Annotated in this window: 38 protein-coding genes (1 of these 38 only partly in view); 19 read left to right on the top strand and 19 right to left on the bottom strand. The window is 63.7% G+C overall.

All coding sequences use genetic code 11. The features are described from left to right. A protein-coding gene (locus ACFSOZ_RS06385) for a TetR/AcrR family transcriptional regulator (RefSeq protein ID WP_379094842.1) crosses the window boundary here: on the bottom strand, nucleotides 1-30 show its 5' end (the start). Its footprint begins 585 nt before the window's first position; 30 of the gene's 615 nt are visible here — the first part of the coding sequence; the start codon lies at nucleotides 28-30; its stop codon lies beyond the left edge, outside the window. A gap of 74 nt (nucleotides 31-104) precedes the next feature. Here ACFSOZ_RS06385 and ACFSOZ_RS06390 point away from each other — a divergent pair, with 74 nt between their 5' ends. Continuing rightward, a complete protein-coding gene (locus ACFSOZ_RS06390; RefSeq protein ID WP_379094845.1) occupies nucleotides 105-1,388 on the top strand; it encodes an MFS transporter in 1,284 nt (427 codons plus the stop codon). A 150-nt stretch (nucleotides 1,389-1,538) separates the two neighbouring features. Then, nucleotides 1,539-3,113 carry an alkaline phosphatase D family protein gene (locus ACFSOZ_RS06395; RefSeq protein ID WP_379094847.1) on the top strand — a complete coding sequence of 525 codons (1,575 nt, stop codon included), beginning with the start codon at nucleotides 1,539-1,541 and terminating at the stop codon, nucleotides 3,111-3,113. Nucleotides 3,114-3,158: 45 nt separating this feature from the next. Here the strand turns inward: ACFSOZ_RS06395 and ACFSOZ_RS06400 are convergent, their stop codons facing one another. After that, nucleotides 3,159-3,440 carry a hypothetical protein gene (locus tag ACFSOZ_RS06400; protein ID WP_379094850.1) on the bottom strand — a complete coding sequence of 94 codons (282 nt, stop codon included), beginning with the start codon at nucleotides 3,438-3,440 and terminating at the stop codon, nucleotides 3,159-3,161. A gap of 197 nt (nucleotides 3,441-3,637) precedes the next feature. On the opposite strand from ACFSOZ_RS06400, the gene typA reads away from it, so the two are divergent. Beyond that, nucleotides 3,638-5,467, top strand: a complete 1,830-nt coding sequence (gene typA / locus ACFSOZ_RS06405) for a translational GTPase TypA (RefSeq protein WP_379094853.1) — start codon at nucleotides 3,638-3,640, stop codon at nucleotides 5,465-5,467. A gap of 51 nt (nucleotides 5,468-5,518) precedes the next feature. Here the strand turns inward: typA and ACFSOZ_RS06410 are convergent, their stop codons facing one another. Beyond that, the gene (locus ACFSOZ_RS06410; RefSeq protein ID WP_379094856.1) at nucleotides 5,519-6,145 is read right to left on the bottom strand and encodes a DUF1062 domain-containing protein; all 627 of its coding nucleotides are present in this window, start codon (nucleotides 6,143-6,145) and stop codon (nucleotides 5,519-5,521) included. Between the two features lie 409 nt (nucleotides 6,146-6,554). Here ACFSOZ_RS06410 and ACFSOZ_RS06415 point away from each other — a divergent pair, with 409 nt between their 5' ends. After that, the gene (locus ACFSOZ_RS06415; protein ID WP_379094859.1) at nucleotides 6,555-7,166 is read left to right on the top strand and encodes a LysE family translocator; all 612 of its coding nucleotides are present in this window, start codon (nucleotides 6,555-6,557) and stop codon (nucleotides 7,164-7,166) included. Between the two features lie 104 nt (nucleotides 7,167-7,270). Here the strand turns inward: ACFSOZ_RS06415 and ACFSOZ_RS06420 are convergent, their stop codons facing one another. After that, entirely contained in the window at nucleotides 7,271-7,594 is a 324-nt protein-coding gene (locus ACFSOZ_RS06420) for a YciI family protein (protein ID WP_379094862.1), read from the bottom strand. 137 nt (nucleotides 7,595-7,731) lie between these two features. Continuing rightward, a complete protein-coding gene (locus ACFSOZ_RS06425; RefSeq protein ID WP_379094865.1) occupies nucleotides 7,732-8,295 on the bottom strand; it encodes a peroxidase-related enzyme in 564 nt (187 codons plus the stop codon). Nucleotides 8,296-8,431: 136 nt separating this feature from the next. On the opposite strand from ACFSOZ_RS06425, the gene ACFSOZ_RS06430 reads away from it, so the two are divergent. Together ACFSOZ_RS06430 and ACFSOZ_RS06435 are read left to right on the top strand one after the other, a co-directional pair. After that, nucleotides 8,432-13,222 (top strand): NAD-glutamate dehydrogenase, encoded by a 4,791-nt coding sequence (locus ACFSOZ_RS06430; protein WP_379094868.1) that lies wholly within the window; start codon nucleotides 8,432-8,434, stop codon nucleotides 13,220-13,222. 264 nt (nucleotides 13,223-13,486) lie between these two features. Continuing rightward, on the top strand, nucleotides 13,487-14,863 hold the full coding sequence (locus ACFSOZ_RS06435; RefSeq protein ID WP_379094871.1) for an MFS transporter: 1,377 nt from the start codon (nucleotides 13,487-13,489) through the stop codon (nucleotides 14,861-14,863). A gap of 170 nt (nucleotides 14,864-15,033) precedes the next feature. On the opposite strand, the gene purH is transcribed toward ACFSOZ_RS06435, so the two are convergent. The 4 genes from purH to htpX form a co-directional block, all read right to left on the bottom strand. Next, nucleotides 15,034-16,650, bottom strand: coding sequence for a bifunctional phosphoribosylaminoimidazolecarboxamide formyltransferase/IMP cyclohydrolase (gene purH / locus ACFSOZ_RS06440; protein ID WP_379094874.1), 1,617 nt, complete (start codon nucleotides 16,648-16,650; stop codon nucleotides 15,034-15,036). 157 nt (nucleotides 16,651-16,807) lie between these two features. After that, on the bottom strand, nucleotides 16,808-18,532 hold the full coding sequence (locus tag ACFSOZ_RS06445; protein ID WP_379094877.1) for a heparinase II/III family protein: 1,725 nt from the start codon (nucleotides 18,530-18,532) through the stop codon (nucleotides 16,808-16,810). A gap of 147 nt (nucleotides 18,533-18,679) precedes the next feature. Continuing rightward, nucleotides 18,680-20,068, bottom strand: a complete 1,389-nt coding sequence (locus tag ACFSOZ_RS06450; RefSeq protein ID WP_379094880.1) for an RsmB/NOP family class I SAM-dependent RNA methyltransferase — start codon at nucleotides 20,066-20,068, stop codon at nucleotides 18,680-18,682. Then, entirely contained in the window at nucleotides 20,065-21,084 is a 1,020-nt protein-coding gene (gene htpX / locus ACFSOZ_RS06455) for a zinc metalloprotease HtpX (RefSeq protein ID WP_379094883.1), read from the bottom strand. Before htpX ends, ACFSOZ_RS06450 begins: the two co-directional genes overlap by 4 nt. 102 nt (nucleotides 21,085-21,186) lie before the next feature. Here htpX and ACFSOZ_RS06460 point away from each other — a divergent pair, with 102 nt between their 5' ends. After that, nucleotides 21,187-21,408 (top strand): DUF1674 domain-containing protein, encoded by a 222-nt coding sequence (locus ACFSOZ_RS06460; RefSeq protein WP_379094886.1) that lies wholly within the window; start codon nucleotides 21,187-21,189, stop codon nucleotides 21,406-21,408. A gap of 149 nt (nucleotides 21,409-21,557) precedes the next feature. Here the strand turns inward: ACFSOZ_RS06460 and ACFSOZ_RS06465 are convergent, their stop codons facing one another. Continuing rightward, entirely contained in the window at nucleotides 21,558-22,229 is a 672-nt protein-coding gene (locus tag ACFSOZ_RS06465; RefSeq protein ID WP_379094889.1) for an HAD-IA family hydrolase, read from the bottom strand. A gap of 167 nt (nucleotides 22,230-22,396) precedes the next feature. Here ACFSOZ_RS06465 and ACFSOZ_RS06470 point away from each other — a divergent pair, with 167 nt between their 5' ends. From ACFSOZ_RS06470 to ACFSOZ_RS06480, 3 genes are all read left to right on the top strand, one after another. After that, complete coding sequence (locus ACFSOZ_RS06470; protein ID WP_379094892.1) at nucleotides 22,397-23,266, top strand: transglutaminase-like domain-containing protein; 870 nt, start codon at nucleotides 22,397-22,399, stop codon at nucleotides 23,264-23,266. A 302-nt stretch (nucleotides 23,267-23,568) separates the two neighbouring features. Continuing rightward, on the top strand, nucleotides 23,569-24,924 hold the full coding sequence (locus ACFSOZ_RS06475; RefSeq protein WP_379094895.1) for a pilus assembly protein TadG-related protein: 1,356 nt from the start codon (nucleotides 23,569-23,571) through the stop codon (nucleotides 24,922-24,924). A gap of 418 nt (nucleotides 24,925-25,342) precedes the next feature. After that, nucleotides 25,343-26,611: a class I SAM-dependent methyltransferase gene (locus ACFSOZ_RS06480; RefSeq protein ID WP_379094898.1), complete on the top strand. Its 1,269-nt coding sequence runs from the start codon at nucleotides 25,343-25,345 to the stop codon at nucleotides 26,609-26,611. Here ACFSOZ_RS06480 and ACFSOZ_RS06485 read toward each other — a convergent pair whose 3' ends face one another. After that, nucleotides 26,612-27,361 (bottom strand): MOSC domain-containing protein, encoded by a 750-nt coding sequence (locus ACFSOZ_RS06485; RefSeq protein WP_379094900.1) that lies wholly within the window; start codon nucleotides 27,359-27,361, stop codon nucleotides 26,612-26,614. Next, entirely contained in the window at nucleotides 27,361-29,316 is a 1,956-nt protein-coding gene (gene acs, locus ACFSOZ_RS06490; protein WP_379094903.1) for an acetate--CoA ligase, read from the bottom strand. The genes ACFSOZ_RS06485 and acs overlap by 1 nt, the downstream gene beginning before the upstream one ends. Before the next feature lie 305 nt (nucleotides 29,317-29,621). On the opposite strand from acs, the gene ACFSOZ_RS06495 reads away from it, so the two are divergent. After that, nucleotides 29,622-29,894, top strand: a complete 273-nt coding sequence (locus ACFSOZ_RS06495) for an usg protein (RefSeq protein WP_111548407.1) — start codon at nucleotides 29,622-29,624, stop codon at nucleotides 29,892-29,894. 75 nt (nucleotides 29,895-29,969) lie between these two features. Here the strand turns inward: ACFSOZ_RS06495 and ACFSOZ_RS06500 are convergent, their stop codons facing one another. The 3 genes from ACFSOZ_RS06500 to ACFSOZ_RS06510 all read right to left on the bottom strand — a co-directional run bounded on the left by ACFSOZ_RS06500 (nucleotide 29,970) and on the right by ACFSOZ_RS06510 (nucleotide 32,865). After that, the gene (locus ACFSOZ_RS06500) at nucleotides 29,970-30,482 is read right to left on the bottom strand and encodes an SUKH-3 domain-containing protein (protein WP_379094906.1); all 513 of its coding nucleotides are present in this window, start codon (nucleotides 30,480-30,482) and stop codon (nucleotides 29,970-29,972) included. Between the two features lie 101 nt (nucleotides 30,483-30,583). Beyond that, nucleotides 30,584-31,618, bottom strand: coding sequence for an aldo/keto reductase (locus tag ACFSOZ_RS06505; protein WP_379094909.1), 1,035 nt, complete (start codon nucleotides 31,616-31,618; stop codon nucleotides 30,584-30,586). Nucleotides 31,619-31,683: 65 nt separating this feature from the next. After that, entirely contained in the window at nucleotides 31,684-32,865 is a 1,182-nt protein-coding gene (locus tag ACFSOZ_RS06510) for an MFS transporter (RefSeq protein ID WP_379094912.1), read from the bottom strand. 119 nt (nucleotides 32,866-32,984) lie between these two features. On the opposite strand from ACFSOZ_RS06510, the gene ACFSOZ_RS06515 reads away from it, so the two are divergent. Next, nucleotides 32,985-33,893 (top strand): LysR family transcriptional regulator, encoded by a 909-nt coding sequence (locus ACFSOZ_RS06515; protein WP_379094914.1) that lies wholly within the window; start codon nucleotides 32,985-32,987, stop codon nucleotides 33,891-33,893. Nucleotides 33,894-33,943: 50 nt separating this feature from the next. On the opposite strand, the gene ACFSOZ_RS06520 is transcribed toward ACFSOZ_RS06515, so the two are convergent. Further along, entirely contained in the window at nucleotides 33,944-34,993 is a 1,050-nt protein-coding gene (locus ACFSOZ_RS06520; RefSeq protein WP_379094917.1) for an aldo/keto reductase, read from the bottom strand. A 110-nt stretch (nucleotides 34,994-35,103) separates the two neighbouring features. Further along, on the bottom strand, nucleotides 35,104-35,766 hold the full coding sequence (locus tag ACFSOZ_RS06525; protein WP_379094920.1) for a YggS family pyridoxal phosphate-dependent enzyme: 663 nt from the start codon (nucleotides 35,764-35,766) through the stop codon (nucleotides 35,104-35,106). A 153-nt stretch (nucleotides 35,767-35,919) separates the two neighbouring features. Here ACFSOZ_RS06525 and leuS point away from each other — a divergent pair, with 153 nt between their 5' ends. The 3 genes from leuS to ACFSOZ_RS06540 all read left to right on the top strand — a co-directional run bounded on the left by leuS (nucleotide 35,920) and on the right by ACFSOZ_RS06540 (nucleotide 42,133). After that, nucleotides 35,920-38,544, top strand: a complete 2,625-nt coding sequence (gene leuS / locus ACFSOZ_RS06530; protein WP_379094923.1) for a leucine--tRNA ligase — start codon at nucleotides 35,920-35,922, stop codon at nucleotides 38,542-38,544. Then, nucleotides 38,531-39,112 carry an LPS assembly lipoprotein LptE gene (gene lptE, locus ACFSOZ_RS06535; protein WP_379094926.1) on the top strand — a complete coding sequence of 194 codons (582 nt, stop codon included), beginning with the start codon at nucleotides 38,531-38,533 and terminating at the stop codon, nucleotides 39,110-39,112. Before leuS ends, lptE begins: the two co-directional genes overlap by 14 nt. 312 nt (nucleotides 39,113-39,424) lie before the next feature. Then, nucleotides 39,425-42,133, top strand: a complete 2,709-nt coding sequence (locus ACFSOZ_RS06540) for a DNA translocase FtsK (protein ID WP_379094928.1) — start codon at nucleotides 39,425-39,427, stop codon at nucleotides 42,131-42,133. Nucleotides 42,134-42,239: 106 nt separating this feature from the next. Here ACFSOZ_RS06540 and fsa read toward each other — a convergent pair whose 3' ends face one another. Beyond that, the gene (gene fsa, locus ACFSOZ_RS06545) at nucleotides 42,240-42,896 is read right to left on the bottom strand and encodes a fructose-6-phosphate aldolase (protein WP_379094931.1); all 657 of its coding nucleotides are present in this window, start codon (nucleotides 42,894-42,896) and stop codon (nucleotides 42,240-42,242) included. A gap of 90 nt (nucleotides 42,897-42,986) precedes the next feature. Between fsa and ACFSOZ_RS06550 the strand changes: the two genes are divergently transcribed. Both ACFSOZ_RS06550 and ACFSOZ_RS06555 read left to right on the top strand, forming a co-directional pair. Further along, a complete protein-coding gene (locus ACFSOZ_RS06550; RefSeq protein WP_379094933.1) occupies nucleotides 42,987-45,170 on the top strand; it encodes a primosomal protein N' in 2,184 nt (727 codons plus the stop codon). 53 nt (nucleotides 45,171-45,223) lie between these two features. Beyond that, nucleotides 45,224-45,919 carry an aspartate/glutamate racemase family protein gene (locus ACFSOZ_RS06555; protein ID WP_379094936.1) on the top strand — a complete coding sequence of 232 codons (696 nt, stop codon included), beginning with the start codon at nucleotides 45,224-45,226 and terminating at the stop codon, nucleotides 45,917-45,919. An 81-nt stretch (nucleotides 45,920-46,000) separates the two neighbouring features. Here the strand turns inward: ACFSOZ_RS06555 and ACFSOZ_RS06560 are convergent, their stop codons facing one another. Beyond that, complete coding sequence (locus tag ACFSOZ_RS06560; protein ID WP_379094938.1) at nucleotides 46,001-48,970, bottom strand: hypothetical protein; 2,970 nt, start codon at nucleotides 48,968-48,970, stop codon at nucleotides 46,001-46,003. Between the two features lie 382 nt (nucleotides 48,971-49,352). Between ACFSOZ_RS06560 and ACFSOZ_RS06565 the strand changes: the two genes are divergently transcribed. Continuing rightward, nucleotides 49,353-49,748, top strand: coding sequence for an AGROH133_08824 family phage infection protein (locus tag ACFSOZ_RS06565; RefSeq protein WP_379094941.1), 396 nt, complete (start codon nucleotides 49,353-49,355; stop codon nucleotides 49,746-49,748). Between the two features lie 246 nt (nucleotides 49,749-49,994). Beyond that, on the top strand, nucleotides 49,995-50,495 hold a 501-nt coding region (locus ACFSOZ_RS06570), incomplete at its 3' end, for a F0F1 ATP synthase subunit delta (protein ID WP_379094943.1).

Consider the following 50,495-nt stretch of genomic DNA (forward strand, 5'->3'; position numbering starts at 1 on the left):
GGTCAGTTCAATATTTTTGTCCGTTGGCATCATGGAACTCGATTGACGTGTTACCGATCGGTACGTATAGATGTTCTCACCCCTGCAACGTACCGGTCAGTAACATGATAGCTCAATCCCGTCCCTTTGGCCAGCGCTACGCCTTTGTCGTGGTCGGCGTCATCTTTCTCTGTTTGCTGGTCGCGGCCGGCTTGCGGTCGGCGCCCGCCGTCATGATGCTGCCGCTGGAGAACAGTTTCGGCTGGCGGCGCGACATCATCTCGCTGGCCGCCGGCGTTGGCATCCTACTCTACGGCCTCACCGGTCCATTTGCCGCAGCCCTGATGGAGCGGATAGGGTTGCGCCGCACGCTGCTTGCCTCGCTGGTGGTGATGTCGGGCTCGACCGCGCTCAGCCTCTTGATGACCAAGCCCTGGCATCTGTTCATCACCTGGGGCGTGTTCTCGGGAATTGGTTCCGGCGCCGTCGCCAGCGTACTTGGCGCCACCATCGTCAATCGCTGGTTCAAGACCAATCGCGGTCTTGTCATGGGGTTGATGTCGGCCTCCAGTGCCTCAGGCATGCTGGTGTTCCTGCCGCTGATCGCCGCGCTGGCGCAGTCGGGTGGCTGGCAGCCGGTCGTCATCGCTGTTGCGATCGCCACCGCGGCTCTGATACCGCTGGTCTGGCTGCTGGTGCCGGAGAGGCCGGCTTCGATCGGCATGGTGCGCTATGGCGCCGATGCCGACGACGTGCCGCCGACGCCACCCGCATCGCAAGGCAATTTCCTCGCGCATACGTTCTCGACGCTGCGCCGCGCCGCCGGCACGCGGGTGTTCTGGTACCTGTTCGCCACCTTCTTCGTCTGCGGCTTCACCACCAACGGACTGGTCGGCACGCATCTGATCGCGTTTTGCGGCGACATGGGCATCGGCGAGGTGCAGGCTGCTGGTCTGTTGTCTATGATGGGCATTTTCGATCTGATCGGCACGACGCTGTCGGGCTGGCTCACCGACCGTTTCGATCCGCGCAAGCTGCTCGGCGTCTATTATGGCATCCGTGGCCTGTCGCTGATCTACCTGCCCTATTCCGGCTTCTCGGCGACCAGCCTGATCATCTTCGCGGTGCTCTACGGCCTCGACTGGATCGCCACCGTGCCGCCGACGCTGCGGCTTGCCAACGAGGCGTTCGGCGACCGGAGCGGGCCGATCGTGTTCGGCTGGATCGTCGCCGGTCACCAAATCGGTGCGGCCACTGCGGCTGCCTTTGGCGGCACCATGCGTGAGCTGCAGGGCAATTATGAGCTGGCCTTCCTGATCGCCGGCATGACGGCAATCGCCGCCGCCTGTATCTCGCTGCTGATCAACACCAGCCGCCCGGCGTTCGAGCCGGAGCCGCAGGCAGCGTAGTCGCCGTCGTCCAACCTGCCAATCTCCCCCACGTGGGGGAGATCAGCAGCCCGCCTGTTGATCGTCAGAAAACCTTCATGGTTTCGAGATGTGCCTGAAACATTGACGCTGGAGTTTGGCGGCACCGTTCAAGCCATCCAGGAGACAGCCATGAACAAGCTCTCGATGACCCGCCGCGCTTTCGTCACCTCCGCCAGCGCCGTTGGCCTGGTCGGCGCCTCCAGCCTGGCGCTGCCATACTATTCGCGCGCCAACCAGCGCCCGGGCTTTACCCATGGCGTCCAGTCAGGCGATGTCGATGCCACCAGCGGCATGGTGTGGACGCGTACCGATCGCCCATCGCGCGTCATGTTCGAAGTGTCGTCGACCGAAAGTTTCACCGATGCCGTCCGCCTGGCGTCGCTCGATACCTCGCCGGCCAGCGACTATACGGTCAAGCGGCTGCTCACCGACCTCGCTTCCGACCAGGACATCTTCTACCGCATGACGGCCGCCGACCTTGCCGATATCAACGCCGTCTCCGAGCCGATCACCGGCCGCTTCCGCACCGCGCCCGCCTCCAGGCGCGACATCAAGTTCGCCTGGTCGGGCGACACCGCCGGCCAAGGCTGGGGCATCGACGAGACCGGCATGAAGACCTACGCTACGATCGGCAAGCACACTCCCGATTTCTTCCTGCATTCGGGCGACACCATCTATGCCGACGGCGCCATGAAGGACGAGGTCGACCTGCCCGGCGGCGGCAAGTGGAAGAACGTCGTGCTGATCGATGGCAAGCGCAAGGTCGCCGAGACGCTGGACGAATACCGGGACCAGTGGAAATACAACATGATGGACAGGAACGTGCTCGGCTTGAGCGCCATCTGCCCGACCTTCTACCAGTGGGACGACCACGAGGTGCTCAACAACTGGTCGGATTCGAAGGATCTCAGCGCCGACAACCGCTACACCGAGAAATCGATCCACGTGCTGGCGGCACGCGCGGCGCGCGCCTTCCATGAAATGACGACGATCCGCTACGAACCGTCCGAGCCCGGCCGCGTCTATCGCAAGATTGCCTACGGGCCGCTGCTCGACGTGTTCTTCCTCGACATGAGGTCCTATCGCGGCCCCAACGGTCCGGACATGCAGACGGAGATGACGCCGCAATCGCGCATGCTCGGCGAACAGCAGACGAAATGGCTGAAGCGCGAACTGGCGAATTCGAAGGCGACCTGGAAAATCATCGCCGCCGACATGCCGCTCGGCCTCGTGGTCTGGGACGATGGCGCCAAAAAGGTCGGCGCCGAAGCGGTCAGCAACGGCGACAACGGCCCGGCCAAGGGACGCGAACTCGAGATCGCCGATCTGCTGCGCTTCATCAAGAACGCCGGCATCAGCAACACTGTCTGGCTGACCGCCGACGTGCATTACACCGCCGCGCACTACTACAATCCCGACAAGGCGCAGTTCCAGGATTTCAATCCGTTCTGGGAGTTCGTCTCAGGGCCGATCCATGCCGGCACGTTCGGCCCGAACGATTTCGACATGACGTTCGGTCCGGAGCTGAAGTTCATCAAGGCGCCGACCGCCGAGCAAGGCCAGAACCTGCCGCCGTCAGCCGGCCTGCAGTTCTTCGGGCTGGTCGATATCAACGGCGCCAGCGAACAGATGACGGTGCGGCTGATGGATCGCGACGACAACGAGCTCTACAAGGTCACGCTCGACCCGGTGCGGTCGGCGTAAGCCGACCTTCGTCATCTCTGGGATGACGACCGCTGGCAGCGGTCGTCAGTCGGGGTAGCAGACCATCGGGATGTTGGGCCAGACGGCGCTGTCGCAGTTGGCGGCGTCCTGCCTCTGCTTGAAGGCGGCGCTGACCGGCCCGGTCACCATCGGGTCGACCCCGTCGGGGGCGTTGGCGAAAACCTGCTCGGCGGATGGCGCATCGGTCGGCAAGGCTGGCCGTGCCTCCTTCTGCGTCGCGGCCGACTGCGCGGCGTTGACCGCCAGCAGGACGGCAAAGGCAGCGGACGCGATGAGCGGCCAAAATCGGTTGAGTTTATCGGTCATGACGTTCGAACTGTCCGGGACCCGAAAGGTTCCCGCCTTGGTTAACAAAATCATCTCACACGCAGATGCTTAAGATTTGATGAGTATTTGGTGTCGCGCCGCCTCTTTCGCAACTGCGAAAAACCCTGTATGAGCCGCGCAACCGAAAGAGGCAGCGCCTTTTGGCCTGCTGCCCGCAACGCTTCCGAGACCAGAACATGAAAATTCGTAATATCGCGATCATCGCGCACGTCGACCATGGAAAAACCACCCTCGTCGACCAATTGCTCCGGCAATCCGGCTCCTTCCGCGACAATCAGCGCGTTGCCGAGCGCGCCATGGATTCCAACGACCTCGAAAAGGAACGCGGCATCACCATCCTGGCCAAGGCGACCTCGGTCGACTGGAAGGACACCCGCATCAACATCGTCGACACGCCCGGCCACGCCGATTTCGGCGGCGAGGTCGAGCGCATCCTGTCGATGGTGGATTCGGCCATCGTGCTGGTCGACGCCGCCGAGGGGCCGATGCCGCAGACCAAGTTCGTCGTCGGCAAGGCGCTCAAGGTCGGCCTGAAGCCGATCGTCGTCATCAACAAGATCGACCGTCCGGACGCCCGCCATGTCGAGGTGGTTAACGAGGTGTTCGACCTGTTCGCAGCGCTCGACGCCACCGACGAGCAGCTCGACTTCCCGATCCTCTACGGTTCAGGCCGCGACGGCTGGGTTTCCGAAAATCCGGAAGGTCCCAAGGACCAGGGCCTGGCGCCGCTGTTCGATCTCGTCATCAAGCATGTGCCGGCGCCGACCGTTCATCCCGGGCCGTTCCGCATGATCGGCACCATCCTGGAAGCCAATCCGTTCCTTGGCCGCATCATCACCGGCCGAATCGAATCTGGTACGCTGAAGTCCAACCAGCCGGTCAAGGTGCTGCACCATGACGGTACGTTGGTCGAGACCGGCCGTATCTCCAAGATCCTCGCTTTCCGCGGCCTCGAACGCCAGCCGATCGAGGAAGCGCAGGCGGGCGACATCGTCGCCATTGCCGGCCTGTCGAAGGGCACCGTTGCCGATACGTTCTGTGATCCGGCAGTGACCGAGCCGCTGCATGCGCAGCCGATCGATCCGCCGACCGTGACCATGTCCTTCCTGGTCAACGACAGCCCGCTTGCCGGCACCGAAGGCGACAAGGTGACCAGCCGCGTCATCCGCGACCGCCTGCTGCGCGAGGCCGAAGGCAATGTCGCGCTGAAGATCGAGGAATCGCCCGACAAGGATTCGTTCTTCGTCTCAGGCCGCGGCGAATTGCAGCTGGCCGTGCTGATCGAGACGATGCGCCGCGAAGGTTTCGAGATCGCCGTGTCGCGTCCGCGCGTCGTCATGCAGAAGGGCGAGAACGGCGAATTGCTGGAGCCGGTCGAGGAAGTCGTCATCGACGTCGACGAGGAGCACGCCGGCATCGTCGTGCAGAAGATGTCGGAGCGCAAGGCCGAGATGGTCGAGCTGCGCCCGTCGGGCGGCAACCGCCAGCGCATCGTCTTCCACGCGCCGACGCGCGGCCTGATCGGCTATCAGTCGGAACTGTTGACCGACACGCGCGGCACCGCCGTGATGAACCGGCTGTTCCATGCCTATGAGCCCTACAGGGGCGAATTGCCGGGCCGCACCAATGGCGTGCTGATCTCCAACGAGCAGGGCGAGGCGGTGGCCTACGCCATGTGGAACCTGGAAGACCGTGGCCCGATGGTCATCGATCCCGGCGTCAAAGTCTATCAGGGCATGATCATCGGCATCCACTCCAGAGACAACGACCTGGAAGTGAACGTGCTGAAGGGCAAGAAGCTCACCAACATCCGCGCCGCCGGCAAGGACGAGGCGGTCAAGCTGACGCCGCCGATCCGCATGACGCTGGAGCGCGCGCTGGCCTGGATCCAGGACGACGAACTGGTCGAGGTGACGCCGAAGACCATCCGGCTGCGCAAGCTCTATCTCGACCCCAACGAGCGCAAGCGCTTCGAGAAGTCGGCCAAGGCGGTCGGCGCGGCTTAATCCTCTTTTCCCAAAGTCGAGAGGGGCGAAGCATGCTTCGCCCCTCTTCGTTTATCCACCGGCAGCCAAGATGATGTGCTCCCGATCAGGCTCGCCAGCCAGGTCGATCCGGATCGTCGTTCCCTGCCGGGCCGGTTTGCGCAAGGCTTTGGCGCCTTCCGGGTCAACGATCAACAATCGCCGCTCTTCCAGCGCCTGAAGCCGCGATCGCGAGACGCCGAGTTCGTTGGCGAGCAAGCGGTCTAGCCGCAACGATGTCGGCATTTCGAGCCGGAGCTGGAGTTCCAATCCGGTTGAGCTTTCCCTCGTGTCGCCAAGTCTCTGCTTGTGCACGGCGACATCGGGGAACTCCTCGACATGTCCCACCCGGTTGCGCAGTGCAATGACATCGAAAGCATGGCGCCGGGCGAGCGCCGGATCGTTGCTTTCGAGCGCGGCCAGCAGCGCCGGCTCGATGTCGCGGCGGTTGCAGCGCTCCAGAATGCCGAAATTCCAGGAATTGTCGCAATCGACGCAGCGGTAGATCAGCCAGACGTCAATACGCTTGCCGTTGGCGTTGACGCGGAATTTCCCGCTGCAGCAATAGGCCTTCACAGTGCCGCAGCGGTTGCAGTTGATGAGCGGGCGAGGTGCGGTCTTGGGCGTGATCGCCCAGTGGACACGCAAGGTGCCAGACATGCCGATAAGCCTTCCCGTCGGGAAGTTCATCAGGCCGGCGATGTCGAGATGCCCATGCGGGCACGGCGTGGCGATAGCTAGCTATGATCGGAATCAGATGTCACGGCGGACAGCGCGCGACAGCGGTTCAGCAGTGCCAAACCGGTCTCGAACCGCCGCCCAGAGGAACACATGAAAATGAAAACAGGCACCGCGAATGCGGCGCCATGCAGTGTGTCGGGGGAGTTGACGAGACCGGCGGTTACTGAGGCAAAATGAAGCTCGAAATTGTTTCGCGGCGGCTCTTCTAGCCGCACCCGATGGGTACGGCAAGGGCTGCAATCAGAGGGTGAATTTCGCAGCAGGCCGCAGGGTGCCAAATCGCCGCCGATCAGGTATCGTCCGCTCCCCAACGCTTGAAGGCACTGCCATGCACCTCACATCGCTCCTGATCTTTGCCGCCGCTTTATTCGTTGCCGCCGGCTCGCCCGGCCCGTCGATCGCTGCACTCGTCGCCCGCGTCATCTCTAAAGGGTTTCGCGACGTGTTCCCGTTCCTGCTCGCCATGTGGATCGGCGAGGGCATCTGGCTGTCGCTGGCGGTGTTCGGCTTGGCTGTCGTGGCGCAGAGTTTTCACTTCGCTTTCGTCGTGGTGAAATGGATCGGCGTCGCCTATCTCGCTTATCTTGCCTTGAAGATGTGGACCGCGCCGGTCGAGGCAAACGCAGGCGAAATGCCGCGTGAGGATTCGCCGGCAAAACTGTTCTTCGCCGGCATGGCGGTGACGCTCGGCAACCCCAAGATCATGATGTTCTATCTGGCGCTGCTGCCAACGATCATCGACCTTGCTTCGGTCAGCATCGTCGGCTGGGTCGAATTGACGGCGACCATGGCCGTGGTGTTGGTCGCCATCGATCTCGCCTGGGTGCTTGCCGCCTCGCAGGCGCGCAAGCTGTTGAAGAGCAAGCGCGCCATGAAGATCTCCAACCGCGTCAGCGCGACGACGATGGCCGGCGCTGCCGCGGCGATCGCGGCGCGCTGACAGAGCATAAATCCGAACCGAAGGACCGCATCAGCGAAAAACGGGAACCGTTTTTTGCTTCTCTGGCCTTCGGCAGGAGAGATCGTGCTTAAACAAACGCCGCGTCACATCATTTCAATGATTGGCGCGATCTCGACGCTGAAACCCGGGTCCATCAGGATAGGGCAGTCCCTGGCCTTGCCGACGGCATCGTCGATGTCTCTTGCTTCGACGATTGTGTAGCCGGCCGTTGGATTGCTGCCGCCATTGTTCTCGACCTTGCCACCGGGCAGCAACATCCTCGACATGCCGACCGGATTGCCGCCGTCGACCACGGCCGAGCCGAGCTTGCCGTACCAGTCCGTCCAGGCGTCCATTGCCGCTTTCCGTTCGGCCTCCTCGGTCGGCATCTTGCCCGAGCCGTGATAGACGTAGAGAAACTTCGCCATGTTCTCCTCCCTTGATCAGCGGCATGGAACCGGCTTGCGGTCACGCCGCCTGGCGATCATCGGACCAAAGCGGCGAACATGCAACGAGAATGCGAGGTGGCTAATATACGGTGCGGTTGAGTTCCGGCCGCCGAGCCTCACCGCGCCATGGCGTGGTATTCGTCGTTCGGCCGCATGTCGATTGCCGCCGCCACGCGGTTCGACATGTTGAAGAAGGCGGCGGTCGAGGCGATGTCCCAGATGTCGCGATCGGTGAAGCCGGCCTGGCGAAGTGCGGCCCGATCGGCCTCGACGATCTTGGCCGGCTCTTCGGTCAGCTTGACGGCGAATTCGAGCATTGCGGTCTGCTTCGGCGAAAGGTCGGCGGCGCGGAAATTCATCACCATCATCTCGCCAAGCGCCGGGTCGCCGGACAGCTGGCGCACCGCCGCGCCATGCGCGGTCAGGCAGTAATAGCAATGGTTGATCGAGGAGACGGCGACCGCGATCATCTCGCGTTCCAGTTTCGACAGGCCGGACTCTCCCAGCATCAGGTCGTTGTACATATCGGTGAAAGCGCGCAGTTTCTTGTCGTCGAAGGTGTAGGCGCGCAGCACGTTGGGGACGAGGCCGAGCTTCTCCTCGCATTTGGCGAAATAGGTTTTTGTCGCCTCGCTCAGCTCTCCCGGGCCAAGGTCAAGCGCGGTGATCTTGCCGGTCATGGGTCATTTCTCCTCGGTGGGCGGCGGATTGCCGCAGAATTGCGATAATTCTTGGCAAGCCGTCAAACCTTTGTCGCCAAACAGCGGTCATCTGCTACCATAGTCGCAAAAGCATGCGACGGGAGGGAATGGCATCATGGCCAGCGTGAAATCCGCAAGCAAGTCGAAGAAAAAAGCCACGGCAGCGACAAAAACGGAGGAAAGACCAGCCAGGCTTGCCGACTATCTGCTCGCCCGCGCGCCGGCTGAAGACATCGCAACCTACGCAGCGGCCGATCTCGAACGCGCCGCCGATCTCGCCGGCCAGGCAGTCGCCAGTCACAAAAAGGGCGAGTGCGTCGTCGCCGTCGATGCCGATTCGGGCGTTGTCCGCGAGGGTCGCCCGGTGACGATCATCACCGTCGTCAATGACAACATGCCGTTCCTGTTCGATTCCATCCTCGGCGAGATCACCGAGAGCGCCGGCGAGCCGACCCTGGTCACCCACCCGGTCATCACCGTGCGCCACGGCAAGACAGGCGTCGATGAAATCCTCGGCGACGGCAATTTCGCCAAGGACGACGGCAACCACGACCGGCTGAGCGTCATCCATGTCCACATCCCGCGGCTGACCGCCGAGCAGGCGACCGGAATGACCGAGCGGCTGCGCAAGATGCTCGGCCAGGTTCATGCTGCCGTCCACGACTGGAGACCGATGCTGGCCCGCCTCGACCAAGCGATCTCGGAGTACCGCTATACCGCGGTGCCGCTCGACAAGAAGAGCGTTGCCGAAGCGATCGCCTTCCTGGAGTGGCTGCGCGACGACAATTTCACCTTCCTCGGCATGCGCGAATTCAAATACACCGGCGGCGAGGAAAGCGGTACGCTGGAGCGCGCCGACAAGCCCGGTCTCGGCATCCTGGCCGATCCCGACGTGCTGGTGCTAAGGCGCGGCACCGAAGCCGTGACGACAACGCCGGAGATCCGCGCCTTCCTGCATGGACCGGAGCCGTTGATCGTCACCAAGGCCAATGCCAAGTCTTCCGTGCATCGCCGCATCTATCTCGATTACATCGGCGTCAAGACCTACACTCCCAAGGGCACGCTGGCGGGCGAATTGCGCATCGTCGGCCTGTTCACCTCGACCGCCTACACGCGCTCGGTGATGAAGATCCCCTATCTCCGGTCGAAGGCCGAAACCATCATCGCCAAGTCCGGCTTCGACCGGCACGATCACTCCGGCAAGGCGCTGATCAACGTGCTGGAGAGCTATCCGCGCGACGAATTGTTCCAGGTGCCGGTGCCGATCCTGAGGAAGCACGCCGCCGCCATTCTCGGCTTGGTCGAGCGGCCGCGCGTTCGGGCGCTGGTGCGCGCCGACCAGTTCGACCGCTTCGTCTCGATCCTCGTCTTTGTGCCGCGCGACCGCTACGACAGCGTGGTGCGCGAGAAGATCGGCAGCTATCTCAAGACCGTGTTCGAAGGCCGGTTGTCGGCCTATTATCCAGCCTTCCCCGAAGGCGGGCTGGCGCGTGTGCACTTCGTCATCGGCCGTTCCGGCGGTAAGACGCCAAAGGTCGAGCAAGCGACGATCGAGGCGGCGATCCGCGACATCGTGCGCACCTGGGAGGACGCCCTTTCCGATGCGGCGGACGCCACTGGCGGCGACCAGGGGTTGAAGGCTATTGCCGCGCGGCTGCCGGAAAGCTACCGCGATTCGTTCAGCGCGGCGGTGGCGCTGGCCGATGCCGGGCGCATCGCCAGGATCAGCGCCGGCTATCCGATCGCCATCGACTATTACCGTGATGCTGAGCAGAAGCCGCATCAGGCGTCGTTGAAGATCTATCACCACGGCAGCCCGGTGGCGCTGTCGCGGCGGGTGCCGGTGCTGGAAAACATCGGCTTCCGCGTCATCAGCGAGCGCACTTTCGAGGTCGGCGACGACCAGTCCGGTATGGTCTTCATCCACGACATGGAGTTGGAGAACAGCTACGGCAAGCCGATCGACCTTGGCGATGGCGGGGCGCTGTTCGAGGACGCGTTCCTATCCGTCTGGCGCGGCGACGTCGACAATGACGGCTATAACGGCCTCGCCCAAACCGCCGGGCTGTGGTCGGGCGAGATCACCATCCTGCGCGCCTATGGCCGCTATCTGCAGCAGGTCGGCATTCCGCAGAGCCAGGATTTCATCGCCGCCGCGCTCAACCGTTATCCCGACATCGCGCGTGGCCTGCATGCGCTGTTCATCGCCCGGCTTGGCCCGACAGCCGAGACCGAAGGCGTGGTGGCGGCAAAGCACCTCAAGGCCAAGATCAAGGATGCGCTGGAGGATGTGCCGAACATCGATGACGACACCATCATCCGCCGCTACCTCAATCTGATCGAAGCCTCGCTGCGCACCAATCATTTCGTTGCCGATACGAAGGAGAAGGGCCAGTCGCTGGCGATCAAGCTCGATTCGCATGCGGTCGAGGGATTGCCGGCGCCGCGGCCGTGGCGGGAGATCTTCGTCTACGGCTCCGAGGTCGAGGGGCTGCATCTGCGCTTCGGCCCGGTGGCGCGTGGCGGCCTGCGCTGGTCGGACCGCGCCCAGGACTACCGCACCGAGGTGCTCGGCCTGGTCAAGGCGCAGCAGGTCAAGAACGCCGTCATCGTGCCGGTCGGCGCCAAGGGCGGCTTCTTCCCCAAGCGCCTGCCGGCGGGCGGCAGCCGCGACGCGATCTTCGAGGCCGGCACGTCGGCCTACAAGAACTTTGTCTCCAGCCTGCTGTCGATCACCGACAATATCGGCCTCGACGGTGTCATCCCGCCGGCCGGCGTCGTACGCCGCGACCCGGACGATCCGTATTTCGTCGTTGCTGCCGACAAGGGCACGGCAACCTTCTCCGACACCGCCAACGCGATCAGTGAGAAGCACGGCTTCTGGCTCGACGATGCCTTCGCCAGCGGCGGCTCGGCCGGCTACGACCACAAGAAGATGGGCATCACCGCCAAGGGCGCCTGGGAAGCGGTCAAGCGGCATTTCCGCGAGATCAACCGCGACATCCAGACCTCGCCCTTCACCGTCGTCGGTGTCGGCGACATGTCCGGCGACGTGTTCGGCAATGGCATGCTGTTGTCGCCGACGACCCGGCTGATCGCCGCCTTCGACCATCGCGACATCTTCATCGATCCCGATCCCGACATGACCGCTTCGATGGCCGAGCGCGAGCGCATGTTCGCCCTGCCGCGTTCGAGCTGGCAGGACTACGACAAGACGAAACTGTCGGCGGGCGGCATCATCGTATCGCGCAACCAGAAGTCGATCACCCTGCCGGCGGCAGCGGCGGCGGCGATCGGCCTAAGCAAGACGACCGCCACGCCGGTCGAGATCATGAGCGCCATCCTCAAGGCGCCGGTCGACCTTTTGTGGTTCGGCGGCATCGGCACGTATTTGAGGGCATCCAGCGAAACCAACGCCGAGGTCGGCGACCGCGCCAATGATGCCATCCGCATCACCGCGCTCGACGTGCGCGCCAAGGTGATCGGCGAGGGCGCCAATCTCGGCGTCACGCAGCGGGCGCGCATCGAGTTCGGCATGAATGGCGGCCGCTGCAATTCCGACGCCATCGACAATTCGGGCGGCGTCAACTGCTCCGACGTCGAGGTCAACATCAAGATCGCGCTGGCGTCCGCCATGCGCAAGGGATCGTTGACCCGCCCGGCGCGCAACAAGCTGCTGGCCGAAATGACCGGCGAGGTTGGCGGACTGGTGCTGTCCAACAATTACGAACAGACGCTGGCGCTTTCGATCGCCCGCAAGCGCGGCCTCGCCGACATCGCGCATCAGAGCCGCTTCATGACGGCGCTGGAGGCACGCGGCCTGCTCGACCGCGTGGTCGAGACACTGCCGTCGCCGGCAGCACTCGCCGAGCGCGAAGCGCGCGGCGAACCGCTGACCAGGGCCGAGCTCGGCGTGTTGCTCGCCTATGCCAAAATCGTGCTGTTTTCCGATATCGTCGCCAGCGACGTGCCGGACGACGCGCATTTCGATCGCGACCTGATGGGCTATTTCCCGGACCGGATGGCGAAGAAATACGCCGCCGAGATCCACGGCCACCGGCTGCGCCGTGAGATCATTGCGCGCGTCGTCACCAATGACCTGGTCAATCGCGGCGGCCCGTCCTTCGTCAACCGTCTACAGGAAGCAACCGGCCGCACCGCCGCCGCCGTGGTGCGCACCTTCGCGGTGGTGCGCGACGGCTTTGCGCTGCCGGCGCTCTATCGCGAGATCGACGCGCTCGACAATCTGATCGACGGCCAGGTGCAGCTCGATCTCTATCAGGCGGTCAGCCGGCTGATCTACGTGACCAGCGGCTGGTATCTCAAGAACGATGCCGGCACGGTACCGCTTGGCCAGCGCATCGCCGAACTGCAGGACGCACGCAAGGCACTGGAGCCCAAGATCGTTTCGCTGCTGCCGGCCTTTTCGCGCGAGCGGATCGAGGAGAAGCGGCACGGGCTGTTCAAGAGTGGCGCGCCGGAAAAGCTGGCCGAGCAATTGGCGCTGAGCGAGGTGGCGGAACTCATTCCCGACATTGCGCTCACGGCCAGAACGGCCAATGCCGACATCGTCGCCGCGGCCAAGGCGTTCTTCGCGGTCAGCGATGCCTTCCGCATCCCGCGTGTTGAAGACGCGGCGCGCTCGATCACACCCTCCGACTACTACGATCAGCTGGCGCTATCGCGCGCCACCGACACGATCGGCGCGGCGCGGCGCGGCATTGCCGTCGCGGCGCTCACCGGCCATGCCAAGGTTGCAGATCCGGTGGCGGCCTGGCTGGAAGCCGGCGGCGAGCGGGTGGCACGCATCCGTGAGCGGCTGCAGGCGCTGACCGAAGGCGGCGACATCACCGTGTCGCGGCTGTCGGTCGCGTCCGGGTTGATGAGCGATCTGACGGGGATGTAAGGCCTCGCTTGGCGCTTACCCTCCCCCTTGTGGGGAGGGTCGCTGCGAAGCAGCGGGGTGGGGGCGGCGCCGGACACCCCCCCCCGGACCTTCGGTCCGACCTCCCCACAAGGGGGAGGTAGAGGTTGGCGCCTTCGCCCCCGTTCAATCGGAAATGAAGGCGGGCAAACCAATGAACGGCGGCGCGACGCTTGTTCGTTTGCATGACCATCGGAAACATGCAGACATGGCGCGCGACGCGCGGCGCGGATGCTGGGAGGGGACATGACCGAGGTAACAGTGCAGCGTGCGTCTGGGCGCGGCATCTGGGGATGGATGTTCTTCGACTGGGCGGCGCAGCCGTTCTTCACCGTCGTCACCACCTTCATCTTCGGCCCCTATTTCGTTTCGCGCATGGCGAGCGATCCCAACACCGGCCAGGCGGTCTGGGGCTATGGCATCGCCGCTGCCGGACTGGTCATTGCCGTGCTGTCGCCGATCCTCGGGTCGATCGCCGACCAGACCGGACCGCGCAAACCATGGATCGCGTTTTTCGCCGCGATCAAGATCACCAGCCTTTGCCTGTTGTGGTTCGCCGCCCCCGGCTCCAACCTGTTCCTCATCGTGGCCTTGTTCTCGCTGGCCTCGGTGGCGGCGGAATTCTCGACTGTGTTCAACGATTCGATGATGCCGCGGCTGGTGCCGAAAAGCGAAATCGGCCGGATTTCCAACATCGCCTGGGGCCTCGGCTATCTCGGCGGCATGATCGCGCTGATCTTCGTCGTTACCTGCCTGGCGGGCTCGCCGGAGACCGGCAAGACGATCATCGGCATCGACCCGCTGTTCGGGCTCGACCCGAAGCTCGGCGAGGACGCGCGGGCAACCGGGCCGCTGTCGGCGGGCTGGTACTTCCTGTTCATCCTGCCGATGTTCTTCTTCACGCCGGATGCGATCAAGGGAATTCCGATCGGGCCGGCGGTGCGCGAAGGCCTGTCGGAGCTGAAATCGACGCTGGCCGAAGTGCGCCAGCGTGGCGGCATCTTCCGCTTCCTCGTCGCCCGCATGATCTATCAGGATGGCGTCAATGCGCTGCTGGCGCTGGGCGGCACCTTTGCGGCGGCGATGTTCCACTGGTCGATCACCGAGATCGGCATGTTCGGCATCATCCTCAATGTCGTCGCCATCTTCGGCTGCTGGGTCGCGGCGCGCCTCGACACCGCGCTCGGTTCGAAGGTGGTGGTGATGATTGCGCTGGTGATGCTGGCGATCGCCACGATCGGCGTCGTTTCGACTGGTCCGGGCTTCACGTTGCTCGGCCTGATACAGCTTTCGACAGTCGATTCGGGCGGCCTGTTCGGTACGGCCGCCGAAAAGGCCTACATCATGTATGGCCTGTTGATCGGCCTGGCCTTCGGGCCGGTGCAGGCGTCGTCACGCTCCTATATGGCGCGCAGCGTCACGGCGGCAGAATCCGGCCGCTATTTCGGCATCTATGCGCTGGCCGGCCGGGCGACCAGTTTCCTGGCGCCGTTCCTGGTGGCGACCATCACCGCCGTCAGCGACTCGGCTCGGCTGGGCATGGCGGTGATCATCCTGTTCCTGGCGATCGGCATGGCGATCCTGATCAGGACGCCATACCCTGCGGACCAGCCGGTGGAATAGTAGCAGCGCCTCTTCCTTCTCCCCCTGTGGGAGAAGGTGGCCGAGCGAAGCTCGGTCGGATGAGGGGTGTTCCAGCTTGGAACCGACCGCGCTCCGTCCAGCACCCCTCAACCGTCTTGGCGCTGCGGGCCAATCCACCTTCTCCCACAGGGGGAGAAGGGAAGAAACGCTCAGTGCCGGAAGTGTCTCACGCCGGTAAACACCATGGCGATGCCGTGCTCGTCGGCGGCGGCGATGACGTCCTTGTCATTCATCGAGCCGCCGGGCTGGATGACGGCGGTGGCGCCGGCTCCGATCGCCGCCAGCAATCCGTCGGCGAAGGGGAAGAAGGCGTCGGAGGCGACGACCGAACCCCTGGTCAGCGGTTCGGCAAGGCCTGCAGCCTCGGCCGCGTCGAGCGCCTTGCGGGCGGCGATGCGTGAGGAATCGACGCGGCTCATCTGGCCGGCACCGATGCCGACGGTGGCGCCATCCCTGACGTAGACGATGGCGTTGGACTTGACGTGCTTGGCGATGCGGAAGGCGAATTTCAGGTCGGCCATTTCGGCAGGTGTCGGCGCGCGCTTGGTCACCACCTTCAGCTCGAGGTCGTCGACCACGGCATTGTCCCTGCCCTGGACGAGCATGCCGCCCGCGACGGATTTCACGACAGTGCCGGCGGCGCGCGGATCGGGCAGGCCGCCGGTGACCAGCAGGCGCAGATTCTTCCTGGCGGCGACGATATCGATCGCTCCCTGCGAGGCATCGGGTGCGATGATCACTTCGGTAAAGGTCTTGACGATCTCCTCGGCGGCCTCGGCATCGAGGGTGCGATTCACAGCGACGATGCCGCCGAAGGCCGAGACCGGATCGCAGGCGAGCGCCTTGGCGTAGGCCGCCTTCAGCGAAGTGCCTTCGGCGACGCCGCACGGGTTGGCGTGCTTGATGATGGCGACCGCGGCGGAGCGGCCGGGATCGAATTCGCCGACCAGTTCGAAAGCGGCGTCGGTGTCGTTGATGTTGTTGTAGGACAGCTGCTTGCCCTGCAGCTGGCGCGCCGTGGCGACGCCCGGCCGCTTGTCGCCATTGACGTAGAAACCGGCGCTCTGGTGCGGGTTCTCGCCGTAGCGCATCACCTCGACCAGCCTGCCGCCAAAGGCGCGCCATGTCGGATGTTCGATCTCGAGCGCCTCGGCGAACCAGCCGGAGATCGCGGCGTCATAGCTGGCGGTGCGGGCAAAGGCCTTGGCCGCCAGCTTCTTGCGGAAATCCAGCGACAGCGAGCCGATGTTCATCTCCAGCGCGTTCAGCACCGAGGCGTAGTCGCCGGGGTCGGTGACGATGGCGACATAGGCATGGTTCTTGGCCGAGGCGCGGATCATCGCCGGGCCGCCAATGTCGATGTTCTCGACGATCGCGGCATAGTCGGCGTCGGAGCGGCGGACTTCCTCGAACGGATAGAGATTGGAGACGACCAGATCGATCGGCTCGATGCCGTATTTGCGCATCGCAGCCGAATGCTCCGGGTCGTCGCGCACGCCAAGCAGCGCGCCATGCACCGACGGATGCAAGGTCTTGACGCGGCCATCCATGATTTCTGGAAAACCGGTGAGCTCGGAGACGTCGCGCACCGCCAGGCCCGCCTCGGCAATCGCCTTTGCCGTGCCGCCGGTCGAGACCAGCTCGACGCCGGCCGAGGCCAGCGCCCTGGCGAAATCGATGAGGCCGGTCTTGTCGAAGACGGAGAGCAAAGCGCGACGCACGGCAACGAGGTCAGGTGCGGGAATGTTCTTGGCGGCGACGGCCATGGGCTGGCGGCCTTTCACGGCTGGTGTGGTGGATGCCCGCGCCGTAGCACATGACATCGGGAAATCAAACCGGAAGCGCTGGCTGGCTCTTTGTTTTGCCGCATGATGTTATCCGAAAGTCTGCAACTTCTCGGCCTCATGCTCGAGGCAGATACGATCAGTTGTTTTCCGGGTAACCGGCGATGCTGGTGCGCGTCAGCTGCCAGTGGACTTCGGCGACCTCCGAGGCCTTGAAGGCAAGCACGATCTGGCGGCTGCGGCGCGGGCCGCCAAGACCGGCGAAATAGATCGATTCCTCGACCTCCGGCTCCACTTCGCTGGAGGTGAACACCCAGGTGTCGGCCTGATCGCCGGCCAGGACCAGCCGGTCGTGCTCGTCCTGCAGCAGGTTGATGTCGGGATGGACGTGGAAGCGTATGGTGACGAAGTCACGGCCGTTGTTGCGGATTTCCGCATTGCCGGGCCGCAGGAAGCGGTCCCTGCCGGCCAGCACGTTGCCGTTCGCCGACAAATTCAGCTCGCGCTCATGCAGGAAGCCGAAGCGCGGGACATAGCCGTCATGGCGGGCGATGAAACCCTGAGCGCCCTTCTGGTCGGTGCGCTTGCACTGCACCTGCTGCGGGCCGCCGATCAGCGGCGAGCCGAGCAGGTCGTTGACGCGCAGCGAATGGCTGAACCGCGCCGACGAGGTGTCGTTGATGGTGGCGGTCGAGTGCGCCGCGGTGGCGCGCGCCAGCGGCCGGAACTCGGCGGCGCCGTAGGTGTCGATGCCGGCGTTGACGATGTAATGCTGGCGGCCGGACGACAGTTCGAAGGCGAGGCAGCTGGCATGCGCGGCGTTGGACACGTCGATCGGCGGCGGCAGGCCGGTGTCGGCGATAATCGTGGCGCCGCCCATCGACAGGCGCTCATAGCCGGAATGCGGCGCATGCAGCAGCGGCGCGCCGGCGGTATCGTCGTGACGCAGGATGGTGGCGATGCGGTCATGGATGGTGGCGCCCATGCCGTTGAAGCGGGCGAGGCTACCGTCCTGATGTCGGAAGAAGCGCAACGCCGGCAGCATGCGGTCGATGGCGCCGATGAGGGCCTGCGGCGGCGTTTCCGCCTGGTTGGCATAGGTCTGGCGCAGCGGCAAAAGGTCGGCGAGGATTTCCAGGACGGCCATCGGATTGCGCGAAATGTGACCGCCGTCGGCAAGGATCTGGCGGTCGAGTTCGTCCGCAAGGTTGCGGGTCGCGCCGCGCAGTGCTGATGCCGGCGCCGGCAGCGACAGGGCGGCGAAGGCGAGCGCGATGCGGGCGCGCAGCCTGTCCTTGCCGTCAGGCATTTCGCGCGCCATCGACCTGAGGTAGCGGATCTGGATGGCGAGCGATTTCAGGAAGGCGCGGTAGAAGGGGAACTCGGCGCCCTGCAGCACGACAGAGGAGTGCTGCAGCCAGGCGATGATACGCTTGGCTGTAGTGCCGGACTCCCAGGCGATACCGGAAATATGGCTGCCGTGCATGACGATCCAGTCGGAGACCAAGGCGCGGGCGTTGGCGGCGGCGAGCTCGGTGCCGGCGGCGCGCATGTGGCGCAGCCAGCGAAAGCCATGCAGCGTCTTCTGCCAGCCATGGTTGGGCACGTTGATCTGGAAAGGCGACTTGCCGCCGGTCTCGACCAGATGCCCCGACAAGGGATAGCGGCCATAGTAGATCTCAAGCGCGATCTGCGGGTCGGCGACGCGCAGGTCCGGCGGTGCGATCAGCACACGTTCCGGCGTGCGGCCGGAATAGCGCCAGCGATAGATCGGCCCGGCACGCAGGCGCCGGCGCGTTTTGCGCCAGAACTCCCTCGCGACAAGCGTCCATAGACGCGTCGTGCTGCTGGCAGCGAGTGCCAAAACCCCTCCTGATCGTCCTCTACCCCGGCGCAAGTTTACATGATTGCATGACTCGTGCGAAGGCGAATTCCATCGGACGGCCCCGGCTCACCCGGTTATGCCCCCGACTCTCCCTGAAAAAGTCAGTAAATCCGGTCGGTTAAAACCTTAGCCGGCTCTACGCATGCGCGCGGCGAAGAAGCCATCGAGGCCCGAGCGTTCCGGCGCACCGAGGTCCAAATCGGCGGGCGTGGTGCGCAGCGTGCCCTGCGGCGTCAGGAATGGATCGATGCCGGCGATCTCGCCTTGTCGCAACGGATCGTTGGCTACTCCCGCTGTGCCGGCCAGAAAGGCGCGATAGAGGTCTTCGCCCTCGATCGGGTCGAGCGAGCAGTTGGAAAAGACGATCCTGCCGCCGGGTTTTACCAGCGTGACGGCGCGGGCGAGCAACCTGCGTTGCAGGTCGGCCAGCTTCTCGACATCGGCCGCCGTCTTGGTCCACGGCACGTCGGGATGCCGCCGTACCGTGCCGGTCGACGAGCAGGGCGCGTCGAGGAGCACGGCGTCGAACAGCTCTTCCGGCTGGTATTTGAGCAGGTCGGCCTGGACGATGTCGGCCGACAGGCCGAGACGTTCAAGGTTTTGCGTCAGCCGCGCCAGCCGGTTCTTCGAGGTGTCGACGGCGGTGACGTTGGCGCCAGCGAGAATGAGCTGTGCGGTCTTGCCGCCGGGGGCGGCGCAGAGATCGGCGACGCGCAAGCCTCTGACATCGCCGAACAGCCGTGCCGGCAGGCTGGCCGCGGCGTCCTGGACCCACCAGGCGCCCTCGGTGAAGCCGGGCAATTCGATGACGGCATTGGCAAGCTTCTCCACCCGAATTGTGCCGGTCGGCAGGACGATGCCGCCGAGCTTTTCGGCCCACAGCTCTGGGTCGGTCTTGACCGAGAAATCGACTGGCGCCTCGTGCCGATGGGCGGCGAGAATCAGCCTGGCCTTCTCAGGGCCATAGGCGGTTTTCAGCCGATCGGAGAACCATTTCGGCGCTTCGTCGGTGGCGGCAAGGGCGGCAGGCAGCTCGGTTTCCTTGGCACGCGCCAGCGTGCGCAGCACGCCATTGACCAGGCCGGAAAAGCGCAGCGTGCGCGGATCGGACTTGGCGTGGGTCACCGCCAGGTCGACGGCGGCGCTGTCGGGAATGTCGAGGAACAGGATCTGTGCCGCCCCCACATGCAATATGTGCGACAGCGCGGTGGCGTTGGGCGGCAGCGGCTTCTCCAATCGGCGGGCGAGCAGCCCCGTGATGGTCATGCGATAGCGCAGTGCGGTGACCAGAATGGCGCGGACCAGGCTACGGTCGCGCAGGTCGAGCGCCTTGTATTGCGGGTGGCCGTTCTCGTGGTCGGTCAGTCCGTCGAGCGGCGTCCTGGCGTCGATGACGGCGGCAAGCAGGCGCGCCGCGGCCTTGCGGGCGGCGAGACCGGCAACGAAGTCGCCGCCGTCCTTGTGTTCCTGATCGCCTGAAACGGTGCGCCGAGGTCCTCTGTCCGACACGCTCACGACCACCGGCCTTTGGGCCCGGTCGGGTTGCGACCCCATGGATTGGGTTTCGGCTCGGCCGGTTCCGCCGGCTGTTCAGGCCGCGCTGCCTGGCCCCACGGGCCTGAAGGCTGCGGTTCGTCCGCCTGCCGGGGCGCCGGGGCCTGGCGCGGGGCGACCTTGGCGTCGCCATCTTCCATCTGCCGCGCCATCGCTTGCAGGGCGGCGATGCGGTTCTCGGTGCTCGGGTGGGTGGAAAACAGACTGTCCATGCGCTCGCCGGAAAGAGGATTGATGATGAAGAGATGTGCCATTGCCGGATTGCGCTCGGCATCGGGGTTGGGAATGCGTTCGGCGCCGCGGGCGATCTTGTCAAGGGCCGACGCCAGCCAGAGCGGGTGTCCACAGATTTCGGCGCCGCGCCGGTCGGCCTCGTATTCGCGGGTGCGACTGACCGCCATCTGCACGACCATCGCCGCGAAGGGCGCGACGATCATCGCCGCCAGCACGCCGACAAAGCCGAACGGATTGTTGTTGCGATTGCCGCCGAGGAAGAAGGCGAAATTGCCAAGCATCGAGATGGCGCCGGCAAAGGTGGCGACGATCGTCATGGTCAGCGTGTCGCGATGCTGCACATGGGCGAGTTCGTGCGCCATCACCGCGGCGACTTCCTCATGGCTCAGCCGCTGTAGCAGGCCGGTGGAGGCGGCGACCGCGGCGTTCTGCGGGTTGCGGCCGGTGGCGAAGGCGTTCGGCTGCGGATTGTCGATCAGATAGGTCTTCGGCATCGGCAGGCCGGCCTGTTGGGCCAGTGACTGAACGATGGCGTAGTATTCGGGCGCGTTCTTTTCGTCGACCTCGACGGCGCGGTTCATCGACAGCACCATCTTGTCGGCGTTCCAGTAGCTGAACAGATTGGTGCCGGCGGCAATCAGCAGGGCGATCATCATGCCGCCGGTTCCGCCGATCAAAAAGCCGACGCCCATGAACAGCGCCGTCATTGCGGCAAGAAGCATGGCGGTGCGAAGTGTGTTCATCGTCTGCTCCTGCCCAGCTGGTGAAGGGGGTCGATCCCTGTGGGGCTCATCGCTATATGATGGGAAATGCCAGTCCCCGTTTCAATCCGCCGGAAATATCGCATGAACGACGAAACCAGTAAAACCAATGCCGACCTTGGCCACGACGTCCAGCCAAAGGCGCTGACGCCGGAAGCCAGACGAGCGCTCGCGGAAGCTGAAGCAAGGCGAGTGAAATATCTGGAGAAGGAAGCCGCGGCGCCGAAGGAAGTCGGCGGCCGTGGCGGCAGGGAGCCCGGTCGCTATGGCGACTGGGAGGTCAAGGGCCTGACCAGCGATTTCTAGGCGTTGCCAGGATCTGAAGCGCGTAGCGTTCGAACGGGATCAGGCGACGCGCTTCAGGTCTTTGCTTTATGCATTTTATGCATGTCGTTCTCCCAAAACCGCTGCGCACCCTCGGGTCAGGCCCGTGGGTATGCTTTGGGCGACATGCATCAGGAAGCCGCCGCGCTTTGCATTCGCTCCAGACCAAGGCGGCCCTGGGCGTCAGTGACCGCCGTCAGGCCGCTGTAGTCAAAAATGCTGGCGTGCGGCGTGTCCATCTTGTGCTGATGCGTCGCGGTGATCACCACCACCGTGGCGCCGGCCGCCTCGCCCGCCTGGATGCCCGGCGTTGCGTCCTCGAAAACCACGCAGTCGTGGGCGTCGAAGCCAAGCCGTTCGGCCGCCAACAGGAAGCAGTCGGGTGCAGGCTTGCCGTGAACCACGTCTTCCGCCGTGACCATTGTCGCCGGACGCGGGATGCCCGCCGCCGCGATCCGCACCAGCGCAAGCGCGAGCGGCGATGATGTTACGATGGCCCAGCGATCCGGCGGCAGCGCACTCAAGAATGCCGCAGCGCCAGCGATGGCATTGATCCCTTCGACATCGGCGATTTCGGCCCGTGTAATCTCGTTCGCCTCGTGCTGTGGGTCGACCCCGGGAAGTGCCAGCCGGCGGACGGTCTCGATGGCCCGCCTGCCATGCATCGTTGGCAGGAAAGCCGCCACGTCGAGGCCGTGCCCCATCGCCCAATTGCTCCAGACGCGCTCCGCGGCGGCGGTCGAATTGAGCAGCGTGCCGTCCATATCGAAGAGGAAGGCCGCGAATTTCTTGCCTGCGAACATGGTTTTCCTTGAGTAGGGGGAGCGCTTGTGGCGATCGCCGAACCTAACGTCGCGGCGTCTTTATGGGAAGGCGCGACGGCCATCTTTTCGATGGCCCCAGGGAACTTCGGCCCTTCCTTCCGCGTTTGAGCAAAACTGTTTTCCACGAGGATCGAAGGGGGACTGCGATGCTGATCCGGCTCGGCTACGAAATCGCCATCGAATGCACCGCGGCCACCCCGGTGATTTCACTGCTCGAGATCCACAAGGACAGGCAGGCCGACATCAAGCGGCAGACGCGGGTGCTGACATCGCCCGCCGTGCCGACAAGGCTCTACCACGATCTGCATGGCAATGCCTGCCGCCGCTTCACCGCGCCCGCCGGCGGCTTTCGCATCCTTTATGATGCGGTCGTCGAGGACAGCGGCGAGACCGATGCGGTCAACACGCTCGCCAGGGAAGTGCCAGTGCCGGAACTGCCCGACGAGGTGCTCGGTTATCTCCTCGGCAGCCGCTATTGCGAGACCGATCATCTGAGCGGCCTGGCGTGGCAGCTTTTCGGCCATCTCCCCTCGGGTTGGGCGCGGGCGCAAGCGATCGTCGACTATGTCCACAACCGGCTGTCCTTCGGCTATGGCTATGCGCGTTCGACCCGCACCGCGGCACAGGCGCATGAGGAGCGCGTCGGCGTGTGCCGCGACTTCGCCCATCTGGCGATCACGCTCTGTCGCTGCATGAACATTCCGGCGCGCTACGTGAACGGCTATCTCGGCGACATCGGCGTGCCGGTCGATCCGGCGCCGATGGATTTCTCGGCCTGGCTGGAAGTATTCCTCGACGGCAAATGGTACACGTTCGATCCCCGCCACAACGCGCAAAGGATTGGCCGCGTCGTGATCGCGCGCGGCCGCGACGCCACCGACGTGCCGCTGCTGCACAGTTTCGGCCCGCATCGGCTCAGCCTGTTCAAGGTGTGGACCTACGAACAGGAAGGCAATCTGTTCAATCCGCCTTATCACGGCATCGACAGGACGGTCAGCGCGCAGATGCTGGCCTAGTCCGGCCGCTTCGCGCACTGCGGGACAACTGGTTCGCTTCGGCACAGAAGCCCTGTACCGCAACAGGACGTCATCGGGCATTCCGGAATCTCTTGCTCCGATCATGGTAAGCGGCTCGTAAACGAAGTCGCAAAAGTGTTTTTCTGTTTACCAGTCATTCACCTTTATGCAGCTCGAAACCAAACAAAAACAATAGGTTGTTGGCGCATGGCGGGTCTTCTGCGCCGTGGCGGCGTCACCCGGCTGGAATCCTGCATTGCCCTTCCCGCGGCGACGAGGCCGAGGCGAGTGGAGGCAATAGGATGCGGAAATACGGGGGTCTTGTTCACGCGGTCGGCGTTTTCGCCAGCCATCGCGGTGGAAATTTTGCAGTGCTGTTCGGCCTTACCGCCTCGGTCTTGGCGCTTGCTGTTGGCTTTTCCGTCAACGTATCGCAGCTCTACAATGCCAGATCGAGCCTGCAAGGCGTTGTCGACGCCGCGGTGACGTCGACGGCACGCGACCTGACGACCGGCGTCACTAGGGAAGCCGATGCCAACAAATCGGTGCAGGTCTTTCTCGACGCCAACAGCCAGGCGGGCATCCTGCAGGCCAACCAGATCGTCATGGACAGGCTGATTGTCGACAGGACCGCCAACACGGTCCAGGCCGACGCCCATGTCGATGTCGCCCTGTATTTCCCGATCTTCAGCATGGGTGACATGAAACGCGTCACCGCTTCCACAACGGCGCTCTATTCGGACAGGAACATCGAAGTGGCGATGATGCTCGATGTGACCGGATCCATGGCAGGTCAGAAGATCAAGGATTTGAAGGCGGCCGCGAGCAATGCGGTGGACAGTTTCCTGGGCAACCAGGATCCGACCAGGCCAAGGGTGCGTGTTTCCATCGTGCCCTACGCCAATTCGGTCAATACAGGGGCGCTCGCCGCCAGCAGCGTCTTTGTGGAAACCAACGCCAGCCAGCGCAAGCAGGCGCCGGGCAACACCAGCGCACAGGCCGTTTCGGCGCGCCCGGACTACTGTGCCACCGAACGTAAGGGTGCCGATCAATATTCGGACGCAGGTCCCGGTTCCAGCATGGTCAATCGCGACTATCTGTTGTCGACCTTTGCCGCAAACAGCCGTACCGCCGCTTGCCCGGCCGCCGGGCTCGTGCCGTTGACGGCCAACGCCGACGCACTCAAGAACGTCATCAAGGATTTTGTCGCATCGGGCGGCACCGCCGGCCATATCGGCGTGCAGTGGACTTGGTTCATGCTCTCGGAGAACTGGGGCAGCGTGATGAAAGCCTCCGAGAGGCCGGCAAGGATGGACCAGAAGAGAGTCGCCAAATATGCGATCCTGATGACCGATGGCGAATTCAACCTATCCTATTTCGACGCCAGCAGCGTCGACGAGGTCTACAACGACGCCGGCAAGGAACCGACCCGCACAGCTGCAAAGACGCTCTGTGCCGCCATGCGAGGCAAGGGCATCGAAATCTTCACGATCGGCTTCGATCTGAAAGAAGCCAATGCCGAAGCGACCCTGAAGGACTGTGCCAGCGCCGACAGCGGTTCGATCAAGCATTTCTATCAGGCCGCCACCGGTGCCGAACTCGACAACGCCTTTCAGGCGATTGCCCGCAACATCGAAACCCTGGCGCTGACCAAATAGCAGCCCGGAACCTGGTCATTCGCGGCAAAGCGATGCGCCGGTCTTCGGCTTGGGTTTCAAAAGGAAAAGGCCGCCGCTTCTTTCGAAGCCGGCGGCCTTCCGTGTTTCCGTCCGTGGCGCGGCCAATGGCGGTGACCTCTAGGGTCACCCGCCGCGCATCTCGCGCCTTAACGGGAAGACTGCTTCCCGAAAGTGCAATCCGCTGAGGCCACGTTCTGGAAAACGAAATCACTCGACATCGGATCACCTCCTTTCGATTTGTTGAACAACACAGAGATGATGGGGTCTGATTTGGCAAATGGCAAGGCATCACTCCCAAAAAGCCGGCGGTGTGTCTTTTCAGACAGGCCGGCCAGACGGGCGGCTTGCAGTCCAGGGGCAAACGGACAACATTGGCGCTCTGGCTTCGGGAGGGAGCATGGACGCCACCGACAAGGCCGCGCGGATCGTTCGAACGGTAGTTGAAACACTGAAGCCGGGCTTTGCCGTCAAGCTCTGGACCGGCGAGCGGATTGGCCCCGCCACCGGCCCCGTGCTTACCGTCAACGACCCGGACATTGTCTGGCAGATGGTTCGCCGCCCTTCTTTCTCGACGCTGATCGAGATGTGGATTTCCAAGGCGGTCGATGTCGAAGACGGATCGCTGTTTGATTTCTACGCTCTGCCTTCGCAAGGCAAGCTCAGGTCGAAACTCAAGGCATTGCCCAAGCTGGCGATCCTGCGTGACCTGCCGGCCGTGCTGTTTTCAAGGAAGCAGATGACGGCGCGGACCGATCTTTCGGGGCGCAATCCCTTCGTCAGCGGTTCGAGCCAGGAAGCGATTCAGCATCACTATGACATCTCGAATGCCTTCTATCGGCTCTTCCTCGACGAGCGCATGGTCTACAGTTGCGGCTACTTCAAGGATTTCGCCGACGGCATCGATCAGGCGCAAATCGACAAGCTCGACCATATCTGCCGCAAGCTGCGGCTGAAGCCCGGCGAAAGACTGCTCGACATCGGCTGCGGCTGGGGAGCGATGCTGATCCATGCCGTGAAGAACTATGGTGTTGTCGGCCACGGTGTCTCGCTGTCGGAAGCCCAGACGCAACTCGCCCGGGAGCGCATTCGCGCCGAGGGGCTGGAGGACAGGATCACCATCGAGATAAAATCCTACGCCGAGCTCTCCGGTAGCTTCGACAAGGTATCGTCGATCGGCATGTTCGAGCATCTGGGGCTGGCCAACCATGCCGCCTATTTCTCCACCATCCACCGATTGCTGAAACCGGGCGGCATCTATCTGCATCACGCCATCACCAGGCGCAGCAAGGGCGACATGAAGAAAACCCTGCGCAAGGGGCCGGAATACAAGGCGCTGATCAAATACATCTTCCCCGGCGGTGAACTCGACACGATCGGCATGACGCTCGGCAATTTCGAAGCGCATGGCTTCCTCGTCTATGATGTCGAGAACCTGCGCGAGCACTATGCCCGCACCTGCAGGCTGTGGGCGGAGCGTCTGCATGCCCGCTTCGACGAGGCGATCGCCGAGGTCGGCGAAGCCAAGGCACGGTTGTGGCTGCTTTATCTCACCGGCTGTTCGATCACCTTCGAGCGCGCCTCGGCGCAGATTTTCCAGACCGTCGTCACCAGACGGGCACGCGGCCCGAGCGGCCTGCCGCCGACGCGGGCGGACCTCTACCGATGATCAGATGAATCGCATCGCCGCGCCGATTTCGACGCGGGCGGGCTGGTCGACCGTGCAGTAGACGCCGAGATTGTGCGCGTTGTGACGAACCAGATTGCGCAGGATGGCCGGGTCGTTATCGAAACCTTCCTGGGCGATGATGGTGAAGCCGCAGCGGCGGCACGGCTCGGAGATGGTCAGCAGCAGGTCGCCGATCGCCAGCTTGCGGCCGATCCATTCCGTTTCGGGAAACGAGCCTTCGATCGCTGCCATGTCGACGACGATGTTGGGGCGGAAGCCGCGCGGGTCAGGCACTCCTTCGGGGTGCAATGCCTTCAGCTGCGCCAGCGAAGCCGTGGTCAGCAAGTGGATCGGGGCCTTGCGGTAACGCTCGGCGGTCAACGGCCCGGAAAAGCCGGGCGCCGCGTTGTCCCTCCGAAACGGCCGGATCGCGGCTGCGAAGCCGAGATAGGCGGAAACGGCGCGATCGCTTTCGGCGCCGGGGGCCGCCAGCCAGTCACCGTCGGGGATGGCGATCTCGAGCTCGCGGGCTTGTGACAGCCGGGTGCGGATGTGCGGCACCTTGTGCCATTTCACGTCGCGGTCCGGCCGCGCGATTTCGTTGTCGGAGACATCGACGAGACCGAACATGCGGTCGCCGTCGACGCTTTCCTGATCCACCGAAATCGCGTCCAGGCGTTCGCCGGCGAGCGAACTCGCCGGATAGCGCCAAAGCTCGGTGACGGAGCCCACCGCGACAGTTGATTGCATCAGCTTTTCTTGTTCTGCCGGTTGGCGATCAGGTCTTCGACGACGGCCGGATCGGCCAGCGTCGAGGTATCGCCGAGGGCCGAAAAATCATCCTCGGCGATCTTGCGCAGGATGCGGCGCATGATCTTGCCCGAGCGTGTCTTCGGCAGGCCGGGCGCGAACTGGATCTTGTCGGGCGAAGCGATGGCGCCGATCTCCTTGCGGACATGGGCGACGAGTTCCTTGCGCAACTCCTCGCTCGGCTGTTCGCCGGCCATCAGCGTGACATAGCAGTAGATGCCCTGGCCCTTGATGTCATGGGGGTAGCCGACGACGGCGGCCTCCGAAACCTTGTCGTGGCTGACCAGCGCCGATTCGACTTCCGCCGTGCCCATGCGATGGCCGGAGACGTTGATGACGTCGTCGACGCGGCCGGTGATCCAGTAATAGCCATCTGCGTCGCGGCGGCAGCCGTCGCCGGTGAAGTACTTGCCCTTGTAGGTCGAGAAATAGGTCTGGATGAAGCGGTCATGATCGCCATAGACGGTGCGCATCTGGCCCGGCCAGGAATCAGTGATGCAGAGATTGCCGTCGGCCGCACCTTCCAGCACCTTGCCTTCACCGTCGACCAGTTGCGGCTTGACGCCGAAGAAGGGCCGCGTCGCCGAGCCTGCCTTGAGGTCGGTGGCGCCGGGCAACGGCGTGATCAGGATGCCGCCGGTCTCGGTCTGCCACCAGGTGTCGACGATCGGCACCTTGCCGTTGCCGACAATGTTGAAATACCACTCCCAGGCTTCAGGATTGATCGGCTCGCCGACCGAGCCCAGCACGCGCAGCGACTTGCGCGATGTTTTGGTGACATGCGCATCGCCGGCGCCCATCAGCGCGCGCAATGCCGTCGGCGCGGTGTAGAAGATGTTGACCTTGTGCTTGTCGATGACTTCCCAGAAGCGCGACTGCGACGGATAGTTCGGCACGCCTTCGAACATCAGCGTGGTGGCGCCGTTGGCGAGCGGCCCGTAGACGATGTAGCTGTGGCCGGTGACCCAACCGACATCGGCGGTGCACCAGTAGATGTCGCCATCATGGTAGTCGAAGACATATTGGTGCGTCATCGAGGCATAGACGAGATAGCCGGCGGTGGTGTGGAGCACGCCCTTCGGCTTGCCGGTCGAGCCCGAGGTGTAGAGGATGAACAGCGGATCCTCCGCCTTCATCTTCTCCGGCTTGCATTCGGCCTTCACCGTCGCGACTTCGTCGTGATACCAGACGTCGCGGCCTGCCACCCAGCCGGTCTTGCCGCCGGTGCGGCGCACGACAACCACCTTTTCGACTTTCGTTCCGGCCTTGGCGGCGATCTCGATCGCCTTGTCGGTGTTGTCCTTCAACGGGATCGGCTTGCCGCCACGCAGGCCCTCGTCGGCGGTGATGACGAAGGTCGACTTGCAGTCGTCGATGCGGCCGGCCAGCGCGTCCGGCGAGAAGCCGCCGAAGACGATCGAGTGGATGGCGCCGATGCGCGTGCAGGCGAGCATCGCGTAGGCGGCTTCGGGGATCATCGGCATGTAGATGGTGACGCGATCGCCTTTCTTGACGCCGTGCTTCTTCATCACATTGGCGAGCCGGCAGACATGCTCGTAGAGCTCGTTGTAGGTGATCTTCTTGTCGTCGTAGGGATTGTCGCCTTCCCAGATGATGGCGGTCTGGTTGCCGCGCTTCTTCAGGTGCCGGTCGATGCAGTTGTAGGAAACGTTGGTCAGCCCGTCCTCGAACCACTTGATCGAGACCTGGCCGTCGAAGGAGGTGTTCTTGACCTTGCTGAAGGGTTTGAACCAGTCGATGCGCTTGCCGTGCTTGCCCCAGAACTTGTCCGGGTTCTTGACGCTGTCGGCATACCATTTCAGGTAGGTGTCATTGTCGATCAGCGCGTTTTTCTTCCACGCCGGCTGGACGCGATGGACATGAACCTCTGACATTTTCTTCACTTTCCTCCCGAACCAATCCGCCGGCTTGAAACGCCGGCGGGATCGCGGCGAAGCGGCCGCGAATTCGGCGGCATTATTACCAGTTCCGTCGTGACGGCAATATTAGACGTTGGGTTTGCGTGGCGGGATGCCGCAGGGGGCCAGCACGGAGCTGTCAGCACTCGGCCAAGCGCGCTGCTAACCGCATGTTTTCGCGCGGAAAACTCGTTTTCGATAAGAAAAAATCAATAGACAGTTAAGCAACGGCGCGCACACTCTGACGTTGGGAGGCAAGGTGACTCAACCTGGGGATCGCAATGCGTGACCATTCCGAAATGGACCTGATGCTCAAGGGCTACGGCCTGACCACGGCCAAGATTCTTTATCACTTCCCAGATCATCCGCATCTGCTGCAGAGCTACATCTGGCAGGATTATGACCTGGCTCCGGAATTTCCAGTGCTGATCCGGTTCATCGAATTCTGGAAGACCAGGCTCGACGGGCCGCTGCATTCGGTTGTTTACACGCACCAGAAGCTGATCGCGCCGAACGAATGGCGCAAGGTCGATGGCGAGTTCGTGCTTCACTAGGGTCAAAACTCAATCGACCGTCTGCCGCCAAAATGGCAATGGCCGAGATTGGTGAAAAGCGGCGGTCGGGTCGCCCTATCCCGTCGTCAGATCCTCGATGCTCAGGATCTGAGGGTCTCCACGCGTAAGTATCTCGCCGTACCATGACACTTTATCATGGGACGGCAGCAGAAGAGGTGATGCCTTTCGGCCCAGCAGGGAGCGCTCCATTGCTTCACCAAAAGTGTGGCCCATAAAGCTTATGCCGGGCATGTCCGGGAAGACCGCAAACACCCGGCCCTCTCTATCGATATAAAGGCTTTCGTGGCCATTGTGAGCGCAGGCAAAGCAAGCCAACTCCGTCTGAAGCAAGTCTCCAATTTCGAAAATTTCTTGGTAGCCTTCGTCTGGAGACCAGCAGAAAAGGACGTCGCTCCGGGCGCATTCCAGCCCAGGGCCGAGCTTGCCGACATTGAGGCCACCGAACCCGCTGAGAATGGCAGCCACCGGATGACTGGCCGGGACCGCTGGAGACACGGGCACATTGCGCCCGGTAGACCATCCGGCTGCGGCAAATATCGGCAAAACAGCAGTCGGTAGAGTTGTCATTCTGCATTATGGTCAGTGGTTCTAAGGTCCGCAACGGGTGGAAAGCGGACCTTAGTGGCGGGCGAATGGCCTGGTTGTCGTCTGTCGCCCAACGGTCCTTTTTAAACCGCTGGCGGGTTCAGCCGGGCGAAACCTTCCTGGCGGCGATAGGGAAAGTATGGGTAGGGCGCGGTGACTTCGCTTGCCGCGTCGAGTTTGCTGATTTGCTCCGGCGTCAAGGTCCAGCCGATGGCGCCGAGATTCTGGCGCAGTTGTTCCTCGTTGCGGGCGCCGATGATGACCGACGACACGGTCGGGCGCTGCAGCAGCCAGTTGATGGCGATCTGCGGCACCGTCTTGCCGGTTTCTTCGGCCACCGCGTCGAGGGCATCCATGACCCGGTAGAGATGCTCGTCCTCGACCGGCGGGCCGAAGCTGGCGGTGTCGTGCAGCCGGCTCTTTTCCGGCAGCTTTGCGCCACGGCGAATCTTGCCGGTCAGCCGGCCCCAACCGAGCGGGCTCCATACCAGCGCACCGACGCCCTGGTCGAGGCCGAGCGGCATCAGCTCCCACTCATAGTCGCGGCCGACCAGTGAATAGTAGACCTGATGCGCGACATAGCGCGGATAACCGTGCTTGTCGGCCTCCGCCAGCGACTTCATCACTTGCCAGCCGGAAAAGTTGGAGACGCCGACATAACGCAGCTTGCCGGCACGCACGAGCGCGTCCAGCGTCGACAGAACCTCCTCGATCGGAGTGCCGTTATCGAAGGCATGCAGCTGCAGCAGGTCGATGTAGTCGGTACCGAGGCGCCTCAGCGCATCGTCCACCGATTTGATCAGCCGCGAACGCGACGAGCCGTAATCGGCCGGGCCGTCGCCCATCGGCAGCGAGGTCTTGGTCGAGATCAGCACGGCATCGCGGCGGCCTTTTATCGCTTCGCCAAGTACCTGTTCGGACGCGCCGTTCGAGTAGACGTCGGCGGTGTCGAACAGGTTGACGCCGGCCTCAAGGCAAATGTCGATCAGCCGCCGCGCTTCCGTGGCGTCGCTATTGCCCCAGGCGCCGAACAGCGGGCCGGAGCCGCCAAAGGTTCCCGCGCCAAATGAGAGTGCGGGCACTTTCAGGCCCGATGCACCGAGACGTCGATAGTCCATTTTCTTGGCTCCTGATGATGTGGAAAGAGGGATGTCGAAAAGCGATCCGGTTTTGCCGGCTGATGTTACGATGGGACGGAGACGGGCGCGCCGAGCGCAGGGGTGCGATCGAGTCGCAGTGCCAGTCCCGCCACGGCGAGTGCGGCGAGCGGCAGCAGGGCAGCGACCCAGGTGAGCGCACCGAGGCCAAGGCCATGGGCAATCACCGCGCCACCAAGCCAGGCACCTGCCGCATTGCCGAGATTGAAGGCGGCGATGTTGAAGGACGAGGCGAGGCTCTGGCCCGCACCTTGCGCCTTTTCCAGCACCCACATCTGCAGCGGCGCCACGGTGGCGAAGGCGGCGGCACCCAGCAGGCCGACATAGATCACGGCCATCACCTGGCTGTGGATGGCGAAGGTCATGGTCGCGAGCACCAGGGCCAGCACCACCAGACTGCCCAGCACGGCCGGCACCAGCCAGCGATCGGCGAGCTTGCCGCCGGCGAGATTGCCGGCGATGAGACCGCCGCCGAAGACGAGCAGGATCGGCGACACTGCCGCCTCCTTGAAGCCGCTGATCTCGGTCAGCAACGGGGCGATGTAAGTGAAGACGGCGAAGACACCGGCATAGCCGAGCACGGTGGTGGCGAGGCCGAGCAGGACGGGCGTGCGGCGCAGCACGGCGAGATCGGCGCGCAGGTCGGTTTTCTCAGGCGCTGTCTGGCTGCTTGGCACCAGAGCCAAGATGACGGCGAAGGCCGCCAGGCCAACCACGGTTACCGCACAGAAGGTCGCCCGCCAGCCAAAGGCCTGGCCGAGCCAGGTGCCGAAGGGCACGCCGAGGATGTTGGCGATGGTCAGGCCGGTGAACATCAGCGCGATCGCCGAGGCCTTCCTGTTGGGCGCGACCAGCCCGGTGGCGACCACCGAGCCAACACCGAAGAAGGTGCCATGGGCAAAGGCGGTGATGATGCGGGCGCCCATCAGCGTCCAATAGTCGGGCGCCAGCGCACAGGCGAGATTGCCCAGCGTGAAGATCGCCATCAGTGCCAGAAGCACGGTCTTGCGCGGCCAGTTGCCGGTGGCGATGGTCAGCAGGGGCGCGCCGATGACGACGCCGAGCGCATAGCCCGAAATGAGCTGGCCGGCGGCCGAGATCGAAACGCCCAGATCCTTGCTGACATCGAGCAGCAGACCCATGATGACGAATTCGGTGACGCCAATGCCGAAGGCACCGGCGGCGAGGGCGTAAAGAGCAAGAGGCATGGCGATTTCCACTTCGATGACGAAGAGCGCCGTCCCGCGCCCCGACCCGAAAGATCGTGTTGCCATGCATTGTGAACCAGACTTGCTCTGGGCATATTTTCTGTGAAATAGATTCACAAATGGCCAGACCCGACATCAATCGCTCCGGCGAGATCGAAGTGTTCGTGCGCGTTGTCGAGGAAGGTAGTTTCTCTTCCGCGGCACGCGCATTGCGCATGACGCCGTCGGCGGTGAGCAAGCTGATCGCGCGGCTGGAGGCGCGGCTTGGCGCACGGCTGGTCAGCCGCTCGACACGCAAGCTGCAACTGACGCCGGAAGGCACCGCGTTCTACGACAGCGGCCTGCGCATCCTGGCCGACATGGCAGCGGCCGAACAGGAGGCCGCGGCGGGTGCGGCGCCACGCGGACGGCTGCGCGTCAACACCTACGTTCCCTTCGGGGTGCACCGGCTGATCCCGCTTCTGCCGCGCTTCCTCGAACGCTACCCAGAGATTTCGGTCGATCTGGTGCTGACCGACAGCGTCATCGACCTGATGGCGGAACGCGCCGATGTCGCCATCCGTGCCGGCCCGCTCGGCGAATCACGGCTGGTGGCGCGCAAGCTCGGGCAAAGCCCGGTGGTTGTCGTTGCCGCACCCTCATATCTCGGCGCACATGGCACGCCACTGACGCCCGCCGATCTCGACCAGCACAACCGCATGGGCTTCGGTTTCGCCAGGCATCTCGATGGCTGGCCGTTCGTCGATGCGGCCGGCAGCCCCATCATGGTTCCGATCACCGGCAACACGTTGGTCAGCGATGGCGAGGCGATGCGGCTGATGGCGCTGGCGGGTGCCGGCATCGCCCGGCTGGCGCGCTGGCACGTGGCAGCCGATCTCGCTGCGGGCAGGCTGGTGTCGCTGCTTGAGGATTTCAATCCCGGTGACGAGGAGCCCACCCACGCCGTCTATGTCGGCCAGGGGCGGCATTTGCCGGCGCGGGTGCGGGCCTTTCTGGATTTTCTGGGGGAGAGCGTGCGGCTGACCTGACAGGGTTCTCGGGAACCGGCGGGCTCCCGAGATGTCTGCGCTGCCAGCTTCTATGCTTTCGGCGTGAACGGCGCCGGGCGGCGGCCGGCTGCCTGACGCTCGACCATCCAGCCGGGATATTCGGCCGGCAAGGCACTGACCTCATCGAGGCGGAGGAGATCGTCGGTGTCGAGCTTCACTTCAGTGGCGGCGAGGTTCTGCTCCAGCTGCTCCATGCGGCTGGCGCCGATGATGACGCTCATCACGAACGGCTTGGCCAGGACATAACCGAGCGCCACCGTGGCAACGCTCACATCGTGCTTCCTGGCGATCTCGCGCATGACGGCGACGGCCGCCCAGGCGCGCTCCTCGTTGACCGGCGGGAAGTTGAAGGAGGCACGGCGGCCCTCGCCATTGCCGGGCGCGCCGGGGCCGTATTTGCCGGAGAGCAGACCGCCGGCCATCGGCGACCACACCATCAGGCCAAGCTTTTCCTCGTTGATGAGCGGCACGATTTCGCGCTCGAGATCACGGCCGGCGATCGAATAATAGGACTGGATGGTCTCGAAGCGGGCGAAGCCCTTGCGGTCGGCGATGCCGAGCGCCTTGGCGATGCGCCAGGCCTGCCAGTTGGAAACGCCGACATAGCGGACCTTGCCGCAGGCAACCAGATCATCCAGCGCGCGTAGCGTCTCGTCGATCGGCGTCACCGTGTCGGTGCCGTGCAACTGATAGAGATCGATATGATCGAGTTGCAGCCGCTCGAGGCTGGCATCGACCGAATCCATGATGTGGCCGCGTGACGAGCCACGCTGGTTCGGGCCTTCGCCCATGGCGCCGTGCACCTTGGTGGCGATGACGACGTTCTGCCGGTTGACGCCGAGGTCCTTCAGCGACTGGCCGAGCAGTCTCTCAGACTGGCCAAAGGAATAGACGTCGGCCGTATCGAAGAAATTGACGCCGGCGGCGAGCGAGCGGGCGACGATCTCGTTGACGCCCTTCTGGTCGAGGCTGGCAATCAGGCCCCATTGGGCGTTTTCGCCGGCGGCGCCGAAGGTCATGGTGCCGAGGCAAAGTTCGGAGACGAACATCCCCGTATTTCCAAGCTGGTTGTAACGCATGGTTGAAGGCTCCAGAGAATCGTGATGACACCCAGCAGATAGGAACGGTACGTTTCGTTTCCAATGCTGGTCCAGCGAACTCGCCAAGCTGGTCCAAGGGCCGCGGCGTGTTAGCGACTGCCGAAGATCGCCGAACCGACCCTGACGCTGGTGGCGCCGAAGGCGACCGCCGTTTCATAGTCGCCGGACATGCCCATCGACAGTCGGGTGACGCTGGCTTCCGTGCCAAGCTTTTCCAGCAATGCGAAATGTGGACCGGGGTTTTCGTCCGCCGGCGGGATGCACATCAGGCCTTCGATGCCGAGGCCATGGACAGCACGGCAACGGGCGACGAAGGCGACCGCGTCGCGGGGTTCGATGCCGGCCTTCTGCGGCTCGGAGCCGGTGTTGACCTGGACATAGAGCTTTGGCGCGCGGCCTTGCCTGGCGATCTCCCTAGCGAGTTCAACGGCGATCTTCTCGCGATCGACCGTCTCGATGACGTCGAACAGCGCCACCGCCTCCTTCGCCTTGTTCGACTGCAGCGGACCGATCAGATGCAGTTCGATATCGGCAAAAGTCTCCTTCAGCGCCGGCCATTTTCCCTGCGCTTCCTGGACGCGGTTTTCGCCGAAGACGCGCTGGCCGGCCTCGATGACCGGGCTTATGTCAGCGGCGTCAAAGGTCTTGGAAACCGCGACCAGCGTCACCGCGCCAGCGTCGCGACCGGCCTCGCGCTCGGCGGCGGCGATCTTGGCCTTGACCGCGAAAAACTGCTGAACGGCGTCGCCCATATGCAAATCCCGCTGTTTTGATCCGCGTTTTTAACCGACGCGGGACCCATATGGTTGACGGGTTTGCCAAACCATGGTGAACACCCGGACCATATCCAATGAACTGCCGAGCTGTCGCCCGCAGTCCGCATGCTTTTAAGTGAAAAACGTCTCATGGCAACCGAACGATACAATCCGCGCGCGTCAGAGCCCAAATGGCAGAAAGCCTGGGACGCCAAGAAGCTGTTCGAAGCGCACAATGACGATCCGCGCCCGAAATACTACGTGCTGGAGATGTTCCCCTATCCGTCGGGGCGCATCCATATCGGCCACACCCGCAACTACACGATGGGCGACGTGGTGGCGCGCTACAAGCGGGCCAAGGGCTTCAACGTGCTGCACCCGATGGGCTGGGACGCCTTCGGCATGCCGGCCGAGAACGCGGCGATGCAGAACAAGGTCCATCCCAAGGAATGGACCTACCAGAACATCGCCACCATGCGCGAGCAGCTCAAGGTCATGGGCCTGTCGCTGGACTGGGCGCGCGAATTCGCCACCTGCGACGTCGACTACTACCACCGCCAGCAGATGCTGTTCCTCGACTTTGTCGAGAAGGGGCTGGTGACGCGCAAATCCTCCAAGGTCAATTGGGACCCAGAGGACATGACGGTGCTTGCAAACGAGCAGGTCATCGACGGGCGCGGCTGGCGCTCGGGCGCGCTGGTCGAACAGCGCGAGCTGACGCAGTGGTTCTTCAAGATCACCGACTTCGCACAAGACCTGCTGGATTCGCTCGACGGGCTCGACGAATGGCCGGAAAAAGTGAAGCTGATGCAGCAGAACTGGATCGGCCGCTCCGAAGGCCTGCTGATCCGCTGGCCGCTGGCCACCGCTTCTGGCGACGAGCACGAGCTGGAAGTCTACACGACGCGGCCCGACACCATCTTCGGCGCATCCTTCATGGCTGTCGCCGCCGATCACCCGCTGGCAAAAAAGGCTGCCGAGACCAATCCGGCGCTGGCCAAGTTCATCGACGAGGTCCGCCATATGGGCACTTCGGTGGCGGCGCTGGAGACGGCCGACAAGAAGGGTTTCGACACCGGCATCCGCGTCGTTCACCCGTTTGACGACAGCTGGACGCTGCCGGTCTACGTCGCCAATTTCGTGCTGATGGAATACGGCACCGGCGCCATCTTCGGCTGTCCGTCCGGCGACCAGCGCGACCTCGACTTCGCCAACAAATACGGCCTGCCGGTGGTGCCGGTGGTGATGCCGGAAGGCGAGAACCCGGCTAGCTTCCAGATCATCGATGAAGCCTATGACGGCGACGGCGTGATGATCAATTCGCGCTTCCTCGACGGCATGAAGCCGGATCAGGCTTTCGACGAGGTCGCGAAACTGCTGGAAGGGAAGACCATCGGCAACCGGCCAATGGCGGAGCGCAAGGTGAATTTCCGCCTGCGAGACTGGGGCATTTCGCGCCAGCGCTACTGGGGCTGCCCGATCCCGATGATCCATTGCGAGGATTGCGGCGTGGCGCCGGTGCCGAAGGCCGACCTGCCGGTCAAGCTGCCCGACGATGTCGATTTCGACCGGCCGGGCAATCCGCTCGACCGCCATCCGACCTGGCGGCACGTCAAATGCCCGCAATGCGGCAAGGATGCGCGGCGCGAAACCGACACGATGGACACGTTCGTCGATTCGTCGTGGTATTTCGCCCGCTTCACGGCACCCTGGGCGCATGAGCCGACCGATCCCATGGCGGCGAACGAATGGCTGCCGGTCGACCAGTATATTGGAGGCATCGAGCACGCGATCCTGCATCTGCTCTATTCGCGCTTCTTCACCCGCGCCATGCGCGAGACCGGCCATGTCGATTTGGCCGAGCCGTTCAAGGGACTGTTCACGCAAGGCATGGTGGTGCACGAAACCTATCGCGTGGGTTCGGCATCGAATGGCCGCTGGCTGGCGCCGACCGAGGTCAAGCTGGAGGACGTCGACGGCAAGCGCCGTGCCATCGACATCGCCACCGGCGAGGCGGTGACGATCGGCCCGCTCGAAAAGATGTCGAAGTCGAAGAAGAACACGGTGAGCCCGGAAGACATCACCGACGGCTATGGCGCCGACACGGCGCGCTGGTTCATGCTGTCGGACTCGCCGCCCGAGCGCGATGTCGAATGGACCGACGATGGCGCCGCCGGCGCGCATCGCTTCATGCAGCGCATTTGGCGCCTGGTGTCGACGGCGGCCGAGACGCTGGTGGGTGTCGAGCCCGTGGCGGCCAATTCCGGCGAAGCCGGAGCCGTCTCCAAGGCCGCGCACAAGATCCTGAAGGCGGTCGGCGAGGATATCGAGAAACTCGCGTTCAACCGCGCCATCGCCCGCATCTACGAATTGGCCAACGCGCTGACCACGCCGCTCAACGAAGTGGCGGAGGGTAAGGCCGATACGGCGCTGAAAGGCGCCTGCCGGCAGGCTGTGGAGATACTCGTGCATCTGATCGCGCCGGTCATGCCGCACCTGGCCGAGGAGTGCTGGGAAACGCTCGGCGGCACCGATCTCGTCGCCGAACGGCCGTGGCCGGTCTTCGATCCGGCGCTGGTCGTCGACAACGAAGTCACCTATCCGGTGCAGGTCAACGGCAAGAAGCGGGGGGATTTGACAATTGCCCGCGACGCGGACCAAGGTGCGGTCGAAAAAGCGGTATTGGCTCTCGACTTCGTGCAGAAAGCGCTCGAAGGTAAGGCTCCGCGCAAGGTGATCATCGTGCCGCAGAGGATCGTCAATGTCGTTGCCTGATCGGGAAAAGACAGAGCTGAACCGTTTGCCGCGCCGTATCGCACTTGCCGGCCTGCTGGGCTCGCTTGCGCTGGTCTCGGCCTGCACGGTGCGGCCGCTCTATTCGAACGCGCCGTTGTCGACCGGCTCGACCGTCAGCGCCAATGCCGAACTGGCATCGATCGGCATCAAGCCGGTCAACACGCGTTTTGGGCAACAGGTGCGCAACAATTTGATCTTCGGATTTGGACGAGGTGCCGGCGAGCCGGCCTCGCCCGTCTATTCGCTCTATCTCGGCGTGGGCGAAGCCGTGGAGTCCTCGGCACTCGTGCAGGTCGGAACCGACGAGGATGAGCCGACCGCCGGTTCCGTGACGCTGACCGCCAACTATACGCTCAGCGATGCCCAGACCGGTAAAAAGATCGCGTCCGGGGTTCGCTCGATCACCTCGTCCTTCGACAGGCCGCGTCAGGAATTCGCCGCATACCGGGCGCAGATCGACGCCGAGAACCGTGCCGCGCGCGAGCTGGCCGAAGCGCTGCAACTGTCCATCGCCCAGGACCTGGTCAGGCACGGCAAGGCCGGCTAGCCCAGTTCATTCGTATTTTACGCCCTCGCGTCAAAGCGAGGGTGGTGGATAATGGTGACGTCACGATCAGGCGCTGGAAGCCAGACCGTTCGGCAGTGCCGCGAAGATAGCCTGCCTCACATCCTTATGGATCCTGCAGGCAGGTCGCGCCACCGGCGTGAGTGCTGCGAGACAACGGGCCTGGTCTCGTTCGTTGCGGCGGGTACGATGACATTGCTGTTCCAAGATCGTCGACGATCGAGCCCGCCGGGAAGCAACTGTTAACCACTCGCTCCCTATTGCTCGGCAGACGTTTCAGAGCGAGTCTTGAGAATGGAATCCAAGCGTTTTCCTAGGGTCAACTCATTGAAGGCAACTTCGCCCGATGATCCTGGGGTGGAGCGTTTGGATGGCATGCGCGGCAGGGCCAGTCAGCGAGCCCCTTCAGCCGTGACAGGCGGCCTTGATCGCCCGACTCACCAGGGACAGGACGGTCGGCCGTCCGGCACACACCAGGCCGGCTATTCCGCGCGGGTTGTCGATCTCGGCGGCAACAGTCGGCCCTATATGGAGCCGAGGGGAGGCCTTGGGACAAGCGATTCGGCCTCGAAAATCGGCGACATCGAAAGTCCTGCCTGGCAGGAGTACTTCTTCCTCGCTCCCAACGTGCGTTTTACCCGCACGCCGGACTATGAGGCCAAGAAGCATCGCCAGCAGAGCGACCGTGTCGTCCAGCAAGGCGATCCAGTCGCGCTCCCAACGCAGCAGGCAATCACGCAATCCATCGTTGATGAGGCGCCACTTGAGCCCTCGCTGCTGGCATTGCCGGCGTCGGTGAAAAGCCGCAATCCCCATTCGGAAACAGCCCGGTTGCAGGGCGGCAGCGAAACGGCCGCACAAAGGACGTCGCCGCTGGCTGCAGCGTCTGTTGCGCCGAGTCGTGCCAATGACAAGGTACGACGTGCTCCGTCGGTACCTCCGATGACGGCCGCAACGGGAAGAGCATCCGCGCGTATGGCTGCTGTCCCGGCGGGCAGCGCCGCGATCAAGACAGCCATCCCCGAGACGCTGCGCTGGCCTCATCTTTCGGATCACGCCTTCTTCGAGGTCATGGCGCCGTTTCTGGTCGACGTTTCGTCTCAGGTCCGGCCGGCCAGCCCGGCCACGCCGGCGCCGGTCGCCGCTGCGCGGATCGATATCAGGCCATCGATGGTGGCCGACGCCACCTCGCTATTTCGTGTCATCGAATGGCTTCCAGGCCAGCCCTCGAAGCCTTTGCCTGATGCCAGGCCATCCAACTCGAACGAAGCTGCCGCCCAGCCCGACATGCCGGCGAGCAACGCGCGGCCGCAGGCCGAGGTCGCTGCGGCAAGCGATGCCGTTGCCGTGACAGTCGTGCCGAGTCGGGACATCGCGGTGCGGGTCGCGGCCGCACAGCCTTCTTCACGCTTGCCTCTGGCAGGGAAAATCGCGCCTTCAACGGCGGGCGATTCCTACCAGCTCCCTTCCGAAGAGTTGTTGCAGCGGCCACCGGAGGGGCAGGGCTTCTACATGTCGCAGGAGCGGCTTGAGCAGAATGCCGATCTTTTGGAAAGCGTGCTCGAAGATTTCGGCGTGCGTGGCGAGATCATTCATGTTCGCCCAGGCCCTGTCGTCACGCTCTACGAGTTCGAGCCGGCGCCGGGTGTCAAATCCTCTCGTGTCATCGGGCTCGCCGATGATATCGCCCGCTCCATGTCGGCGGTTTCGGCGCGCGTCGCCGTCGTGCCTGGCCGTAACGTCATCGGCATCGAGCTTCCGAACGAGATGCGCGAAACGGTCTATTTCCGGGAGCTGATCGAATCGGAGGGCTTCCGCAAGACCAGCTGCAAGCTGGCGCTTTGTCTCGGCAAGACGATCGGCGGCGAGCCTGTCATCGCCGAGTTGGCGAAGATGCCGCACCTGCTCGTGGCCGGCACCACGGGGTCCGGCAAGTCGGTCGCCATCAACACCATGATCCTGTCGTTGCTTTACCGGCTGAAGCCGGAAGAGTGCCGGCTGATCATGGTCGACCCCAAGATGCTGGAGCTCTCCGTCTATGACGGCATCCCGCATCTTTTGACCCCCGTCGTCACGGATCCAAAAAAGGCGGTCACCGCGCTTAAATGGGCGGTGCGCGAGATGGAGGATCGCTATCGCAAGATGGCGCGGCTCGGTGTGCGCAACATCGACGGCTACAATGAGCGCGCGGCTGCCGCCCGCGACAAGGGCGAGACGGTCGTGATGACCGTGCAGGCCGGCTTCGAAAAGGGCACGGGCGAGCCGCTTTTCGAACAGCAGGAAATCGACCTTGCGCCGATGCCTTATATCGTCGTCATCGTCGACGAGATGGCCGACCTGATGATGGTTGCCGGCAAGGAGATCGAAGGCGCCATCCAGCGCCTGGCGCAGATGGCACGCGCTGCCGGTATCCACCTGATCATGGCAACGCAGCGCCCTTCGGTCGATGTCATCACCGGCACGATCAAGGCCAACTTCCCGACCCGGATTTCCTTCCAGGTGACATCCAAGATCGACAGCCGCACCATCCTGGGCGAACAGGGCGCCGAACAGCTGCTTGGCCAGGGCGACATGCTGCACATGATGGGCGGGGGGCGTATTTCGCGCGTGCATGGCCCGTTTGTTGCCGACGCGGAAGTCGAGCATGTCGTGGCGCATCTGAAGGCGCAGGGCCGCCCCGAGTATCTGGAGACCGTGACAGCCGACGAGGATGAGGAAGAAGCCGAGGGCGATCAGGGCGCGGTCTTCGACAAGGGATCCGTTGCAGCCGAAGACAATGATTCCATCTATGACGAGGCGGTCAAGGTGGTGGTGCGCGACAAGAAGTGCTCGACGTCTTACATCCAGCGCCGCCTCGGTGTCGGCTACAACCGCGCCGCATCGCTGGTCGAGCGAATGGAAAAGGAAGGCTTGGTCGGTGCACCCAACCATGTCGGTAAACGCGAGATCATCATGGGCCGGCGCCCGCAGGTGAGCGCGCCCGACGATGACGGCACGGATTGATCGGCAGGCGCCCTTGGCGGTTCGACTTCTTCGGAAGCGCAATAAAAAAGGCCGATTGCTCGGCCTTTTTTGTTGAGAACGGTATTGGCCTCAGCCGATCGCCATCTCAGCCGATAGATTGGCCGGTCTTTGCCCAGTCGGCGAGGAACTGTTCCAGGCCCTTGTCGGTCAGCGGATGCTTGACCAGTGCCTTCAGCGTCGCCGGCGGCGCGGTAACAACATCGGCGCCGATGAGTGCTGCCTGCTTGACATGGTTCACGGTGCGAACCGAAGCGACGAGAATCTCGGTCTGGAAATCGTAATTGTCGTAGATCTGCCGGATCTCCTGGATCAGCTCCATGCCGTCGATGCCGATGTCGTCGATGCGGCCGACGAAGGGCGAGATGAAGGACGCACCGGCCTTGGCCGCCAGCAACGCCTGGTTGGCCGAGAAGCAGAGCGTGACATTGACCAGCCGGTTCATCTCGGTGCGGATCGTCTTGCAGGCCTTCAGGCCGTCCAGCGTCAGCGGCACCTTGATGCAGACATTGTCGGCGATCTTGGCCAGGACCTTGGCCTGCTGCATCATCTCGGAATATTCGGTGGCGGTGACTTCGGCCGAGACCGGACCCTTGACGATGTCGCAGATCTGCTTGGTGACCTCTGCGATCTTGCCGCCGGATTTCAGGATCAGCGACGGGTTGGTGGTGACGCCGTCAAGCAGGCCCAGATCGTTGAGCTCACGGATATCCTTGACGTCGGCGGTGTCGACAAAAAATTTCATGGCGGTCTCCTGACGATTTCGTCGTGCTGGGAAAGGCACGTTCAGCGTTGCGCTTTGATCTAGACCAAAGTCGGGGCAAGGTCACGCCTCATGAACGAAGATTCGCCCTTTGTCGCAGCCGCGCCGGTGCTGGTGCCGATGCCCGCCGAACGTCCCTACACCTATGCGGTGCCCGCCGGCATGCGCGTGGTGCCGGGGTCGATCGTGCGCGTGCCGCTCGGTTCGCGCCAGGTCGCCGGCATCGTCTGGGATGGCGCGGTCGAGAAGGTCGACGCGAAAAAGCTGCGCCCCATCGAGCAGGTCTTTGACTGCCCGCCGATCGACCGCGCGATGCGCCGCTTCGTCGACTGGGTGGCGCAATACACGCTGTCGCCGCCGGGCATGGTGGCGCGCATGCTGCTCAGGGCGCCGGAGGGTTTCGACCCCGAGCCATGGATCGAGGGGCTGCAGCGCACGCTTCTCGCGCCAGACCGGATGACGGGGGCGAGGGAGCGCGTGCTGGAGACGGCCGAAGGCGGGCTTGCCTGGACGCGGTCGGGCCTGGCGCATGCGGCCGGCGTGTCGTCGACGGTGATCGACGGGCTGAGGGCGCAAGGCGTGTTTGAGACGGTGATGATCCCGCCGCGCCCGGTGGTGGCCGCGCCCGACACCAGCTACGCGATGCCGGAACTGATGCCGGACCAGAACGACGCCGCACAGATGCTGCGCGCCAATGTCGCGGCCGGTGTGTTCAATGTCGCGCTGCTCGACGGCGTCACCGGGTCGGGCAAGACCGAGGTTTATTTCGAGGCGGTGGCGGCCGCGCTCGACCAGGGCAAGCAGGTGCTGATCCTGTTGCCGGAGATCGCGCTGACCCACGCCTTCCTCGAACGCTTCCAGCAGCGCTTCGGCGCCAAGCCGGGCGAGTGGCATTCGGACCTGCCGCCGAGGATGCGGGAACGGGTCTGGCGGCAAGTGGCGGAAGGCGGCGTGCGTGTCGTCGCCGGCGCCCGCTCGGCGCTGTTCTTGCCGTTCAGAGAGCTTGGCCTGATCGTCGTCGACGAGGAGCACGACCCCGCTTACAAGCAGGAAGACCGCGTCTTCTACAATGCGCGCGACATGGCGGTGGTGCGCGGCCATATCGGCAGCTTTCCGGTGGTGCTGGCGTCGGCGACGCCATCGGTCGAAAGCCGGGTCAATGCCCAGCAGGGCCGTTACAACAGGGCGGTGCTCTCCGCCCGCTTCGCCGAGGCGGCTCTCCCGTATCTCAAGGCGATCGACATGCGGCGGGCGCCACCAGCGCGCGGCGGCTTCCTGTCGCCGGTGCTGCTCGACCAGATGCGCCAGACCCTGGAGAGGAAGGAGCAGTCGCTGCTGTTCCTCAACCGGCGCGGCTATGCGCCGCTGACGCTGTGCCGCGTCTGCGGCCACCGCTTCGGCTGCCCGGTCTGCTCGGCCTGGCTGGTCGAGCATCGCTTTCGCGGCCAGCTGGTCTGCCATCATTGCGGGCACAATGAGCGCCGCCCCGAAGCCTGCCCGGAATGCGGCACGCTCGACCATCTGGTTGCTTGCGGGCCAGGTGTCGAGCGCATCGCCGAGGAAGTGGTCGCGCATTTTCCGGACGCGCGCACCATCGTTTTGTCATCCGACCTGATGGGCGGCGTGCGGCGGCTGCGGCTAGAACTGGAGGCGATCGCCGATGGCGAGGCCGACATCGTCATCGGCACACAGCTGGTCGCCAAGGGCCACAACTTCCCCAACATGACTTTGGTTGGGGTCGTCGACGCCGACCTCGGTCTCGCCAATGGCGACCCGCGCGCTGCCGAGCGGACCTTCCAACTGCTCAGCCAGGTGACCGGCCGCGCCGGCCGCACCGGCAAGAAGAGCCTCGGTCTGCTGCAGACCTTCCAGCCCGACCATCCGGTGATGCGGGCGATCGTTTCTGGCGATGCCGAGGCTTTTTACGAGCGCGAGATCGCCGAGCGCGAGCGGGCGGCCTTGCCGCCCTTTGGCCGGCTCGCCGGCGTCATCGTCAGCGCGGTGACGCGGGCAGAAGCCGAGGTCCATGCGCGCGGCCTGCGCCGTGCCGCGCCCGAGGCGACAGACCTGTTCGTGCTGGGTCCAGCCGAGGCGCCGCTGTCATTGCTCGGCGGCCGTCACCGGTTTCGCTTGCTGATCCAGGGTGAGCGGCGCGCCGACATGCAAGGCTTCATCCGCGCCATGCTGGCCAACGGGCCGAAACAGCGTGGTTCGGTCAGGGTGCAAGTGGATATCGACCCGCAGAGCTTTTTGTAAGAATGCGATTGCAGCGATAGGCTGGCTCGAAGCCGGCGAGACGGGAAGATCACATGAAAACCCTTGGCCTTCTCGGCGGCATGAGCTGGGAGTCGACCGCCATCTACTACCGCCTGCTCAACGAGATCGTGCGCGAGCGTCTCGGTGGCCTGCATTCGGCGAAACTGCTGCTGTGGTCGTTCGACTTTGCCGAGATCGCCGATCGGCAGCATCATGGCGACTGGGATGGCGCCGGCGTGCTTCTCGTCGAAGCGGCGCGCAAGCTCGAGGCGGGCGGCGCGGAGGGCCTGCTTCTGTGCACCAACACCATGCACAAACTGGCCGACCAGGTGCAGGCGGCGGTGTCGATCCCGCTGATCCACATCGCCGACGCCACCGCGGTCGCCGTCAAGCGCGCCGGCATGCAGCGCCCGGCGCTGCTGGCGACGCGCTTCACCATGGAACAGGATTTCTACAAGGGCCGGCTCGCCGACAAATACGGACTTCAACCGGTTGTGCCCGATGCGGCCGGCCGCGACATGGTGCATCGCGTCATCTACGAGGAACTATGCCAGGGCGTCGTCACCGAAGCCTCCAAGGCGGCCTATATCGCCGAGACCGAACGCCTGCGGCGCGAAGAGGCCGCCGACAGCGTCATCATGGGCTGCACCGAGATCACCATGCTGATCGGTCAGCCGGACTTCGACATTCCGGTTTTCGACACGACGCGCATCCATGCCGAGGCAGCGGTGGCCTTCATGCTGCCCTGAAGCAATTCCCGCAAAAGTGTGAAACGGTTTTCCCGGGAAAATCGCGTAGCGCTTTCCCTGGGAATTGCGTCAAAACAGAGATCACGGCTGGACGGCGACAGTTCCGCTGCCGACCACTTTCAGCTTCCATCCGTCTGCTTGCGTGCCGCCGAGATTGAGATGCCCGGTCAGGAAATACAGGCGATCGGTGTCGGGGCCGTTGGCGGTGCAGAATCGATCCTGCAGATAGGACGGCGGCGTCGCTTGGTAATAGAGATCCGCCTCGATGCTGGAAGGGCGTGTGCCCTTCGGTAAATCGGCAAGCGGTATCGAGTAGCTCAACGTGTCGCTGCCGCCCGATATGTAGTCGGGATCGTCCTCGACAGCGGTCGCGCCGACATCGACGGCAAGTTCCTCATCCGCGCCCAACGCCTTGGCGATTTCCAGCCGGTCTTCGACCGGTAGGAAACCCGCCGGCAATATCCGGTTGTCTTTCACCTCTGTGCAGATCGACAGGAAGCTGGTCGTCAGTTCGCCTTCCGGCTTCGCATGGGCATTGCAGACTGGATTGGGTGTATCGGCAGGCGGCGTGGAGACCAGTTCCTGATAGATCTGAACCTGATCCTGTCGCGTGATCTTCTGGTAGTGCGGCTGATGCGGCCGTTCGCCAGGGTGGAGGCGGCCGGAACAATCATCCTTCCACCAAAGCTCGCCATCAAGCGGCTTGCCTGAGGCGTCGACGATCACACCGGCGGCGTTGGTGCGACCGGAGACCCAGAGCTGCTCGCCGTTCTGGTCGAGCGCACTGAAGGTGAGGAACGCACGCCGGAAACCCACTCCGGAGGGAAACTTGTGACCGGCCAGGTTCTTTACCGTCACCTTGGCATCAAGCGCGTCGGCGGTGATGGCAAGGTCGCTGACGGCGACGGTAGCGGTCGCCTGCGACGCCTGGTCCAGCATCGCCTGCTCGGTGAGGACGAGGGGATCGACAGCCTTCTTGCCCATCATCGGATCGCGCGTCCTGATGCCGAAGACATCGGGAAATTGCTGCGCCATCTTGACCAGGAAGACGTTGAGTCCGACGAGCGTGTGGCGGGCAAATCCCTCGCGAACCGAAAGATCCGGTGCGTTGCTGGACTCGGCCTGCGGGAAATTCAGATTTTCCTGGATGCTGGCGATCTTGCTCATCGTCGGCGATCCGTCCTGTTCCGTCGATGGCATGTGACAGCCCTGGCAGCTGCGCGGCGTGGCGCCGGCGCCCAGCGGAAGCGGTCCATCCGGGGTGCTGCTGGTTCGATAGGCGCTGAACGCCCATTCCGGATAGGTCGTCTGCTCGTAGATATGCGCCAGGGTGTTGGTGCCCTGCAGAACCGGCAAGTGAACCGTGTGGCATGTCCCGCAAACCTCGGAGCTCATGATCGTGGCGTCATGGACCGGTTTGATGCCGAGCGCGGTATGCATCGGCCCGACTTCCGGTTTCTCGAAGGGGCCGATGAGCGTATCCGGCGAACCGACCATGAAGCTGCCGGTGAAGGTCTTGGCAAAACCAGTCGCGTCCGGATTGAGCAGCGCCTGCCGCTCGTCCACGCAGGCGTTCTGCGGTGCATCGCCGAGCGGTTCGCTGGCCTTGCTGTTGAGCACCATGCGGTGACAGGACGTGCAGGTGATGCCGTCGCGGGCAAGCATGCCGTAATTGGCGTGCGCGGCACTCGGATTGTCGGCTGGCCAGGGCGTCGCGTCGACCATGTCGCGCGAGAACAGTTCGCATTTGCCCGAGCGCGCCTTCTCGTCGATGTGAAACTGCCGTTCTCCGGCAATGCCGTGACAGCCAAGGCAAACATCCTGCACAACACCGGACATTTTGGGGTGAAAGCTTTGCGTTTCACTGGCCAGCTGCGCGAAAAAAATCGGGTCGCGGCCTCCCAGCCCCATCGGCGAGGTTCGCCAGGTCGCCAGCGGCGACAGATTGATCAAGCCATCGCCATGCGGGTTCGGCTTGGTCATGTCGAACTGCAGCCCGGTGCTGCCGGCATCGTGACAACCGAGGCACTGGCTCGAGGTCAGGAACGTATCGGACGCATCGGGACCTTTGGCCCCGACCCAGGTGTTGTCGTAGGTTTCGGAAGGCATTCGCGAGACGGTCGCATAGGTCGGCATTTCGCGGACATAGGCCTGCAGCGCGGCGATCACGTCAGCGTTCGGACTGTAGAGCGGTTGGCCAAGACGCGGATTGGCATTGACCGGCAAAACGACCGACTGGTGCAAGGTCGTTGCCGGTGCGCCCGTGAAGAAATCCTGTGCGAGGTAGTTGAGCGGCTTGCCTGGCTCGCCGGCAATGTTCTTGGGAGATGCGAAGGTCAGATTGTCGCCAGCCGAGGCATGACAGTTCATGCAATACTGGGCGAAGCCCATGTTGGGCAGGCTGTTGTTGTCGGCCGGCAGAGCCGGCCAATCCGGAGTCCAGCCGCTCTGGCTGCCAAAGCCGTACCAGCCCCAGAACCAGCCATCGTAAGAGGCGCTGGCATCGCGGATCATTATCGCGGCGCCGCTGGTTGGAAAAAGCCTGAGAGGATCGACCGTCCGGCAATCCGACGCCGGCTCCGAAAACATCTCCTTGACCATGATGGCGCCGTCGGGAACCGGCGGCGGATGATCGACCTCGCCTTCTGCCGGGCGATTCTTGCGGAGCCAGTCCATCATGTCGGGCGAATACCAGATCATCACCGGCGCATGGGTGCCATGGTCGACGCCCTGCCAGGCGCCGTTGACCAGGGTCGCGATGCGCGGCCCGGCCTGGCGCACGAATTTGTCGTGCACCCATCCGGCAGCCTCATCGCGATAACAGTAACTGCCCAGATATTGGTTGAGCTTGTTCTCGTAGTCGCCCAGGGACAGCGCGGAGGGCTTCTTGATCGTCGCCTCGAGCTGCTGGCAGACCAAAGGATCGGCGGGGGCCATGGCCGTCGGCCGTTCGGCGATACAGTCCGCGCGAGCGCCTTGCGCGATCCCGGCAAGGGCTGCCGCAGCGACCCAGATGCTGGCCAGATGCAACGCCCGACAAAGATCCGGCATGATCTTCTCCGAATTTTGAGATCCTGCCTGCCGCACTCCGTCCGTGCAGATTTCACAAGTGATCGTGAAACATGTGAAATTGCTAAAATAAACAAGAAGTCGACGAAAGGAACATTCGAAGCATAATACTTACGTTACGTCGCGGCAAGGCACGCAATCTATACTGTTGAAGAAATTGCGCCGCGGATATTCTCGTTCAGGTGTTTGCTTGCGTGGTGGCCGACTCGGCCGCAGAGCTGGCGGTTCCAAGCTGTAAGCTCACATCAGGCGACAGCATTTCCAGTGTGGCTTTGCCGAAACCCCGACTTGCCGGCTGGCGCTTGACTTCCTCCACAGGCGACATTCAATGCATCCGGAGTTGCTGTGAGGGGGGCTAGACAAGATGGATTTTGCGTTTCCGTGGCCAATGAGCCAGGGCGAATGGCTGGCCTGGTCGAGCGCCGTCGTCACCGTGCTGCTCGGCCTACTGTTTTTTCTGGCGCCTGGCCTGGCCTTCCGGATCCTGCGGCTGCAGGTCAAGCCCGAGAAGGTGGCGGCGATCGCCGAGGGGCGCGGCAGAATGTCGGGCTTCTATCTCGGCGTCGGCCTGTGCTGCATCCTGCTTGCGCAGCCGCTGGTCTACATGACGCTTGGCTTCTCCTGGCTGTTCACCGCGTTCGGGCGGCTGCTGTCGATGATGTCGGATGGCGCGAACACGCCTTTCAATTGGGTGTCCATTGTGGTGGAATTGGCATTGGCGGCGCTGCCGCTCGCCTTCGCCTTCGGCTTTCTGCCTTGAATCCTCAGGGTTTCCGGGGCGGAAGACGGGGTTCTTTCGCCAGATGCGACAATAGTGCCTGAAAACCATGCGGAACGACGCATTGCGGTCTTAAAATGCCTGTGCTAGACGGCAATCGACTTTCGGCCGGGGATAGCGGAAGCCGCGCCTCCGTGCTTGAAAAAATGCAGTAAGGTCAAAGATTTAGCCAGAGTTTTTGCTCGCGCCAACAATCTGCGGCCTGTCAGACAAGAGAAAAGACGGTCCGTGGCTCAATCGTCATCGCCAATCTCAGGTGTCGCAGAACGCTATGCGGGTTCGCTGTTCGAACTCGCCCTGCAGGCAAATTCCGTGGCCAAGGTCGAGGCAGACCTCAACAGCTTCGAGACGATGCTCGCGGGCAGCGCCGACCTCACCCGGCTGATCAACAGCCCGGTGTTTTCCAGCGAGGACCAGGCCAAGGCCATCGCGGCGATCGCCGACAAGGCCGGGATTGCCGGCCTCACCGGCAATTTCCTGCGGGTCGTCGCGAGAAACCGCCGGCTGTTCGCCATCCCCGGCATGATCAGGGCGTTCCGCCAGATCGCCGCCGAACACCGTGGCGAGACCGCTGCTGAAGTGACGTCGGCGCACGAGCTGACCGCTGCCCAGCAGACTGAACTCAAGGCGGCGCTGAAGAGCGTTGCCGGCAAGGACGTGGCCATCTCCGTCACCGTCGATCCGTCGCTGCTCGGCGGGCTGGTGGTCAAGATGGGCTCGCGCCAGATC

It is taken from the genome of Mesorhizobium newzealandense (genome assembly GCF_042682145.1).
Taxonomy (GTDB): Bacteria; Pseudomonadota; Alphaproteobacteria; order Rhizobiales; family Rhizobiaceae; genus Mesorhizobium; species Mesorhizobium newzealandense.

Excerpts from the sequence above, each read along its gene's own strand:
- ACFSOZ_RS06550 (WP_379094933.1), top strand. The coding sequence starts at position 42,987 with ATGAACGAAGATTCGCCCTTTGTCGCAGCCGCGCCGGTGCTGGTGCCG.
- ACFSOZ_RS06400 (WP_379094850.1), bottom strand. The coding sequence starts at position 3,440 with ATGACCGATAAACTCAACCGATTTTGGCCGCTCATCGCGTCCGCTGCC.
- ACFSOZ_RS06480 (WP_379094898.1), top strand. The coding sequence starts at position 25,343 with ATGGACGCCACCGACAAGGCCGCGCGGATCGTTCGAACGGTAGTTGAA.
- typA (WP_379094853.1), top strand. The coding sequence starts at position 3,638 with ATGAAAATTCGTAATATCGCGATCATCGCGCACGTCGACCATGGAAAA.
- ACFSOZ_RS06495 (WP_111548407.1), top strand. The coding sequence starts at position 29,622 with ATGCGTGACCATTCCGAAATGGACCTGATGCTCAAGGGCTACGGCCTG.
- ACFSOZ_RS06510 (WP_379094912.1), bottom strand. The coding sequence starts at position 32,865 with ATGCCTCTTGCTCTTTACGCCCTCGCCGCCGGTGCCTTCGGCATTGGC.
- ACFSOZ_RS06425 (WP_379094865.1), bottom strand. The coding sequence starts at position 8,295 with ATGACCGGCAAGATCACCGCGCTTGACCTTGGCCCGGGAGAGCTGAGC.
- ACFSOZ_RS06525 (WP_379094920.1), bottom strand. The coding sequence starts at position 35,766 with ATGGGCGACGCCGTTCAGCAGTTTTTCGCGGTCAAGGCCAAGATCGCC.
- ACFSOZ_RS06415 (WP_379094859.1), top strand. The coding sequence starts at position 6,555 with ATGCACCTCACATCGCTCCTGATCTTTGCCGCCGCTTTATTCGTTGCC.
- ACFSOZ_RS06560 (WP_379094938.1), bottom strand. The coding sequence starts at position 48,970 with ATGCCGGATCTTTGTCGGGCGTTGCATCTGGCCAGCATCTGGGTCGCT.
- fsa (WP_379094931.1), bottom strand. The coding sequence starts at position 42,896 with ATGAAATTTTTTGTCGACACCGCCGACGTCAAGGATATCCGTGAGCTC.
- ACFSOZ_RS06430 (WP_379094868.1), top strand. The coding sequence starts at position 8,432 with ATGGCCAGCGTGAAATCCGCAAGCAAGTCGAAGAAAAAAGCCACGGCA.
- leuS (WP_379094923.1), top strand. The coding sequence starts at position 35,920 with ATGGCAACCGAACGATACAATCCGCGCGCGTCAGAGCCCAAATGGCAG.
- lptE (WP_379094926.1), top strand. The coding sequence starts at position 38,531 with ATGTCGTTGCCTGATCGGGAAAAGACAGAGCTGAACCGTTTGCCGCGC.
- ACFSOZ_RS06555 (WP_379094936.1), top strand. The coding sequence starts at position 45,224 with ATGAAAACCCTTGGCCTTCTCGGCGGCATGAGCTGGGAGTCGACCGCC.
- ACFSOZ_RS06470 (WP_379094892.1), top strand. The coding sequence starts at position 22,397 with ATGCTGATCCGGCTCGGCTACGAAATCGCCATCGAATGCACCGCGGCC.
- htpX (WP_379094883.1), bottom strand. The coding sequence starts at position 21,084 with ATGAACACACTTCGCACCGCCATGCTTCTTGCCGCAATGACGGCGCTG.
- ACFSOZ_RS06395 (WP_379094847.1), top strand. The coding sequence starts at position 1,539 with ATGAACAAGCTCTCGATGACCCGCCGCGCTTTCGTCACCTCCGCCAGC.
- ACFSOZ_RS06460 (WP_379094886.1), top strand. The coding sequence starts at position 21,187 with ATGAACGACGAAACCAGTAAAACCAATGCCGACCTTGGCCACGACGTC.
- ACFSOZ_RS06420 (WP_379094862.1), bottom strand. The coding sequence starts at position 7,594 with ATGGCGAAGTTTCTCTACGTCTATCACGGCTCGGGCAAGATGCCGACC.
- ACFSOZ_RS06515 (WP_379094914.1), top strand. The coding sequence starts at position 32,985 with ATGGCCAGACCCGACATCAATCGCTCCGGCGAGATCGAAGTGTTCGTG.
- ACFSOZ_RS06435 (WP_379094871.1), top strand. The coding sequence starts at position 13,487 with ATGACCGAGGTAACAGTGCAGCGTGCGTCTGGGCGCGGCATCTGGGGA.
- ACFSOZ_RS06475 (WP_379094895.1), top strand. The coding sequence starts at position 23,569 with ATGCGGAAATACGGGGGTCTTGTTCACGCGGTCGGCGTTTTCGCCAGC.
- ACFSOZ_RS06500 (WP_379094906.1), bottom strand. The coding sequence starts at position 30,482 with ATGACAACTCTACCGACTGCTGTTTTGCCGATATTTGCCGCAGCCGGA.
- ACFSOZ_RS06520 (WP_379094917.1), bottom strand. The coding sequence starts at position 34,993 with ATGCGTTACAACCAGCTTGGAAATACGGGGATGTTCGTCTCCGAACTT.
- ACFSOZ_RS06390 (WP_379094845.1), top strand. The coding sequence starts at position 105 with ATGATAGCTCAATCCCGTCCCTTTGGCCAGCGCTACGCCTTTGTCGTG.
- ACFSOZ_RS06540 (WP_379094928.1), top strand. The coding sequence starts at position 39,425 with ATGGAATCCAAGCGTTTTCCTAGGGTCAACTCATTGAAGGCAACTTCG.
- ACFSOZ_RS06505 (WP_379094909.1), bottom strand. The coding sequence starts at position 31,618 with ATGGACTATCGACGTCTCGGTGCATCGGGCCTGAAAGTGCCCGCACTC.
- acs (WP_379094903.1), bottom strand. The coding sequence starts at position 29,316 with ATGTCAGAGGTTCATGTCCATCGCGTCCAGCCGGCGTGGAAGAAAAAC.
- ACFSOZ_RS06485 (WP_379094900.1), bottom strand. The coding sequence starts at position 27,361 with ATGCAATCAACTGTCGCGGTGGGCTCCGTCACCGAGCTTTGGCGCTAT.
- purH (WP_379094874.1), bottom strand. The coding sequence starts at position 16,650 with ATGGCCGTCGCCGCCAAGAACATTCCCGCACCTGACCTCGTTGCCGTG.
- ACFSOZ_RS06410 (WP_379094856.1), bottom strand. The coding sequence starts at position 6,145 with ATGTCTGGCACCTTGCGTGTCCACTGGGCGATCACGCCCAAGACCGCA.
- ACFSOZ_RS06465 (WP_379094889.1), bottom strand. The coding sequence starts at position 22,229 with ATGTTCGCAGGCAAGAAATTCGCGGCCTTCCTCTTCGATATGGACGGC.
- ACFSOZ_RS06565 (WP_379094941.1), top strand. The coding sequence starts at position 49,353 with ATGGATTTTGCGTTTCCGTGGCCAATGAGCCAGGGCGAATGGCTGGCC.